This window comes from Nocardiopsis sp. MT53, from assembly GCF_019598965.1.
Lineage (GTDB): Bacteria > Actinomycetota > Actinomycetes > Streptosporangiales > Streptosporangiaceae > Nocardiopsis > Nocardiopsis changdeensis.
The window spans coordinates 3187039-3243432 of sequence record NZ_CP080599.1; the positions used below are offsets into that span (position 1 = coordinate 3187039).

54 protein-coding genes (1 of these 54 only partly in view) are annotated in these 56394 nt (G+C 73.2%); 30 read left to right on the forward strand and 24 right to left on the reverse strand.

Features of this window, described 5'->3' with window-relative positions; translation table 11 throughout:
• Window positions 1-47: 47 nt before the first annotated feature.
• From K1J57_RS14225 to K1J57_RS14240, 4 genes are all read left to right on the forward strand, one after another.
• A complete protein-coding gene (locus K1J57_RS14225) occupies window positions 48-1220 on the forward strand; it encodes a glutamate--cysteine ligase (RefSeq protein ID WP_220564888.1) in 1173 nt (390 codons plus the stop codon).
• Between the two features lie 32 nt (window positions 1221-1252).
• On the forward strand, window positions 1253-2491 hold the full coding sequence (locus K1J57_RS14230; RefSeq protein WP_220564889.1) for a M20 family metallopeptidase: 1239 nt from the start codon (window positions 1253-1255) through the stop codon (window positions 2489-2491).
• A gap of 110 nt (window positions 2492-2601) precedes the next feature.
• A complete protein-coding gene (locus K1J57_RS14235) occupies window positions 2602-3702 on the forward strand; it encodes an adenosine deaminase (RefSeq protein ID WP_220564890.1) in 1101 nt (366 codons plus the stop codon).
• Window positions 3699-4340 carry a PH domain-containing protein gene (locus K1J57_RS14240; RefSeq protein WP_220564891.1) on the forward strand — a complete coding sequence of 214 codons (642 nt, stop codon included), beginning with the start codon at window positions 3699-3701 and terminating at the stop codon, window positions 4338-4340. Before K1J57_RS14235 ends, K1J57_RS14240 begins: the two co-directional genes overlap by 4 nt.
• A gap of 523 nt (window positions 4341-4863) precedes the next feature.
• Here K1J57_RS14240 and K1J57_RS14245 read toward each other — a convergent pair.
• Window positions 4864-5688, reverse strand: coding sequence for a purine-nucleoside phosphorylase (locus tag K1J57_RS14245; RefSeq protein WP_220564892.1), 825 nt, complete (start codon window positions 5686-5688; stop codon window positions 4864-4866).
• A 222-nt stretch (window positions 5689-5910) separates the two neighbouring features.
• Here K1J57_RS14245 and K1J57_RS14250 point away from each other — a divergent pair, with 222 nt between their 5' ends.
• The 3 genes from K1J57_RS14250 (at window position 5911) to K1J57_RS14260 (ending at window position 8382) form a co-directional block, all read left to right on the forward strand.
• A complete protein-coding gene (locus K1J57_RS14250) occupies window positions 5911-7293 on the forward strand; it encodes an NAD(P)H-quinone dehydrogenase (RefSeq protein ID WP_220564893.1) in 1383 nt (460 codons plus the stop codon).
• A 105-nt stretch (window positions 7294-7398) separates the two neighbouring features.
• Window positions 7399-7725 (forward strand): zf-TFIIB domain-containing protein, encoded by a 327-nt coding sequence (locus K1J57_RS14255; RefSeq protein WP_255647050.1) that lies wholly within the window; start codon window positions 7399-7401, stop codon window positions 7723-7725.
• A gap of 12 nt (window positions 7726-7737) precedes the next feature.
• Complete coding sequence (locus K1J57_RS14260) at window positions 7738-8382, forward strand: AAA family ATPase (RefSeq protein WP_220564895.1); 645 nt, start codon at window positions 7738-7740, stop codon at window positions 8380-8382.
• 189 nt (window positions 8383-8571) lie between these two features.
• Here K1J57_RS14260 and K1J57_RS14265 read toward each other — a convergent pair whose 3' ends face one another.
• Both K1J57_RS14265 and K1J57_RS14270 read right to left on the reverse strand, forming a co-directional pair.
• Window positions 8572-9861: a chemotaxis protein CheA gene (locus tag K1J57_RS14265; RefSeq protein WP_370634661.1), complete on the reverse strand. Its 1290-nt coding sequence runs from the start codon at window positions 9859-9861 to the stop codon at window positions 8572-8574.
• Window positions 9862-9998: 137 nt separating this feature from the next.
• Window positions 9999-11429 (reverse strand): dicarboxylate/amino acid:cation symporter, encoded by a 1431-nt coding sequence (locus K1J57_RS14270; RefSeq protein WP_220564896.1) that lies wholly within the window; start codon window positions 11427-11429, stop codon window positions 9999-10001.
• A 505-nt stretch (window positions 11430-11934) separates the two neighbouring features.
• Between K1J57_RS14270 and K1J57_RS14275 the strand changes: the two genes are divergently transcribed.
• Window positions 11935-12546 carry a Uma2 family endonuclease gene (locus tag K1J57_RS14275; RefSeq protein WP_255647051.1) on the forward strand — a complete coding sequence of 204 codons (612 nt, stop codon included), beginning with the start codon at window positions 11935-11937 and terminating at the stop codon, window positions 12544-12546.
• 54 nt (window positions 12547-12600) lie between these two features.
• Here K1J57_RS14275 and K1J57_RS14280 read toward each other — a convergent pair whose 3' ends face one another.
• The 3 genes from K1J57_RS14280 to K1J57_RS14290 form a co-directional block, all read right to left on the reverse strand.
• Window positions 12601-14364 (reverse strand): biotin carboxylase N-terminal domain-containing protein, encoded by a 1764-nt coding sequence (locus tag K1J57_RS14280; protein ID WP_220564898.1) that lies wholly within the window; start codon window positions 14362-14364, stop codon window positions 12601-12603.
• A gap of 72 nt (window positions 14365-14436) precedes the next feature.
• Window positions 14437-14664, reverse strand: coding sequence for an acyl-CoA carboxylase subunit epsilon (locus K1J57_RS14285; RefSeq protein WP_220564899.1), 228 nt, complete (start codon window positions 14662-14664; stop codon window positions 14437-14439).
• Entirely contained in the window at window positions 14661-16271 is a 1611-nt protein-coding gene (locus K1J57_RS14290) for an acyl-CoA carboxylase subunit beta (protein WP_220564900.1), read from the reverse strand. Before K1J57_RS14290 ends, K1J57_RS14285 begins: the two co-directional genes overlap by 4 nt.
• A 313-nt stretch (window positions 16272-16584) precedes the next feature.
• Between K1J57_RS14290 and K1J57_RS14295 the strand changes: the two genes are divergently transcribed.
• The 6 genes from K1J57_RS14295 (at window position 16585) to K1J57_RS14320 (ending at window position 23065) form a co-directional block, all read left to right on the forward strand.
• Complete coding sequence (locus tag K1J57_RS14295; RefSeq protein ID WP_255647176.1) at window positions 16585-19155, forward strand: phosphoenolpyruvate carboxylase; 2571 nt, start codon at window positions 16585-16587, stop codon at window positions 19153-19155.
• 103 nt (window positions 19156-19258) lie between these two features.
• A complete protein-coding gene (locus K1J57_RS14300; protein WP_220564902.1) occupies window positions 19259-20119 on the forward strand; it encodes a biotin--[acetyl-CoA-carboxylase] ligase in 861 nt (286 codons plus the stop codon).
• 114 nt (window positions 20120-20233) lie between these two features.
• The gene (locus K1J57_RS14305) at window positions 20234-20752 is read left to right on the forward strand and encodes a PH domain-containing protein (protein ID WP_220564903.1); all 519 of its coding nucleotides are present in this window, start codon (window positions 20234-20236) and stop codon (window positions 20750-20752) included.
• Between the two features lie 121 nt (window positions 20753-20873).
• Complete coding sequence (locus tag K1J57_RS14310) at window positions 20874-21872, forward strand: adenylate/guanylate cyclase domain-containing protein (RefSeq protein WP_220564904.1); 999 nt, start codon at window positions 20874-20876, stop codon at window positions 21870-21872.
• A 109-nt stretch (window positions 21873-21981) separates the two neighbouring features.
• Window positions 21982-22617, forward strand: a complete 636-nt coding sequence (locus K1J57_RS14315) for an MBL fold metallo-hydrolase (protein ID WP_220564905.1) — start codon at window positions 21982-21984, stop codon at window positions 22615-22617.
• Window positions 22618-22708: 91 nt separating this feature from the next.
• Complete coding sequence (locus K1J57_RS14320) at window positions 22709-23065, forward strand: hypothetical protein (RefSeq protein ID WP_220564906.1); 357 nt, start codon at window positions 22709-22711, stop codon at window positions 23063-23065.
• Between the two features lie 13 nt (window positions 23066-23078).
• Here K1J57_RS14320 and K1J57_RS14325 read toward each other — a convergent pair whose 3' ends face one another.
• The 5 genes from K1J57_RS14325 to K1J57_RS14345 form a co-directional block, all read right to left on the reverse strand.
• On the reverse strand, window positions 23079-24200 hold the full coding sequence (locus tag K1J57_RS14325; protein WP_220564907.1) for a DNA alkylation repair protein: 1122 nt from the start codon (window positions 24198-24200) through the stop codon (window positions 23079-23081).
• A 217-nt stretch (window positions 24201-24417) separates the two neighbouring features.
• Complete coding sequence (locus tag K1J57_RS14330; RefSeq protein WP_220564908.1) at window positions 24418-25206, reverse strand: succinate dehydrogenase/fumarate reductase iron-sulfur subunit; 789 nt, start codon at window positions 25204-25206, stop codon at window positions 24418-24420.
• Window positions 25203-27131 carry a fumarate reductase/succinate dehydrogenase flavoprotein subunit gene (locus K1J57_RS14335; RefSeq protein WP_220564909.1) on the reverse strand — a complete coding sequence of 643 codons (1929 nt, stop codon included), beginning with the start codon at window positions 27129-27131 and terminating at the stop codon, window positions 25203-25205. Before K1J57_RS14335 ends, K1J57_RS14330 begins: the two co-directional genes overlap by 4 nt.
• Before the next feature lie 37 nt (window positions 27132-27168).
• Entirely contained in the window at window positions 27169-27993 is an 825-nt protein-coding gene (locus tag K1J57_RS14340) for a hypothetical protein (RefSeq protein WP_220564910.1), read from the reverse strand.
• A gap of 292 nt (window positions 27994-28285) precedes the next feature.
• Window positions 28286-29254 carry a LysR family transcriptional regulator gene (locus K1J57_RS14345; RefSeq protein WP_220564911.1) on the reverse strand — a complete coding sequence of 323 codons (969 nt, stop codon included), beginning with the start codon at window positions 29252-29254 and terminating at the stop codon, window positions 28286-28288.
• Between the two features lie 149 nt (window positions 29255-29403).
• Here K1J57_RS14345 and K1J57_RS14350 point away from each other — a divergent pair, with 149 nt between their 5' ends.
• Genes K1J57_RS14350 through K1J57_RS14360 form a run of 3 tightly spaced genes read left to right on the forward strand, consistent with a single transcriptional unit; the run spans window position 29404 to window position 32728 of the window.
• The gene (locus K1J57_RS14350; protein WP_255647052.1) at window positions 29404-30039 is read left to right on the forward strand and encodes a succinate dehydrogenase cytochrome b subunit; all 636 of its coding nucleotides are present in this window, start codon (window positions 29404-29406) and stop codon (window positions 30037-30039) included.
• Entirely contained in the window at window positions 30039-31985 is a 1947-nt protein-coding gene (locus K1J57_RS14355) for a fumarate reductase/succinate dehydrogenase flavoprotein subunit (protein ID WP_220564913.1), read from the forward strand. The genes K1J57_RS14350 and K1J57_RS14355 overlap by 1 nt, the downstream gene beginning before the upstream one ends.
• Window positions 31982-32728 carry a succinate dehydrogenase/fumarate reductase iron-sulfur subunit gene (locus K1J57_RS14360; protein WP_220564914.1) on the forward strand — a complete coding sequence of 249 codons (747 nt, stop codon included), beginning with the start codon at window positions 31982-31984 and terminating at the stop codon, window positions 32726-32728. The genes K1J57_RS14355 and K1J57_RS14360 overlap by 4 nt, the downstream gene beginning before the upstream one ends.
• 169 nt (window positions 32729-32897) lie before the next feature.
• Here the strand turns inward: K1J57_RS14360 and K1J57_RS14365 are convergent, their stop codons facing one another.
• The 8 genes from K1J57_RS14365 to K1J57_RS14400 form a co-directional block, all read right to left on the reverse strand.
• On the reverse strand, window positions 32898-33281 hold the full coding sequence (locus K1J57_RS14365; RefSeq protein WP_220564915.1) for a type II toxin-antitoxin system death-on-curing family toxin: 384 nt from the start codon (window positions 33279-33281) through the stop codon (window positions 32898-32900).
• Complete coding sequence (locus tag K1J57_RS14370) at window positions 33278-33475, reverse strand: CopG family transcriptional regulator (protein WP_220564916.1); 198 nt, start codon at window positions 33473-33475, stop codon at window positions 33278-33280. Before K1J57_RS14370 ends, K1J57_RS14365 begins: the two co-directional genes overlap by 4 nt.
• A complete protein-coding gene (locus tag K1J57_RS14375; RefSeq protein WP_220564917.1) occupies window positions 33472-34461 on the reverse strand; it encodes a hypothetical protein in 990 nt (329 codons plus the stop codon). Before K1J57_RS14375 ends, K1J57_RS14370 begins: the two co-directional genes overlap by 4 nt.
• Before the next feature lie 22 nt (window positions 34462-34483).
• A complete protein-coding gene (locus K1J57_RS14380) occupies window positions 34484-35119 on the reverse strand; it encodes an N-acetyltransferase (RefSeq protein WP_220564918.1) in 636 nt (211 codons plus the stop codon).
• 82 nt (window positions 35120-35201) lie between these two features.
• Window positions 35202-35834: a GNAT family N-acetyltransferase gene (locus tag K1J57_RS14385; protein WP_220564919.1), complete on the reverse strand. Its 633-nt coding sequence runs from the start codon at window positions 35832-35834 to the stop codon at window positions 35202-35204.
• A 55-nt stretch (window positions 35835-35889) separates the two neighbouring features.
• Complete coding sequence (locus K1J57_RS14390) at window positions 35890-36567, reverse strand: RNA methyltransferase (protein ID WP_220564920.1); 678 nt, start codon at window positions 36565-36567, stop codon at window positions 35890-35892.
• A gap of 22 nt (window positions 36568-36589) precedes the next feature.
• Window positions 36590-36985 (reverse strand): hypothetical protein, encoded by a 396-nt coding sequence (locus tag K1J57_RS14395; RefSeq protein ID WP_220564921.1) that lies wholly within the window; start codon window positions 36983-36985, stop codon window positions 36590-36592.
• Window positions 36986-37033: 48 nt separating this feature from the next.
• A complete protein-coding gene (locus tag K1J57_RS14400) occupies window positions 37034-37408 on the reverse strand; it encodes a DUF3054 domain-containing protein (RefSeq protein WP_220564922.1) in 375 nt (124 codons plus the stop codon).
• Between the two features lie 133 nt (window positions 37409-37541).
• Between K1J57_RS14400 and K1J57_RS33480 the strand changes: the two genes are divergently transcribed.
• Entirely contained in the window at window positions 37542-39221 is a 1680-nt protein-coding gene (locus K1J57_RS33480; RefSeq protein ID WP_255647055.1) for a serine/threonine-protein kinase, read from the forward strand.
• A 25-nt stretch (window positions 39222-39246) separates the two neighbouring features.
• Window positions 39247-41073, forward strand: coding sequence for a serine/threonine-protein kinase (locus K1J57_RS14410; RefSeq protein WP_220564923.1), 1827 nt, complete (start codon window positions 39247-39249; stop codon window positions 41071-41073).
• A gap of 43 nt (window positions 41074-41116) precedes the next feature.
• Here the strand turns inward: K1J57_RS14410 and K1J57_RS14415 are convergent, their stop codons facing one another.
• Window positions 41117-43327, reverse strand: coding sequence for a S9 family peptidase (locus K1J57_RS14415; protein WP_220564924.1), 2211 nt, complete (start codon window positions 43325-43327; stop codon window positions 41117-41119).
• Between the two features lie 160 nt (window positions 43328-43487).
• On the opposite strand from K1J57_RS14415, the gene mshB reads away from it, so the two are divergent.
• Complete coding sequence (gene mshB, locus K1J57_RS14420; RefSeq protein ID WP_220564925.1) at window positions 43488-44354, forward strand: N-acetyl-1-D-myo-inositol-2-amino-2-deoxy-alpha-D-glucopyranoside deacetylase; 867 nt, start codon at window positions 43488-43490, stop codon at window positions 44352-44354.
• Window positions 44351-44887, forward strand: coding sequence for a hypothetical protein (locus K1J57_RS14425; protein ID WP_220564926.1), 537 nt, complete (start codon window positions 44351-44353; stop codon window positions 44885-44887). The genes mshB and K1J57_RS14425 overlap by 4 nt, the downstream gene beginning before the upstream one ends.
• Window positions 44888-44985: 98 nt before the next feature.
• Here the strand turns inward: K1J57_RS14425 and K1J57_RS14430 are convergent, their stop codons facing one another.
• The 3 genes from K1J57_RS14430 to K1J57_RS14440 all read right to left on the reverse strand — a co-directional run bounded on the left by K1J57_RS14430 (window position 44986) and on the right by K1J57_RS14440 (window position 47994).
• A complete protein-coding gene (locus K1J57_RS14430) occupies window positions 44986-46023 on the reverse strand; it encodes a site-2 protease family protein (RefSeq protein ID WP_220564927.1) in 1038 nt (345 codons plus the stop codon).
• Between the two features lie 119 nt (window positions 46024-46142).
• Entirely contained in the window at window positions 46143-47498 is a 1356-nt protein-coding gene (locus K1J57_RS14435) for a hypothetical protein (RefSeq protein WP_220564928.1), read from the reverse strand.
• A gap of 238 nt (window positions 47499-47736) precedes the next feature.
• Window positions 47737-47994, reverse strand: a complete 258-nt coding sequence (locus K1J57_RS14440) for a hypothetical protein (protein WP_220564929.1) — start codon at window positions 47992-47994, stop codon at window positions 47737-47739.
• 186 nt (window positions 47995-48180) lie between these two features.
• On the opposite strand from K1J57_RS14440, the gene fdxA reads away from it, so the two are divergent.
• Both fdxA and dapC read left to right on the forward strand, forming a co-directional pair.
• Window positions 48181-48501 (forward strand): ferredoxin, encoded by a 321-nt coding sequence (fdxA, locus tag K1J57_RS14445; protein WP_220564930.1) that lies wholly within the window; start codon window positions 48181-48183, stop codon window positions 48499-48501.
• 167 nt (window positions 48502-48668) lie between these two features.
• Window positions 48669-49775, forward strand: a complete 1107-nt coding sequence (gene dapC / locus K1J57_RS14450) for a succinyldiaminopimelate transaminase (protein ID WP_220564931.1) — start codon at window positions 48669-48671, stop codon at window positions 49773-49775.
• Window positions 49776-49851: 76 nt separating this feature from the next.
• Here dapC and K1J57_RS14455 read toward each other — a convergent pair whose 3' ends face one another.
• The gene (locus K1J57_RS14455; protein ID WP_220564932.1) at window positions 49852-50721 is read right to left on the reverse strand and encodes a hypothetical protein; all 870 of its coding nucleotides are present in this window, start codon (window positions 50719-50721) and stop codon (window positions 49852-49854) included.
• A gap of 188 nt (window positions 50722-50909) precedes the next feature.
• Between K1J57_RS14455 and K1J57_RS14460 the strand changes: the two genes are divergently transcribed.
• The 7 genes from K1J57_RS14460 to K1J57_RS14490 form a co-directional block, all read left to right on the forward strand.
• Window positions 50910-51746 carry a 2,3,4,5-tetrahydropyridine-2,6-dicarboxylate N-succinyltransferase gene (locus K1J57_RS14460; protein ID WP_220564933.1) on the forward strand — a complete coding sequence of 279 codons (837 nt, stop codon included), beginning with the start codon at window positions 50910-50912 and terminating at the stop codon, window positions 51744-51746.
• A gap of 209 nt (window positions 51747-51955) precedes the next feature.
• On the forward strand, window positions 51956-53020 hold the full coding sequence (gene dapE, locus K1J57_RS14465; protein ID WP_220565543.1) for a succinyl-diaminopimelate desuccinylase: 1065 nt from the start codon (window positions 51956-51958) through the stop codon (window positions 53018-53020).
• Between the two features lie 114 nt (window positions 53021-53134).
• Window positions 53135-53929 carry a TIGR00730 family Rossman fold protein gene (locus tag K1J57_RS14470; RefSeq protein ID WP_220564934.1) on the forward strand — a complete coding sequence of 265 codons (795 nt, stop codon included), beginning with the start codon at window positions 53135-53137 and terminating at the stop codon, window positions 53927-53929.
• Window positions 53930-53990: 61 nt separating this feature from the next.
• On the forward strand, window positions 53991-54461 hold the full coding sequence (locus K1J57_RS14475; RefSeq protein WP_220564935.1) for a hypothetical protein: 471 nt from the start codon (window positions 53991-53993) through the stop codon (window positions 54459-54461).
• 190 nt (window positions 54462-54651) lie between these two features.
• A complete protein-coding gene (locus tag K1J57_RS14480) occupies window positions 54652-55254 on the forward strand; it encodes a hypothetical protein (RefSeq protein ID WP_220564936.1) in 603 nt (200 codons plus the stop codon).
• A gap of 378 nt (window positions 55255-55632) precedes the next feature.
• Window positions 55633-55800 (forward strand): DUF3117 domain-containing protein, encoded by a 168-nt coding sequence (locus tag K1J57_RS14485; protein ID WP_220564937.1) that lies wholly within the window; start codon window positions 55633-55635, stop codon window positions 55798-55800.
• 267 nt (window positions 55801-56067) lie between these two features.
• Window positions 56068-56394, forward strand: partial view of a leucyl aminopeptidase gene (locus tag K1J57_RS14490; RefSeq protein WP_220564938.1) — the 5' portion only. Its footprint extends 1164 nt past the window's final position; only the first 327 of its 1491 coding nucleotides appear in the window; it begins with the start codon at window positions 56068-56070; its stop codon lies off the right edge, out of view.

Consider the following 56394-nt stretch of genomic DNA (forward strand, 5'->3'; position numbering starts at 1 on the left):
CGGTTCGCCGAACGAAAAGTTCGGCAGACTCCCCCCTCGGAGGGCAGATGGGAACCGCATTCAAGTCGTCCGAACGCGCGACGATCGGCGTGGAGTGGGAACTCCAGCTCGTCGACCGCCGCAACCGGCACCTGCGGCAGGAGGCGCAGAAGCTCCTCTCCGAACTCCCCGAACTCAGTTCCGCGGCGGTGGTCCCCCCACTGCGCCACGAGCTGATGCAGTCCCAGGTGGAGGTCGTCACCGGGATCTGCGAGACGGTCGAGCAGGCCAAGGACGACCTGGCCCGCAACGTCTCCCGCATGCGGCAGGTGCTCGCACCCTGGGGCACCACGCTCACCTGTTCCGGCACCCACCCCATCGACGACTGGCGGGACCAGGACTTCAGCCCCGGCGCCCGGTACCGGGAACTCGTCGAGCAGATGCAGTGGGTCGCCCGGCGCATCCTCACCTGCGGCGTCCACGTGCACGTGGGCGTGCGCCACCAGGACAAGGCCATTCCCATCGTGAACGCGCTCGCGAGGTATCTCCCGCATTTTCTCGCTTTGAGCGCCTCCAGTCCATTCTGGGCGGGTCACGATACCGGTCTGGCCTCCGCCCGCTCCGTGATCTTCGGCGCGCTGCCCACTTCCGGTCCGCCGCCGAACCTCCCGAACTGGTCGGCTTTCGAGGAATACCTCGAAACGCTTCTCAGGGCGGGTACCATCGCATCCATCAAAGAAGTGTGGTGGGACATTCGTCCGCACCCGGATTTCGGGACCATCGAGATCCGGATGTTCGACGGGATCCCCACCCTGCGCGAGGTGGGAATGGCCGCCGCGCTCTCCCAGAGCCTGGTGGAGTTGTTCGATCACCAGCTCGACCGCGGGTATCGGCTGCCCAGCCCGCCGTCCTGGCTGGTGAGGGACAACAAGTGGCGGGCCACCCGCTACGGGCTCGACGCTCGCGTCATCACGGACGGCCGAGGGACCACCGTCCCGATCCGTGACGACCTCTACGAGCTGGTCCGCGAACTGAGGCCGGTCGCGACCCGGCTGGGCTGCGCCGAGGACCTGGACCTGATCTCCGAGATCCTGGACAAGGGCGCCTCCTACGAGCGTCAGCGCGCGGTCATCGCCGAGGGCGGCACCCTCGACGACGTCGTCGACATGCTCGCGGCCGAGCTCGACGACGGACCCACCCGTGCAGGGGTCGGTGCCGGCGACGGCGCCGGCGCTCGGTAAGACATGGGCGAAAGCGTAGAGAGGGCCCTCGTATGCAGGGACGAGACCTGCCGGAACAGTTGACCGCTTTTCTGGCGCGCCGCGAGCGGGACTTCATCGGCTTCCGCCGTGACCTGCACATGCACCCCGAACTCGCCTTCGCCGAGCATCGCACCACGGGGCGGATCGTCGAGCACCTGCGCGGGGTCGGGCTGCACCCCAGGGTGCTCCCCGGCGGCACCGGGCTGGTCTGCGACATCGGCTCGGGCCCCGGGCCCACCGTCGCCCTGCGGGCGGACATCGACGCCCTGCCGCTCACCGACGAGAAGGACGTCCCCTACCGCTCCACCGTCCCGGGGGCCGCGCACGCCTGCGGCCACGACGTCCACACCACGGTCCTGCTGGCCGCCGGGGTCTTCCTGGCCCAGCAGGACCGGGCGGGCGCCCTGCCCGGCCGGGTCCGGCTGGTCTTCCAGCCGGCCGAGGAGCTGCCCGGCGGCGCCGTCGAGGTGATCAACGCCGGGGCCCTGGAGGGCGTCGACCGGATCTTCGCGCTGCACTGCGACCCCCGGCTGATGGTCGGCCGGGTGGGCCTGCGCACCGGCGGCATCACCGCCGCCTGCGACCAGCTGACGGTCCGGCTGTCCGGCCCGGGCGGGCACACCGCGCGCCCCCACCTGACCGCCGACCTGGTGTACGCGATGGGCAAGGTCGTCACCGAGCTGCCCGCCGCGCTCTCCCGCCGCATCGACCCGCGCGCCGGGTTCAGCCTGGTGTGGGGCCGCATCAGCGCCGGGTCGGCGCCCAACGTCATCCCCGACGACGCGGTCGCCGAGGGGACCGTGCGCTGCCTGGACGACGAGGCGTGGCACGCGGCCCCCGACATCGTCAAGGGTCTGGTGGAGTCGGTGGCCGCCGCCTACGGGGCCGACGCCGAGGTCACCTACAAACGCGGCGTCCCGCCCACCATCAACGAGGCGTCCAGTGTGGACGTCATGCGCGAGGCCACCGCCCTGGCCCTGGGGCCGGACGCGGCCTCGCCCACCCCGCAGAGCCTGGGCGGGGAGGACTTCGCCTGGTACCTGGAGAACGTCCCCGGCGCACTGGCCCGGTTGGGCACCCACTCGCCGGACTGGGACGGGCCCATGCTGGACCTGCACCGCGGGACCTTCGACGTGGACGAGCGCGCCATCGGCGTCGGCACCCGGTTCCTGGTGACCACGGCCCTCACCGCCCTGGCGGCGGACGGCCGCGACCGCGTACCGGCCGCCGAGGAGGCGGTGTCCTTCTGAGCCCTCCGGCCCCCGGCGCGACCTGCGCGGACGCCGTGGATCTACCGGGTTCCCGGTAACTTCGCGCCGGGGTGTCGGGCCGGGTGCGGCGCCGGTGGCATTCTGAGTACATGAACCAGCCACTCACAGTCGAACAGATCCGGCGGGCGCCCAAGGTGCTCCTGCACGACCACCTCGACGGCGGGCTGCGGCCCGCCACGGTGGTCGAGCTGGCCCGGGAGGTCGGATACAAGGACCTGCCCACCTACGACCCGGTGGAGCTGGGGCACTGGTTCCGCGAGGCCTCCGACTCCGGTTCGCTGGAGCGCTACCTGGAGACGTTCGCGCACACCACCGCGGTCATGCAGACCCGCGACGCCCTGGTCCGGGTCGCCGCCGAGGCGGCCGAGGACCTGGCCGCCGACGGCGTGGTCTACGCAGAGCAGCGCTACGCCCCCGAGCAGCACCTGGAGCGCGGGCTCACCCTGGAGGAGGTCGTCGAGGCCGTCCAGGAGGGGCTGGAGCTGGGCGAGAAGCGCGCCGCCGACGCCGGGCGGGGCATCCGCACCGGGCAGCTGGTCACCGCCATGCGCCACGCCGCGCGGTCCTCGGAGATCGCCGAGCTGGCCGTCCGCTACCGCGACGCCGGGGTGGCCGGGTTCGACATCGCCGGGGCCGAGGCCGGCAACCCGCCGACCCGGCACCTGGACGCCTTCGAGTACCTGCGCCGGGAGAACTTCCACTTCACGATCCACGCGGGCGAGGCGTTCGGCCTCCCGTCGATCTGGGAGGCCCTCCAGTGGTGCGGCTGCGACCGGCTCGGCCACGGCGTGCGTATCATCGACGACATCACCGTCACCGAGAACGGCGCGCCCCGCCTGGGCCGGCTGGCCCAGTACGTGCGCGACAAGCGCGTGCCCCTGGAGATGTGCCCCAGCTCCAACGTGCAGACCGGGGCCGCCCCCTCCATCGCCGAACACCCCATCGGCCTGCTGCGCGACCTGCGCTTCCGGGTGACGGTCAACACCGACAACCGGCTGCAGAGCGGTACCAGCCTGTCGGAGGAGTTCGCCCGGCTCTCCGAGGCCTTCGGGTACGGCTGGGACGACGTCCAGTGGTTCACGGTCAACGCCATGAAGTCGGCGTTCCTGCCCTTCGACGAGCGCCTGGCGCTCATCAACGGTGTCATCAAGCCCGGCTTCGCGCAGCTGAAGTGGGCGGCCGACCGATGAGCGGACCGGCGGCGGGTGCCAACCCGACGGTGCACTACTCCCTCTTCTCCCGGGTCCTGGCCGTGGTCTGGATCGTCGTCGCCGTGCTCCTGCTGGCCGACCTGTTCCTTCGCGGCCAGGGGCCGGAGATCCGGCTGTACGGCGCCGTCCTGGTGGCCAGCGTCGCGCTGGTGTACCTCGTGTGGCTGCGCCCGCGCATCGTGGTCACCGAGCGGGGCCTGCGGGTGATCAACCCGCTGCGCGAGACCTTCGTCCCCTGGGCGGCCGTGCGGTGGGTGGACGTGGTCGACGTGCTGCGGGTGCACACCACCGACGGGGTCGTGCGCTCCTGGCCGCTGCGCGAGACCAAGCGCGCCCGGGTCCGCGACAACCTGCGCCGCGAGGGCGGGTTCATGGATGGGCCCGACGAGGAGGACCCGCGGGAGATGCGCCCGATGGACCGGGCCGCCCTCCAGCTGCGCCAGGACGCCGAGCGCCACAAGGCGCGCCCGCTGGCCGGCCCGATCCGCGACATCGACGAGGCGGGGCCCGCGGCGCTGGGCGCCGAGGACCGCCCCCAGACGATGGTCTCGGTCGAGGTGGTCGTCATCGCTGGCGCCGTCGCGGTCCTGGTCGCGGCGGCCCTCCTGCTGGCCTGAGCCCCCTCTCCCGGATCCGGACCCGGTCCCCGCCCGCGCGGGGGCCGGGTCCTTTCTTCGTCGGTGCGCGGGGTTGACGGGACCCGGTCGGCTCTGGTTAGGTAAGGCATGCCTAATGGAGAGTGTTCCGGGCGGGAGGGCTTCGCGCGGATGGCCGCCCGCCCGGACCTTCTCCGAGGCGCCACGCTGTTCTGACGAGCTGTTCCGACGAACAACGGGAAGAGGAAACGGTGTCCCACGGCCCGTGAGTCCAACGGGGTCTGCGGGGATCCTGCACGGGCGGGACACCGGAGCGGGGCACACGCCTCCGGACGGAGCACGGCCGGTACCGTCCACCCCAAGGCCTCGGGGTGTACGCTCGCCACGCCGGTACCGGACGGGTCCGTTCGGAGGCGGCCCCGCGACGACGCCTCCGGGCCGCGTCGCGCGATCGAAGGACCTGCGGGGGTCCCGCGCGACGCGCCCGGAGAGCGCCGAGGGACCCGGCACCGCCGGGTCCCTCTCCTTTCCCCCGACCGGGCCCTCAGGCCCGGACCAGCAGCCGGTTGAGCAGCTCGCCCAGGCGGCGCGCCCGCTGCCGGACGATCTCCATGGCCCGCTCCCCGTCGAACGGCTCCAGCACCGCGCCCAGGGCGTCGTTGCTCACGATCGACAGCCCCAGCACCTCGGCGCCCATCTCCACGGCGGCGATGGCCTCCAGCGGGATCGACCGCCCCACCACGTCCGCCCCCGCCTGGCGCAGCACCTTCGACTCCGTGGGGGTCTGCAGCTGCGGCCCCGGTGTGGCGGCGTACACCCCCTCCGCGAGCGAGGCGTCCACCTCGTGGACGAGCCGGCGCAGCCGCGGGCTGTACACCGACGACAGGTCCACGAACGTCGGGCCGACCAGCGGGGACCGCGCCGTCAGGTTGATGTGGTCGCTCAGCACCACCGGCTGCCCGGGCGCGATGTCCACCCGCAGGGAGCCCACCGAGCCCGTCAGCACCGCCAGCCGCGCCCCGGCGGCGATGCCGGTGCGCACCGCGTGCACCACCCGCATCGGGTCGTGGCCCTCGTACAGGTGCAGGCGCCCTGTGAAGACCACCACTCGTTTGTCGCCCACCCACATGCTGTGGACGGTGGTGCCGTGGCCCTCCCCGGCGGGCGCCAGGAAACCGGGCAGCTCCCGCGCCTCGAACCCGATGTCCGGCGAACCGAGCGTGTCCACCGCGTCCGTCCACCCGGAACCGAGCACCACCAGGGCGTCGAAGCCGTCGGCCCCGGCCCGGGTCAGGAGTTCGTGCGCCGCGTCGGCCGCCAGTGCCCGGGCCTCGGCGGTCGTCGTCGGCGGCTGCTCTGTTTCACTCACACAGCGGATGCTACCGCCGTGTAGCCGGATGATTCCGGAACGCAACGCTACGGTGGCGGTAAGGGGAATGCCCGACCCCCGGCCGGGGCGGGTGCGGAATCCGCCGGTCGGTATGGCCGACAATAGGGGTAAGGCGAGAGAACCACATGCCGCCCCGTCATGCCCACCGCCCCCGACCGGGACGGGCGGTACGACGGCCGGCCGCAGAGGGAGTGAAGCAGAGTGACGAAGGTCGTGATCATCGGGGGCGGTCCCGGGGGCTACGAGGCGGCACTGGTCGCCGCGCAGCTCGGCGCGGACGTGACGGTGGTGGACCGCGACGGCATCGGCGGCGCCTGCGTCCTCACCGACTGCGTTCCCTCCAAGAGCCTGATCGCCACCTCCACCCGCACCACCTACGTGCGCGAGTCCGAGAACCTGGGCATCCAGGTCGACGACCAGCTCGACGGCAAGTCCTCGGTGCGCGTCGACATGCCCACGGTCAACAACCGGATCCTCGCCCTGGCCCAGGCCCAGTCCGACGACACCCGCGCCCGGCTGGTCAAGGAGGGCATCGAGGTCGTCAGCGGCGAGGCGCGCCTGGTCGACCCGCGCATCGTCGCCGTCGGCGACACCCGCATCCGCGCCGACGTCGTGCTCGTCGCCACCGGCGCCCACCCGCGCGAGCTGCCCTCGGCCCGGCCCGACGGCGAGCGCATCCTCACCTGGCGCCAGCTCTACGACCTCGACGAGCTGCCCGAGAAGCTCATCGTCGTCGGCTCCGGCGTGACCGGCGCCGAGTTCGCCAGCGCCTACCAGTCCCTCGGCTCGAACGTGACCCTGGTCTCCTCCCGCGAGCACGTCATGCCCACCCAGGACCCCGACGCCGCCCGCGTGCTGGAGGAGGTCTTCCTGCGCCGCGGCATGACCGTCCTCAACCGCACCCGCGCCGAGTCGGTGGTGCGCACGGAGGACGGGGTGCTGGTCACCCTCTCCGACGGCCGCACCGTCGAGGGCTCCCACTGCCTGATGACCGTCGGCATGATCCCCAACACCGACGGGCTCGGCCTGGAGGAGGCCGGCGTGCGCCTGGGCCGGGGCGGGTTCGTCGAGGTCGACCGGGTCTCGCGCACCACCGTCCCGGGCGTGTACGCGGCCGGCGACTGCACCGGCGTCAACATGCTCGCCTCCGTGGCCGCCATGCAGGGCCGCATCGCCATGTGGCACGCCCTGGGCGAGGCCGTCGCCCCGCTGAAGCTGTCCACGGTGGCCTCCACCGTGTTCACCCACCCCGAGCTGGCCGCCGTCGGCGCCAGCGAGGACGACGTGCGCAGCGGCCGCATCGACGGCCGCTCCGTCACGCTGCCGCTCAACACCAACCCGCGCGCCAAGATGAACGAGGTCAAGGACGGCTTCGTCAAGCTCATCTGCCGCCAGCACACCGGCATCGTGCTGGGCGGCGTCATCGTCGGGCCGCGCGCCAGCGAACTGATCCTGGCCGTGTCGGTGGCCGTGCAGCAGAGGCTGACCGTGGACGACCTCGCGCACACCTTCGCGGTGTACCCGTCCCTGTCGGGCAGCGTCACCGAGGCGGCCCGCTCCCTGATGCTGGCCTCACCGGAGTAGGCTCCAGAGCAACGGCCCGAGCCCCGCGGCCGGGCCGTTTTTACGTTTCCTTAACGCCGATGAGAGTAGCGTCCTGTTGTGATCTGTCCCAAATGCCAAAGCAACATGCGCACGTTCGACCGTCACGGCGTGCACATCGAGCGGTGTGACGGGTGCCAGGGCATCTTCCTGGACCGAGGCGAGCTCGAGCGCATCGTCGAAGCCGAGAAGCGCCACTACAGCTCGACCCCGCCGCCCGACCCGCAGGCCCCGCCGCCCTCCGGCGGCTACGTGCCCCAGGGCCAGCCCCGGCCGGGCTACCCGACCCCCGGGTACCCCGACTCCCCCCGCGGATACCGTCCCGGCTACCCGGACTCCCCGCGCGGCTACAGCGACTCGCCGCGCCCCTACCGGCGCCGCCGGAAGAGCTTCCTCGAGGACCTCTTCGACTAGAGAAACCACCCCGTGCACCCGCTGATCTGTACTCACTGCGGGGAATGGGACCCGACCCCCGACACCTCGTCGGGGGTCTCCGTGTTGCTGTGCCGCTTCTGCGGCCGCACCCGCCCCTTCCTCCGCCTCCCGCTCTACTGCGTCTCCGGCCCCAGCGGCACCGGCAAGTCCACCGTCGCCGGGCTGCTGCTGGAACGCCTGCGGGACCGGTTCGTCGTGCTCGAACAGGACCTGCTCTGGGTGGGGGGCCTGCGCGACCCCGCCGACCACCACCGCCTGTTCCGCTCCACCTGGCTGCGCACCGCCGCCATGGTGCAGCAGAGCGGGCGGCCGGTCGTGCTGTGCGGGACGGTCGTCCCCCCGGAGTTCGAGCCGCTGCCCGAGCGGGCGCTGTTCGACGGCGTCCACTACCTGGCGCTCACCTGCGACCCGCGGGTACTGGCGGAGCGGCTGCGGTCCCGGCCCGCCTGGCGGGAGTGGGACGAGGAGCGCATCGCCGAGACCCTGGAGTTCGCCGCCTGGGTGGAGCGCGAGGCCGACCGGCTCGAACCGCCGCTCACCCTCGTGGACACCACCGACGCCGGACCGGAGGCCACCGCCGACCGCGTCGCCGCCTGGGTCGGGGACCTGGACGCGGCCCGGAGCACCGCCCCCTGACGGGCGGTCGGCCCTCCCGGCGCGGGGCCGCCGCGGCACGGGAAGGGCCCCGGACCGTGCGGTCCGGGGCCCCGGTGCGTGTTCGGCTGATCATTCCGGGTCGCGGTCGCGAGGCCGCTCCCGGCATTCGGCGCAAGCGCCGGACCGCTCGAAGGCATCCACCGAACACGCCCTCGCGTCATGCGGGGATCAGAAGTCGAAGCCTCCGAAGTCGCCGCCCCCGCCGAAGTCGCCCCCGCCGAAGTCACCGCCCCCGAAGTCCCCCTCGGCACCGACGTCGCCGGTGGCGTCGCCCATGCCCATGCCCATCCCCATGCCCATCATGGACCCCATCATCTGGCCCATCATCATGCCGGTGAACATGCCCATCATCATGTCCATGCCGAAGTAGCCGCCCGCGTAGGGCGAGTAGGCCGGGCCCGCGTCGTAGTACGGGACACGGCGGCCGTCGACCTCGACCATGCGCACGTCGTCGGGGTTCATGCCGCTCTTGACCGCCTGGGCGCAGGACGCGCAGGCCGTGACCGAGCGGGGCGAGCCGCCGGGCGGGGCCCAGGTGACGTCCTCCACCGACGGGCCGTGCTGCGGGTTGAAGAAGCAGGGCCCGCGCCGGTCCGGCACCGGCGTCCCGTTGAGCCGGGCGCGGGTGGCCGTCATGTAGTAGCGGCCGTCCTCCAGGGAGTTGGTGACCTGGCGGATCTCCTCCGGCTCGCGGATGGTGTCCAGCCGGGTCTTGGCCTGGTCGTAGGCGTCCATGGCGCGCGAGTAGTCGGTGCGGGTCTCGTCGTCGACCGCGGACAGGTCGATCTCCAGCCGCGCGACGTCCTCGCCCAGGCGCACGACGTCCTCGGTGGCCATCTGCTTGATCTCGGCCAGCTGCTTGGCCTTGAGCTCCTCGCGCTTGCGGCGGTTGTTGCGGACGACGAGGAAGATGCCGCCCGCGACCAGCACCGCGACGACGAGCAGGATCCACAGCGTGGTGGTCCCGGCCGCGGCGGCGTCCTCGACCTCCTGGGCGGCGTCGGGGACCGCGACCAGGGTGTCGACCTGGTTGCCGCCCCCCTCGCGCAGGGCGACCTCGCGGATGGCCTCGGTGTCCTCGACGTTCGGCGACAGGACGCGGAACTCCTCCGAGCCCGCCAGCACGCCGTACAGGCCGTCGCCCACGTCGGACATGACCGGCTCCATCAGCGCGTTGAGCGCGGAGTCGGAGCCGACCGCGTCGGTGGGCAGGATCACGTAGTAGACAGGGGTGTCGGCCCCGGCCGCGGCGGCCTCCAGGGCGCTCTCCTCGGCGGCGGGGATGGCGTCCCCGACGGCCGGGTCGATGAAGACGCCGTCGTCCTCCAGCTCCTGGACGATGGCGTTGCTCTCCGGGGGCTGCACGGTGTCGGCGGCCGCGGGCATCACCGCGGCGCTCACCACCGCGGTCGCGATCCCGGCGGTCAGCACAGTGGGTGTTACCAAGCGGCGCAACATGTCGTTCCTCTCGCTTCCCTCACACTCCAGGGACGAACGGGGTGCCCCCGGGGTTCCCATCGTGACGGTTCTCTCCGGTGACGCGAAACGGCCCGCCGGTGTTCCGGCGGGCCGTTTCGGCGCAGGGCGCGGGAGGGCTACTCCTTCGCGGCGCCCGCGGGCACCTTGGCGACCTCTTCGGCCCCCTCGCGGTCGGCACCGTCCTCGGCGGTGGGCTCGTCCAGCGGCACGAACCCGGAGGCGTCGCGCGGCGCGTTGTAGCGGGCCACGTCCAGGATGCCCTCGCGCTTGGCGACGATCGCCGGGATGAGGGCCTGGCCGGCCACGTTCACCGCGGTGCGGCCCATGTCCAGGATCGGGTCGACGGCCAGCAGCAGGCCGACGCCCTCCAGGGGCAGGCCCAGGGTGGACAGGGTCAGGGTCAGCATGACCGTCGCGCCGGTGGTGCCGGCGGTGGCGGCCGAGCCGATGACCGACACGAACACGATGAGCAGGTAGTCGGTGATGCCCAGGGAGATGTCCGGGAAGAACTGGGCGATGAAGATCGCCGAGATCGCCGGGTAGATCGCGGCGCAGCCGTCCATCTTGGTGGTCGCGCCGAACGGCACCGCGAACGCGGAGTAGTAGCGCGGCACGCCCAGGTTCTGCTCGGTGACCCGCTGGGTGACCGGCATGGTGCCCATCGAGGAGCGCGACACGAAGGCCAGCTGGATCGCGGGCCAGGCCCCGGTGAAGTACTTGACCGGGGACAGGCCGTTGACGCGGGCGAGCACCGGGTAGACGACGAACAGTACCAGGGCGAGGCCGAGGTAGACGGTCAGCGTGTACTTGCCCAGGGCGCCGATGGTGGTCCAGCCGTAGCTGTAGACGGCGTTGCCGAGCAGGCCGACGGTACCGATCGGGGCCAGGCGGATGATCCACCACAGGGCCTTGAGGACGACCTGGAGGGCCGACTCGGTGAACGAGATGAACGGCTCGGCGGCCTTGCCGGTCTTGACGGCGGCGATGCCCAGGACGATCGCGATGACGATCAGCTGGAGCACGTTGAAGCCCAGCGAGGTGCTCAGGGTGCCGTCCTCGGCGGCGGAGGTGTCGGCGGCCAGGCCGAGGAAGTTCGCGGGCACCAGGCTCTCGATGAACGCGAGCCAGGAACCGCTGCCGGAGGGCTCGGCCACGGTGCCGGGGTCGACGGAGCTGTTCACGCCGGGGCGGACCACCAGGCCCAGGGCGATGCCGATCGCCACCGAGACCAGGGCGGTGACGGCGAACCACAGCAGGGTCTTCCAGGCCAGCCGCGCGGCGTTGGTGACGTTGCGCAGGTTGGCGATGGAGGAGATGACGGCGAGGATGATCAGCGGCGGGACGACCGTCTTCAGCAGGGAGACGAACGTGCTGCCGATGGTCTGGAGGGTGACGGCGAGCCAGTTGGGCTCCTCGCCGGCGGGGCCGATCTGGAGGGCGACGAAGCCCAGGACCAGGCCCAGGACCAGGCCGAGGAGGACCTGGACGCCGAACGACGGGAGCCGCAGGCGGCGCCGGGGCTTGACCGTGGCGGTCTGTGCGGACACGGAAGTGACTCCAAGCGGTGGGTGCACCGGAGCACGGGCACGCCGCGGCGGTCGGCCTGTGGGCGTGCGGATCTCCGGCTCGGGGAATGTGTGCGGGTGTCACCGGAGAAGAGGTGACGTGCGGAGGCCCGCCCCGGAGAGGGCGGGCAGGGGAAGGGTGTGCGGCGCTTCGCCCGGACGGGCGCGCGTGGACCTAGCTACACGCCTGACAACCGCGACGGCACAGGTCGATGTGCCAGCGGCGGGTCAGTCCCCAGATGTTCGTCACAAGGGGGAACGATATACGCCCTTTCCTCCCTTTTCCAGGGGGGTTCGGTCGGGGTTTCCCACATCCGATGACCGGATCGCCGTCCCTATCGGGCTTCCCGCCGCCCGGCCCGCCCGGGGGTGCGGCGAGAATCACCCTCCGGCGGGTGTCGGTGGCATGATTTCCGGATACCACCCCGGTGAGGTGATGGACATGGCTACTGTCGGCGATGAGAACGATCCGATGATCGGAGACGAGATGTCCGCACCCACTGTGGCGAGGGCCGAGACCGCCGGCGAGCCGTTGCCGTGGTCCCTGCTCCAGCCCCCTCCCGGCGGGTTCACCGCCGAGGACCTGGACCGCATCCCGGATCTTCCGCCGCACACCGAACTCATCGACGGAAGCCTGGTCCTGGTGAGCCCCCAGAAGCTGTTCCACATGCTGGTCATGGACGTCCTGCGCGACGGCCTCAAAGCGACCGTCCCCGATCACCTCAAGGTGGCGTGGGAGTTCTCGGTGGTCCTCGCCGAGAGACAGCGTCCGGAGCCCGACGTGCTGGTCGTGCGCAAGGAGGCGTTCGCGCGGCTCGAACAGACCTGGTTCCCGCCCGAGGCGGTGGAACTCGTCGTCGAGGTGGTCTCACCCGAGTCGGTCGACCGCGACCGGGAACGCAAGCCGCAACTGTACGCCAAGGCGGGGATCCCGCACTTCTGGCGGGTGGAGCAGGAGGGGGACGAGGCGGTGGTCTACGCCCACGAGCTGGATCCGGCCCGCGGTGAGTACGGAAAGCCCTCCATCCACCGCAAGAGGCTGGAGCTCTCCGCCCCGTACCCCGTCGACATCGACCTGTCCGACATCCTGAACCGCTGATCCGACACGGAGCGGGGAGGCACCGCCGGTGCCTCCCCGCTCGCGTTCAGGGCCCTAGGCGTCCTTGATCTCGCAGATGACGGCGCCGTTGCCGACGGCCTCGCCCGGGCCCACCTTCAGGCCGGTCACGGTTCCGGCCCTGTGCGCGGTCAGCGGCTGCTCCATCTTCATGGCCTCGATGACCACGACCGTGTCGCCCTCGGACACCTCCTGGCCCTCGGCCGCGACGACCTTGACCACGGTGCCCTGCATGGGCGACACCAGCGCGTCGCCGCTCGCCGCGGCGGCCGTGCCGCCGCCGGAGCGGGAGGCGCGCTTTTTGCGGCCGCCCGCCGGGGCGGGGGCCGCGCCCACGTTGAGGGAGGCGGGCAGCACCACGTCGATGCGCTTGCCGCCGACCTCGACGGTCACGGTCTCGCGAGCGGCCGGGGCGGCCTCGCCCGGGGTGCCCGCCCAGGGCTCGATCCGGTTGTCGAACTCGGTCTCGATCCACCGGGTGTACACCCCGAACGGCTCGTCCGGGTCGGCCGGGGCGAACGCCGGGTCGGCCACCACGGCCTGGTGGAACGGGATCACCGTGGGCATGCCGCCCACCGTGAACTCCGCCAGCGCCCGGCGCGCCCGCTCCAGCGCCTGGGTGCGGGTGCGCCCGGTGACGATCAGCTTGGCGACCATGGAGTCGAACGCCTGCGGCACCGTGAACCCCGCCTCGCAGCCGGTGTCCACGCGCACGCCCGGCCCGCCCGGCAGGGCGAACTCGGTGATGGTGCCCGGCGCGGGCATGAAGTTCCGCCCCGGGTCCTCGGCGTTGATCCGGAACTCGAAGGAGTGCCCGCGGACCTCGGGGTCCCCGTAGCCGAGCTCCTCGCCGTCGGCGACGCGGAACATCTCCCGCACCAGGTCGATCCCGGTGACCTCCTCGGTCACCGGGTGCTCGACCTGGAGGCGGGTGTTGACCTCCAGGAACGAGATGGTGCCGTCCACCCCGACGAGGAACTCGCAGGTCCCCGCGCCCACGTAGCCGGCCTCCTTGAGGATGGCCTTGGACGCCGAGTACAGCCGGTCCATCTGGTCGGGGGTCAGGAACGGCGCCGGGGCCTCCTCCACCAGCTTCTGGTGGCGGCGCTGCAGCGAGCAGTCGCGGGTGGACACCACGACGACGTTGCCGTGGGAGTCGGCCAGGCACTGGGTCTCCACGTGCCGGGGCTTGTCGAGGTAGCGCTCCACGAAGCACTCGCCGCGCCCGAACGCGGTGACGGCCTCGCGCACCGCGGACTCGTAGGCGTCGGGGACCTCGTCCAGGGTGTGGGCGACCTTGAGCCCGCGCCCGCCGCCGCCGAACGCGGCCTTGATCGCGATGGGCAGCCCGTGCTCGCGCGCGAACTCCACGACCTCGTCGGCGGAGGCGACGGGGTCGGGGGTGCCCGCGACCAGGGGGGCGCCGACCTTCTGGGCGATGTGGCGGGCCTGGACCTTGTCGCCCAGGGCGGTGATCGCGGAGGGGGGCGGCCCGATCCAGGTGAGCCCGGCGTCGATGACGGCCTGGGCGAAGTCGGCGTTCTCGGCCAGGAACCCGTAGCCGGGGTGCACGGCGTCGGCCCCCGACTCGGCGGCGACGGCCAGCAGCCTGCCGATGTCCAGGTAGGAGTCGGCGGGGGTGGAGCCGCCCAGGGAGTAGGCCTGGTCGGCGACCTTGACGTGCAGGGCGTCCAGGTCGGGTTCGGCGTAGACGGCGACGCTGTCCAGCCCGGCGTCGCGGCAGGCGCGGGCGATGCGCACGGCGATCTCGCCGCGGTTGGCGATCAGAACTTTACGCACGGTGGAGATCCTTCTGCTGTGGGTGGGGCGGATGCGCCGGCCGCCACCCTGGGAGTCCGGGTAGTGGCGGTGTCACCGCAGGCTCGTGCGCCAGGCGCCGGGGCCGGGGCGCAGCGGGGTGCGCAGTCCCCGGGCGCGTTCGCGCCAGGCGGAGGTGCGCTCCTGCCGGTCCGGGGCCCGGGCCGCCGCGCGGGCGGCCGCGGCGCGTGCGGCGAGCACCGCGGTGAGGGCGGCGATCTCCTCCGCGGTGGGCTCACCGCGGACGACGACCAGGTGCGGCGGTGTGTGCTGCGCGCTCACAGCGGGATGTTCCCGTGCTTCTTGGGCGGCAGCTGCGCGCGCTTGTTCGCCAGCGCACGCAGCGCCTTGGTGATCTGGACCCGGGTCTCCGACGGCAGGATGACCCCGTCGACGTAGCCGCGCTCGGCCGCCGAGTAGGGGTTGAGGAGGGTGTCCTCGTACTCCCCGATGAGGCGGGTCCGCTCGGCCTCCACGTCGTCGGCGGCCGCGAGGGTGCGCCGGTGCAGGATGTTCACCGCGCCCTGGGCGCCCATGACGGCGATCTGCGCGGTGGGCCAGGCGAGGTTGATGTCGGCGCCCAGGTGCTTGGAGCCCATGACGTCGTAGGCGCCGCCGAACGCCTTGCGGGTGATCACGGTGATCAGCGGGACGGTGGCCTCGGCGTAGGCGTAGAGCAGCTTGGCGCCGTGGCGGATGATGCCGTCCCACTCCTGGTCGGTGCCGGGCAGGAAGCCGGGCACGTCCACGAAGGTCAGCACCGGGATGTTGAACGCGTCGCAGGTGCGCACGAACCGGGCGGCCTTGACGGAGGCGTCGATGTCGAGGCACCCGGCCAGGCTCATGGGCTGGTTCGCGATGATGCCGACGGAGCGCCCGTCCACGCGGCCGAAGCCCACCACCATGTTGGTGGCGAACATGGCGTGGACCTCCAGGAAGTCCCCGTCGTCCAGGACCGTTCCGATGACGGTCCGGATGTCGTAGGGCTGGTTGGCCGAGTCGGGGACGAAGGCGTCCAGAGCCAGGTCGGCGTCGTTGACCTCCTCGCCGGGGTCCTCCTCGGGGGGCAGGACGGGGGCGTCCTCCAGGTTGTTGCCGGGCAGGTGCGCCAGCAGGGCCTTGACGTAGTCGAGGGCGTCCTGCTCGTCGGCGCCCATGTAGTGGGCGACGCCGGACCGGGTGTTGTGGGTGCGCGCCCCGCCCAGCTCCTCCATGGAGACGTCCTCGCCGGTGACGGTCTTGATGACGTCGGGGCCGGTGATGAACATCTGCGAGGTCTCGTCGACCATCACGATGAAGTCGGTGAGGGCGGGGGAGTAGACGTGGCCGCCGGCGGCGGCGCCCATGATCACGGAGATCTGCGGGATGACGCCGGAGGCGTGGGTGTTGCGCTTGAAGATCTCGGCGTACAGGCCCAGGGAGACGACGCCCTCCTGGATGCGCGCCCCGCCGCCCTCGTTGATGCCGATGACGGGGCACCCGTTGGTGAGGGCGTGGTCGAGGACCTTGCAGATCTTCTCACCGTAGACCTCGCCGAGCGATCCGCCGAAGACGGTGACGTCCTGGCTGAACACGGCGACGGGGCGGCCGTCGACGGTTCCGTAGCCGGTGACGACCCCGTCCCCGTAGGGGCGGTTGGCGTCCAGTCCGAAGTTGGTGGACCGGTGGCGGGCCAGGGCGTCCAGCTCGACGAACGACCCCGGGTCGAGCAGGGCGTCGATGCGTTCGCGGGCGGTCATCTTGCCCTTGGCGTGCTGTTTCTCGACGGCGCGCGCGGATCCCGCGTGGACCGCCTCGTAGCGTCGCCGCTGCAGGTCGGCGAGCTTGCCCGCGGTGGTGTGGATGTCGATCTCGTCCGCGGGCAGTGGTTCAGGGGCTTCGGTGGCCATAACTACGCAGGTTAACTCCGCGGGGCGGGTCGGCGCGGACGCGCCCTGTGGTTACTGGTCAGTAACATCCGGCTCCCGGGGGCGGCCGCGGCGGGCCGGGCCGGGGTCGGGAACGTGATCGGCTGTGAATTCCGCGCACTTCTGGAACAATTGTTAACGCCAAGGCAAAGGCTCGGAAATGCGCCCCCGGGAACGCTCCGGAAGAACCGTTCTCTGTAGTGTCGGCCCTATGACAGCGGTAAGCGCAGAGCGCGACAGTGCGCGCCAGGAAGTGCCCGAACAGCTCAGGAATGACGTCAAGCTGCTCGGTGAGATGCTCGGAACCGTGCTCAGGGAGAGCGGCGGCGAGGATCTGCTCGCCGATGTCGAAAAACTCCGTCATGCGGTCATCGGCGCCCGCGACGGTTCCGTCACCGGCGAGGAGATCACCGCATTGGTGGCCGCCTGGCCCCTGGAACGCGCAAAGCAGGTCGCGCGCGCCTTCACCGTCTACTTCCACCTCGCCAACCTGGCCGAGGAGCACCAGCGCATGCGCACGCTGCGCGAGCGCGACGACGCAGCCAACCCGCCCCGCGAGTCCCTGGCCGCGGCCGTCCGCGCCGTCCGCGAGGGCGCCGGGGGAGAGGAGCACCTCGACGCGCTGGTCGCGGGCATGGAGTTCCACCCTGTGCTCACCGCCCACCCCACCGAGGCCCGCCGCCGCGCCGTCTCCACCTCCATCCTGCGGATCAGCGCCCAGCTCGACGCCTGGCACGGCGCCCACGAGGGCAGCACCGAGGCCGCCGAGGCGCACCGCCGCCTGCTGGAGGAGATCGACCTGCTCTGGCGCACCTCCCAGCTGCGCTACACCCGGCTCGACCCGCTCGACGAGGTGCGCACCGCCCTGGCGGCCTTCGACGAGACCATCTTCTCCGTCATCCCGCACGTCTACCGCTCCCTGGACCGGGCCCTGGACCCCGAGGGCACCGGTGTCCGCCCGCCCCGGGCCGTGCCGTTCGTCCGCTACGGGACCTGGATCGGCGGCGACCGCGACGGCAACCCCTACGTCACCCACGAGGTGACCCGCGAGGCGGTGCGCATCCAGTCCGAGCACGTGCTGCGCGGCCTGGAGTCCGCCTGCGACCGGATCGCCCGCACCCTCACCGCCTACGGCAACCTCACCCCCGCCTCGCAGGCCCTGCTCGACGCGCTCTCCTCGGCCCGCGCCGGACAGCCGTCGCTGCTGGCGGAGATCTCCGACCGCTCGCCCAACGAGCCGCACCGCCGGTTCCTGCTGTACGCCGCCGCCCGGCTGCGCGCCACCCGCGAGCGCGACGCCGACCTGGCCTACCCGAACGCCGAGGCGTTCCTCGCCGACCTGCGCACCGTCCAGGAGTCCCTGGCCGCCGCCGGGGCGAACCGGCAGGCCTACGGCGAGCTCCAGCACCTCGTCTGGCAGGCCGAGACCTTCGGGTTCCACCTCGCCGAGCTGGAGATCCGCCAGCACAGCGAGGTGCACGCCGCGGCCCTGGCCGAACTGCGCGAGCACGGCCCCGACGGGGAGCTGACCGAGCGCACCCGCGAGGTCCTGGACACCATCCGGGTCGTCTCCTGGATCCAGGAGCGCTTCGGAGTGGAGGCCTGCCGCCGCTACATCGTCAGCTTCACCCGCTCCGCCGACGACATCGCCGCCGTGTACGAGCTGGCGGAGTACGCGCTGCCGGCCGACCGCCGCCCCGTCCTCGACGTCATCCCGCTCTTCGAGACCGGCGCCGACCTGGACGCCTCCCCCGGCGTCCTGGACGGCATGCTCGGACTCCGCCAGGTGCGGGAGCGCCTGGAGCAGAGCGGCCGCCGCGTCGAGGTGATGCTCGGCTACAGCGACTCCGCCAAGGACGTCGGCCCGGTCAGCGCCACCCTGCGGCTGTACGACGCCCAGGCCCGGCTGGCCGACTGGGCCCGCCGCCACGACGTGCGCCTCACGCTGTTCCACGGCCGCGGCGGCTCCCTGGGCCGCGGCGGCGGCCCCGCCAGCCGCGCCCTGCTCGCGCAGGCGCCCGGCTCGGTCGACGGCCGGTTCAAGGTCACCGAGCAGGGCGAGGTCATCTTCGCCCGCTACGGCCAGGCCGACCTGGCCCGGCGGCACATCGAGCAGGTCGGCCACGCCGTCCTGATGGCCTCCACCGACGAGGTGCAGGAGCGCGAGCGCTCCGCCGCCCTGAAGTACCGGCCGCACGCCGACGCCATCGGGGCCGCCGCCCAGCGGGCCTACCTCGACCTCATCAACGCCGACGGGTTCGCCGCCTGGTTCTCCCGGGTCAGCCCGCTGGAGGAGCTGGGCGAGCTGCGGCTGGGCTCGCGCCCGGCCCGCCGCGGCGCCGCCCGGGGGCTGGGCGACCTGCGCGCCATCCCGTGGGTGTTCGCCTGGACCCAGACCCGGGTCAACCTGCCCGGCTGGTACGGGCTGGGCACCGGCCTGGCGGCCGTGTCCGACCTGTCGCTGCTCCAGGACGCCTACCGCGAGTGGCCCATGTTCTCGTCGCTGCTGGACAACGCGGAGATGAGCCTGGCCAAGACCGACCGCACCATCGCCGAGCGCTACCTCGCCCTGGGCGGCCGGCCCGAGATGAGCGAGCGGGTCCTGGCCGAGTACGACCTCACCCGCGACCTGGTGCTGCGGGTGACCGGGCACTCCCGGCTGCTGGAGACCCGCCGCGTGCTCTCGCGCGCGGTGGACCTGCGCAACCCGTACGTGGACGCGCTGTCCCACCTCCAGCTGCGGGCCCTGGAGGCGCTGCGCTCGGAGGACGCCGCGACCCTGTCGCCCGAGGACCAGCAGCACCTGGAGCGGCTCCTGCTGCTGTCGGTCAACGGCGTCGCCGCCGGGCTCCAGAACACCGGCTGACCGCCCGCTCCCGCGCGAGGCCCGCCCCGGCCCCCTCGGGGGCCGGGGCGGGCCGGCCGGGCACGGTGTCCCGGCGGGGTTCCGGCGCTGCTGTAATGGGGGTATGGCCGCAACCGAGGACCCCTTCCCGCGCCCGCCGCTCGACCCGGCGGCGCTCAACGCCGGACTCGTCCGCCCCGGCGGCATGTGGGAGCGGATCGAGGTGGTGCCCGAGGCCGGGTCCACCAACACCGAGCTGGCCGCCCGCGGCCGCGCCGGGGCACCGCACGGCAGCGTGCTGGTGGCCGAGCACCAGAGCGCGGGCCGCGGCCGGATGGGGCGCGGCTTCAGCACCCCGCCGCGCGCCGCCCTCACCGTCTCCCTGCTGCTGCGCCCCGACGTGCCGCCCGCCCGGCTGGGCTGGCTGTCGGCGCTGATGGGCGTGGCCGCGGTCGGCGCCGTGCGCAGCACCACCGGGGTCCGGGCCGCCCTCAAGTGGCCCAACGACCTGCTGGTCCCCGAGGCGTTCCGCGCCCGGCCGGGTGGCGGCGACGGCAAGCTCGCCGGGATCCTCGCCGAGGTCGACTTCTCCTCCGGCGACCCGGCCGTGGTCGTCGGCATCGGGCTCAACGTCTCCCAGGCCCCCGACGAGCTGCCCGTGGACACCGCGGTCTCCCTGCGCGGGGAGGGCGCCGCCGACCTCGACCGGGGCGTGCTGCTGGCGTCCCTGCTCGGCGGGTTCGAGGAGCTGTACACGATGTGGGCGGCGGCCGGCGGCGACGCCGAGCGCAGCGGCCTGGCCGCCGTCTACCGCGACGTCTGCACCACCCTGGGCCGGCGGGTCCGGGTGCACCTGCCCGGCGACCGGATCCTGGAGGGCGTCGTGACCGCGATCGACGCCGAGGGGCGGCTGGTGGTCGACGGACCCGAGGGGGAGCGGGCCCTGAGCGTGGGCGACGTCGTGCACGTGCGCCCCGCGGGCTGAGGCCGGCCGGGGCGGGGCCCGTGGGGAACGTTCCGGGGAACTTCCGCGCAACGCCGTCCACAGGCCGCGGACACCGCCTTTCTGGGCGGTACCGGCCTGTGCCATGATCCAGGCATGGCTATCGCGGACCGTCACCTCTCCGACGACGAGGAGCTCGTCCACGTCGTCCGTCAGCACTGGACCGTGCTCGTCGAGGAGTTCACGGCCCTGGCGGCCATCGTCGCCGCCACCGCCGCTGCGCTGTGGTTCCTGCCCTGGCAGGAGGAGTGGGCGCCCGCCGCCGCCGGGGTGGTCGGGGTCCTCGCCCTGGTCGCCGCGCTGGTCTTCTGGCTCGTCCCCCTGCTGCGCTGGTCCTCGACCGTCTACATCCTCACCGACCGCCGCCTGATGACGCGTCAGGGCCTCATCTCCCGGAAGGGGCGGGACATGCCGCTCACCCGGGTCAACGACGTCGCCTTCAGCATGTCGGTGTGGGAACGCGTCATGAGGTACGGGACGTTGACGGTGCAGTCGGCCTCCGAGCAGGAGGCCATCACCCTCAGAAAGGTCCCGCGCCCGGAGTGGTTCCAGTCGGAGATCTACAGACGGGTCGACGGCGCCCACCGTCCGGAGTCCCCCGCCGCCCCCCGGTGACGGCCGCCCGGAGCGGCGGCGGTCTCCGGCGTAAGCTGGAGGTGGACCCCGCGGCGCCGACGCGGTGGCCCCCAGTACTCGCTCCCCGCACGGGCGGGGACGGTTCCGTGAAAGAGAACGTATGTCGTCGCGTCCTGACCCGAAAGTGATCGAGACCGCTCTCCTGGGCGGTGAGGCGGTCTACACCAGGGAGCAGGCGATCGAGCTGGCCGCGGCCGACCCCGAGCTCGCCGGCCGGGTCTGGCGTGCCCTGGGCTTCCCCACGCAGAGCGACGACACCGTCATCTTCACCGAGAGCGACGTCGAGGCCCTGCGGCTGGCCACCGGGCTGCTCGACGAGGGCGTCCTCGACGAGGAGGCGGTGGTCCGCTTCGCCCGCGCCATGGGGCAGACCATGGCCCGGCTGGCCGACTGGCAGACCAGCATCCTCAGCACCCTGCTGTTCCGCGAGGGGGAGGGCGTCGGGGGCGCCGGGCCCCTGATGAACCAGGTCAAGGAGCTGCTGCCCGACGTGGAGCGGCTGCTGCTGCACATCTGGCGCCGCCAGCTCGCCGCCTCCACCGCCCGCACCCTGGCCGTGATGTCCAACGGCGTCGACGGCGTGCCCAACTACTACCCGCTCATCGTCGGGTTCGCCGACCTGGTCTCCTTCACCACCCTCAGCCGCGAGCTCGACGAGGTGGAGCTGGCCCAGGTGGTGGAGGGCTTCGAGGCCACCGCCGCCGACATCGTCGCCTCCGGCGGCGGCCGGGTGGTCAAGACCCTCGGCGACGAGGTGCTCTACGTGGCCGACGACCCCGTCAAGGCCGCCGACATCGCCCTGCGCCTCGCCTCGGGGGTGAAGACCCACGTCGAGGTCCCCGACGTGCGGGTGGGCCTGTCCTCGGGCCCGGTGCTCACCCTGCACGGCGACGTGTTCGGCACCACCGTCAACCGGTCCAGCCGCCTCACCTCCTTCGCCCGGCCCGGCACCGTCCTCATCGACGAGGAGCTGGCCCGCAGCCTGGACGGGGCCGAGGGCCTCCAGGTGGTCAAGGTGCGGGCGCGGCACGCCCACGGGCTGGGCCTCATCCAGCCCTACGCCCTGCGCCGCAACTTCGAGCCCGGCGTCACCGCCTGAGCCCCGGCCCGGCGGCGGACCCGGTCCCCGGAGGCGTGTGGGCGGGGGCCGCTCGGGATAGGCTCATAGGCGCCGGAACCCAGCAGCGGACAAGGTGGTGGAGGCTTCGATGACCGACCCGTACCCGGTCGTTCGGCTGCGCACCTCAGGGGTGCTCAGCCTTGAGGGCGCCGAGTCCGCGATCGAGAACAACGTGTGGATCGTGGGCGACGAGGAGAGCGCGATCGTCATCGACGCCGCCCACGACCACCGGGCCATCGCCCGCGGCCTGGGCGACCGGGAGCTCATGGCGATCGTGTGCACCCACGGCCACGCCGACCACATCAACGCGGCGGCGGCGCTGGCCGAGCTCACCGACACCCCGGTCCTGCTGCACCCCGACGACGCCGACCTGTGGCACCTGGTGCACCCCGACCAGGAGCCGGACGCCCCGCTGCTGCACGGCGAGGCCCTCCAGGTCGGCGGGATCGAGCTGCGGATCCTGCACACCCCCGGGCACACGCCCGGCGGGGTGAGCCTGTACGCGCCCGCCATCGGCGCGGTCTTCACCGGGGACACGCTCTTCCCGGACGGGCCGGGGGCCACCGGGCAGCCGCTGTCGGACTTCCCGACCATCATCGCGTCCATCCGCGACCACCTGGCGGTGCTGCCGGGGGAGACGGTCGTCCACCCCGGGCACGGGGAGTCGACCACCGTCGCCGAGGCGGCCGCGCACCTGGACGACTGGGCGGCCCGCGGCTTCTGAGCCCGGGCCGGGGCGGAAAACCCGTGGCGCCGCGGGGCCCGCGGTCCCTACGGTGGTGCCCGTCACCGCCCCCTACCGAACGAGGCCACCGATGACCATGCCCAGGAAGGGCACCCGCAGGATCACCGTCGACGGCGTCGCCTACCGCTGGCGCCACCGCTCCCGCCGCAGCGTCACCGAGGCCCGGGCCCGCTCCCGCCCGCTGACCTTCGCCGTGGAGCGCGAGGACGCGCCCGGCCGCCTGCTCTCGGTGACCCTGGGCGAGTGGCTTCCGTTGTCCCACTACTGCTGCCCGGACTGCTCGCCCGACGAGTTCATGCCCGAGCCCATCACCCCGGCCCGGGTGGCCGAGGCGGTCCGCGCCGCGCTCGCCGACGGCTGGGACCCGCAGGGGCCCGCCGGGGTGCACCGGCTGGACATGCGCCCGCTCATCGCCGCCGGGGCCTGACCGGCCGGGCGGCTCAGACCCGCAGCCCGAACGGGGCGGCCGCCTTGATCGCCCCGTTGACCTGCACCTCCACCAGGTGTTCGCCCGGGTGGTGGGTGCGGGTGCTGACCGGCTTCACCCGGTGCCGCTTGACCAGCGCGCGCCGCTCGCCCGCGCACAGCTCCACGGTGGTCCACTTGAACACCTTGGGGCGGCGGGTGCCGTCGGCCTTCACGTAGTGGACCCGGTAGTCCACGATGACCGTGTGCGGGCGGTCGTCGGTGTTGGCCAGCTCCACCCGCACCTCCAGGGTGTCCCCCAGGTCCAGGACGGTGGGGGAGAGGGCCAGCCCCTCGGCGAGCACGTGGTCGCCCCCGGTCGCTCCCAGCAGCGCCAGCGCCCGCGGGTCGCCCCGCTTGACCAGGGTGCGCAGCGCGTGCCGGACGGTCCAGGCGGTCTCGGGGGTCGGGCTCTCCCGGGTCCACCGCTCGGCCAGGTCCAGGATCCGTCCGGGGTGGTCGCGCGAGATGTCGTTGAGGTTGTTGGCGACCGAGGTGCGAACGTACGCCGACGGGTCGTTGCGCAGCGCCTCCAGGACCTCCAGCACCGGCCCGGGGTCGGCGACGAACTCCGGCAGCCGCCGCGCCCACGGCAGCCGGGGCCGCAGCCCCTCGCTGGCGAACCGCCGCACGTTGGGGTCGGGGTCGGCGGCGCAGGCGCGCATCAGCTCCATGGCCGCCTCCCGGTGGTGGACCAGGAAGGGGCGCACCGCGAACTCGGAGGTGTGCCGCCGGGTGATCTCCACCAGAGCAGGCAGCGACACCTCGGGGTGGGCCACCCCGTACTCCTCCACGAACCGGGCCACCGCCATCAGGTGGAAGCCCTGCGCGTACATCCCCGCCCCGTCCACCAGGTCCTCGCCCAGGGAGTCCACGAGCACCCCGACGGCCTCGGGGTAGGCGGCGGGCAGCCGGGCGCGCAGGCCCTCGGCCATCACCATGACCCGGTCCTTGAGCTCCAGCGGGCCGACCCGGGCCGCCACCTCGGCGGCGTAGCCCTCCACGTCGAACCCGGGGAGCCGCTCCCGGATCGCCGTGCCCAGCACCCGCGCGGCCCCGCCGCCGACGTGCCGTTTGAGACCGCTCTCGTCCGCCATCCGCCCCCGCCCTGTCCGAGGGGCACAGTGTGCCGCCCGGCACGGGAAAAGTCGAGATTCGCCATCAAGCGGATGATCGGTCGTTCTCCTCGCGCTCGGCTCATAGGCGCCCATTTCCGGCAGCGGACGTCCCCGACGGGGAACGCGGCCCCGGGCATCCGCCGGGAGGCCACCGCGACCGGGGTGCGGGGCCGGCGGCCCCGCACCCCGGGCCGGGTCAGTCGCCCGCCGGGCGGCGGATGTTGGGCACGATCGGGGTGTCCTTGGGGCGGACCCCGATCTTGGACCCCAGCCACACCAGCGGGTCGTACCTGCGGTCGGCGACGCGCTCCTTCATGGGGATGAGCGCGTTGTCGGTGATGTGGATGCCCTCCGGGCACACCTCCGTACAGCACTTGGTGATGTTGCAGTAGCCGAGCCCGAACTCGTCCTGGGCGATCGCCCGCCGGTCGGCGGTGTCCTCCGGGTGCATCTCCAGTTCGGCCACCCGCATGAGGTACCGCGGGCCGGAGAAGTGCGGCTGGTTCTCCTCGTGGTCGCGGATCACGTGGCACACGCTGTTGCACAGGAAGCACTCGATGCACTTGCGGAACTCCTGCGAGCGCTCCACATCGACCTGCGCCATCCGGAAGTCCCCGGGCTCCGTCGCCGGGTCCGGGGTGAAGGACGGGATCTCCCGCGCCTTGTCGTAGTTGAACGACACGTCGCACACCAGGTCCCGGATCACCGGGAACGTGCGCAGGGGCGTCACCGTGACCGTCTCGTCCTCGGCGAACACGCTCATCCGCGTCATGCACGACAGCCGCGGCATCCCGTTGATCTCCATCGAGCACGAGCCGCACTTGCCCGCCTTGCAGTTCCAGCGCACCGCCAGGTCGGGGGCCTGGGTGGCCTGGAGGCGGTGCAGCGCGTCCAGCACCACCTCTCCCTCGTTCACCTCCACCCGGTACTCCGACAGCCCCCCGTCGGCCCCGCCGCGCCAGACCCGGAACAACCTCTCGCTCATGCCCGCTCCTCTCCGTCCACGCCGCCGGCCGCCTCGGGCAGCTCCTCCTTGGTCAGGTACTTGGCCAGCTCGTCGGGGTCGAACACCGACAGCAGCTCCCCGGGGATGTCGGGCACCGGGCGGCGCCCGACCGCCACCGCGCCGTCCCCGCCGACGCGGACCTCCAGGTTGATCCGCCGCCACTGGGACGACATCTCCGGGAAGTCGTCGCGGGTGTGGCCGCCGCGCGACTCCTCCCGCTCCAGCGCCGACGCCGCGATCGCCCGCGACACCACGAGCATGTTGGGCAGCGACATCGCCAGGTGCCAGCCCGGGTTGTACACCCGGTCGCCGGGGGCGCTCAGCGCCGCGGAGCGTTCCAGCAGGACGTCCAGCCGGTCCAGGGCCTCCGCCAGCTCCGGACCGCGCCGGATGATCCCGACCAGGTCGTTCATGGTGTCCTGGAGGTCGGAGTGGAGCGTGTACGGATTCTCCCCGGTGCCCTGCTTGAGGAACGCCAGCGCGTGCTCGGCGGCCTCGGCCACCCGGCCCGCCACGCTCCCGTAGGGCGCGCGCCCGGAGAGCCCGGCGACGTACCCGGCCGCGCCCTGCCCGGCCCGGCGGCCGAACACCAGCAGGTCCGACAGCGAGTTGCCGCCCAGCCGGTTGGAGCCGTGCATGCCGCCCGCCACCTCGCCGGCCGCGAACAGCCCGGGCACGTCGGAGGCGGCGGTCTCCGCGTCCACCCGCACCCCGCCCATCACGTAGTGGCAGGTGGGGCCCACCTCCATCGGCTCGGTGGTGATGTCCACGTCCGCCAGCTCCTTGAACTGGTGGTGCATGGACGGCAGCCGGCGGCGGATCTCCTCGGCGGGCAGCCGGGTGGACACGTCCAGGAACACCCCGCCGTGCGGGGACCCCCGGCCGGCCTTGACCTCGCTGTTGATCGCCCGCGCAACCTCGTCGCGCGGCAGCAGCTCCGGGGGCCTGCGGTGGTTCGCCGGGTCGTCGTACCAGCCGTCGGCCTCCGCCTCGGTCTCCGCGTACTGGGCGCGGAACACGTCGGGGACGTAGTCGAACATGAAGCGGCGGCCCTCGGAGTTGCGCAGGACCCCGCCGTCGCCGCGCACGGACTCGGTGACGAGGATGCCCCGCACCGACGGCGGCCAGACCATGCCGGTGGGGTGGAACTGGACGAACTCCATGTTGATGAGCGAGGCCCCGGCCCGCAGCGCCAGCGCGTGGCCGTCGCCGGTGTACTCCCAGGAGTTGGAGGTGGTCCGGAACATCTTGCCGATGCCGCCGGTGGCCAGGACCACCGCCGGCGCCTCGAACACGACGAACCCGCCGTCCTCGCGGCGGTAGCCGAACGCCCCGGCGATCGCCCCGTCGTGCAGCAGCAGCTCGGTGACCGCAGTCTCGGGGAAGACCCGCAGCATGGCGTCGGGGTCGCCCAGCTCGGCGGCGTCGGCCTGCTGGAGCGCCACGACGCGCTGCTGGAGGGTCCGGATCATCTCCAGGCCGGTCCGGTCGCCCACGTGCGCCAGGCGGGGGTACTCGTGCCCGCCGAAGTTGCGCTGGCTGATCCGGCCGTCGGGGGTCCGGTCGAACAGCGCGCCCCAGTACTCCAGCTCCAGGATGCGGTCGGGGGCCTCGCGCGCGTGCAGCTCGGCCATGCGGGGGTCGTTGAGGAACTTGCCGCCGCGGATGGTGTCGCGGAAGTGGATCCGCCACTCGTCGGCGGGGTTGGCGTTGCCCAGCGCGGCCGCGGCGCCGCCCTCGGCCATCACCGTGTGCGCCTTGCCGAACAGCGACTTGGAGATGACGGCGGTGCGCATGCCCTGTTCGCGGGCGGCGATGGCGGCGCGCAGTCCCGCGCCGCCCGCGCCGATCACGACCACGTCGTAGGTGTGGCGGGTCACGCCGGGTGCTCTCGGAGGAGCCATCGTGTGCCTTTCCGGGTCGGCCTCGTGCCCAGAGGGTTCAGTTGAAGAAGCGCAGGTCGGAGATGACGCCGCTCGCCATGAGCGCGACGTAGGCGTCGGTGGCGATGAGGGTGGCGATGCTCGCCCAGCCGAAGTACATGTGCCGGTCGTTGAGCCGGGAGACGCCCGTCCACAGCCGGTAGCGGACCGGGTGGCGGCCGAAGCTGCGCAGGCGGCCGCCCATGATGTGGCGGCAGGAGTGGCAGCTGAGCGTGTAGCCCCACAGCATCAGCACGTTGACGACCATGATCACGTTGCCCAGGCCGATGCCGAAGCCGCCGTCCGTGCCGTGGAAGAAGGGGACGAGCATGTCCCAGGTGTTGATCACGGTGATGGCGAGGGCGACGTAGAAGAAGTACCGGTGCGCGTTCTGCGGGAGCATCAGCGGCCGGGTCTCGCCGGTGTAGGACCGGTGCGGCTCCCGGACGGCGCAGGCCGTGGGCGCCTGCCAGATCGAGCGGTAGTAGGCCTTGCGGTAGTAGTAGCAGGTCAGCCGGAACAGCAGCAGGAACGGCAGGCTGACCAGCGCGTAGGGGATCAGCGGCGGGAACTCCACCGGCAGGCGCCCGAACAGCGCGGCGTCGGGCGCGCACTGGGCGGCCAGGCAGGGCGAGTAGAACGGGGTCAGGTAGTGGTGCTCCTGGACCCAGTAGTGGTCCTGTTGGAGGACGCGCAGGGTCGCGTAGACGACGAAGGTGGCCAGGCCCAGTGTGGTGAGCAGGGGGCCGAGCCACCATCGGTCGGTGCGCAGGGTGCGCTGCGGGATCTGTATCCGGGCGCGTGCGGGGGTCGCGCCGTCGGGCGGGGTCACCGTCGTCTCCACCTCCAGTGGGAGGGCCCGGTCGGGGAGGGCCGCGGGTGGCCGCGTCCCCGCCGTCGCGCCTCCGTCGAGTGCCGGCCGGCCCGGGATGGCCGGAAGGGAACCGCTCTGTCACGCCACGTTAGGCGGCTGTGATGACGGTCACATATCAGGTTCCACGAAACCCCGGAGAAAAGGATGTGAAACGCGTCACTCTTTTTCTGTTTTTTGTGTGCTTATGTCACAAAAACGGAATGGGAAGGCGCTTTTGGGATGTTCGGTTCTTTTGATAATTAAGTGGCGGAAGTGATAGGGGTCAACCCCCGCTCCTTTCCCGGCCGCCCGCCTCCGGGTCCGTGATGAGCACTTCCAGGTCCGGGCCCAGCTCCTGCGCCGACATCCCCAGCAGGTACTCGTTGAGGTGGCGGCGGAACGCGTCCGCCGAGTGCGAGGGGTCCACGTCCTTGCGCCGCGCCAGCGCCACCGTGCGCAGCAGCCGGGGCCGGGCCAGCGGCGTCCCCCGCAGGCCCGGGCGGTTCTTGAGCACCATGCTCGGCACCACCGCCAGGCCCAGGCCCGCCTCCACGAAGCGCAGCACGGCGTCCATCTCGCCGCCCTCCACCGCCAGCTCCGGCTCGAACCCCGCTGCCCGGCACGCCCGCAGCGTCGCCTCGCGCACGTCGTACCCCCGCCGGAACATCACCAGGGGCCGGTCCCGCAGCTCCGTGATCCGGACCGACGCCCGGCCGGTGGGGGAGGGGCGCGTCATCGGGCTGGCCACCACCAGGTTCTCCCGCAGGATCGGGACGGTGGACAGGTCCGGGTCGCTGCTCTGGAGGGGCAGGATGATCAGCGCCAGGTCCAGCTCGCCCCGGCCCAGGTCGCGGATGAGGTCGCGGGACCCGCTCTCCTCCACGTTCAGCTCGATCCCCGGATAGCGTGTGTGGAAGTCGGCGAGCACGTCCGCGAGCAGCCCCGCGCACAGCGAGGGGGTGGCCCCGAGGCGGACCCGGCCCCTGCGCACCCCGGCCAGCTCGGCCACCTCGCGCCGGGCCGTCTCCAGGTCCGTCAGGATGCGCTGGGCCAGCGGGAGCAGCGCCTCGCCCGCCGGAGTGAGTGTGATATTCCCCCGGGCACGACTGAATAACGGCGCGCCCAACTCCCGCTCAAGGCTGCGGATCTGTTTGCTCAAGCTCGGCTGGGCGACGCGGGAAAGCTCTGCTGCGCGGGTGAAATGGCGTGTACGGGCGACGGCGACGAAGTAGGCGAGCTGTTGGAACTGCATGATCCATAGCCTACGGCTATGGAGACCAGAGTCCTGATGCCTTAGACGTCGGGCTTAACTCGAATTTAAAGTGGCAGGCTGTGGCGAACAGTACCTTGACCAAGAAGCGGTCTACGGCCTACGGGTCCACGGTGGCACTCAAGTCAGCGATGGCTGTCACCGGGACGATCCTCGTGCTGTATTTGATCGCGCACATGTACGGCAACCTGAAGGTCTTCTCGGGCCAGGAGGCGTTCGACGGCTACGCGCACGGCCTGCGCGAGCTGGGCTACCCGCTCCTGCCCGAGTCCGGCTTCCTGTGGATCGCGCGCGTCGTCCTGCTGGCGAGCGTCCTCATCCACATCTACGCGGTGGTCATCCTGTGGCGCCGTGCCGGCCGCGCCCGGCAGAACCGCTACCAGGTGAAGAAGCGCGTCCAGCGCACCTACGCCTCCTACACCATGCGGTACGGCGGCGTCCTCATCGCGCTCTTCGTGGTCTTCCACATCCTGCACCTGACCGTCAACGCCATCGCGCCCGGCGGCAAGTCCGACAGCCCCTACGAGCGGCTCGTGAACGGGTTCCAGCCCGAGTTCTGGTACGTGACCCTGTTCTACGTCGCCGCCGTCATCGCGGTCGGCTTCCACCTCCGGCACGGCATCTGGAGTGCCATGGCCACGCTCGGCGCGAACAAGGCGTCCCGCCAGGGCAAGATCAACGCGGTGGCCGTGGCCGTCTCGCTGATCGTGACCATCGGCTTCCTGCTCCCGCCTCTGGCGGTCACCTTTGGACTGGTGAGTAAGTAATGTCTGACACCGACTACTTCGTCGTCGGCGACCCGATCCGGGACGAGAAGGCCCCCGAGGGGCCGATCAACGAGCGCTGGGACAAGCGCCGTTTCTCCGCCAAGCTGGTCAACCCCGCGAACCGGCGCAAGCTCTCCGTGATCATCGTCGGCACCGGCCTGGCCGGCGCCTCGGCGGCCGCGACCCTGGGCGAGGCGGGCTACAACGTTACCTCGTTCTGCTACCAGGACAGCCCGCGCCGCGCCCACTCCATCGCGGCGCAGGGCGGCATCAACGCGGCCAAGAACTACCGCAACGACGGCGACAGCATCTACCGGCTGTTCTACGACACCGTCAAGGGCGGCGACTTCCGCTCCCGCGAGTCGAACGTGTACCGCCTGGCCCAGACCAGCGTCGAGATCATCGACCAGTGCGTGGCCCAGGGCGTCCCCTTCGCGCGCGAGTACGGCGGCCTGCTCGACAACCGCTCCTTCGGCGGCGTGCAGGTCTCCCGCACCTTCTACGCCCGCGGCCAGACGGGGCAGCAGCTGCTGATCGGCGCCTACCAGGCGCTGGAGCGGCAGATCGCGGCCGGCACCGTCCAGATGAACACCCGCCACGAGATGCTCGAGCTGATCGTGGTGGACGGCAAGGCCCGCGGCATCATCGCCCGCGACATGGTCACCGGCGAGATCGAGACCCACTTCGCGGACGCGGTCGTGCTGGCCACCGGCGGCTACGGCAACGTGTTCTTCCTGTCGACGAACGCGATGGGCTGCAACGTCACCGCGAGCTGGCGCGCGCACCGCAAGGGCGCGCTCTTCGCCAACCCCTGCTACACGCAGATCCACCCCACCTGCATCCCGGTCAGCGGCGACTACCAGTCCAAGCTGACCCTGATGAGCGAGTCGCTGCGCAACGACGGCCGCATCTGGGTGCCCAAGCAGCACGGCGACGACCGCGACCCGCGGCAGATCCCCGAGGACGAGCGCGACTACTACCTGGAGCGCATCTACCCGTCCTTCGGCAACCTGGTGCCGCGTGACATCGCCTCCCGCGCCGCCAAGAACGTCTGCGACGAGGGCCGCGGCGTCGGCCCCGGCGGCCTGGGCGTCTACCTGGACTTCGCCGACGCGATCCAGCGCATGGGACGGGCGGCCGTCGAGGCCAAGTACGGCAACCTGTTCGACATGTACCAGCGCATCACCGGCGAGAACCCGTACGAGGTTCCGATGCGCATCTACCCGGCCGTCCACTACACCATGGGCGGGCTGTGGGTCGACTACGACCTGCAGAGCACCATCCCGGGCCTGTTCGTGACCGGTGAGGCCAACTTCTCCGACCACGGCGCCAACCGCCTGGGCGCGAGCGCGCTGATGCAGGGCCTGGCCGACGGCTACTTCGTCCTGCCCAACACCATCAACGACTACCTCGCGAGCGGGCCGTTCGAGAAGATCGACGAGTCGCACCCCGAGGCCGCCGCCGCCAAGGAGCAGGTCACCTCCCGGATCGAGAAGCTCCTGTCCCTCCAGGGCTCCCGCACGGTCGACTCCTTCCACAAGGAGCTCGGCCACATCATGTGGGAGTACTGCGGCATGGAGCGCAACGAGGAGGGCCTCACCAAGGCCATCGAGCTCATCCGCAACCTGCGCGAGGAGTTCTGGCGCGACGTCAAGGTGCTCGGCACCAACGACGAGCTCAACCAGGCCCTGGAGAAGGCCGGCCGCGTCGCCGACTTCCTGGAGCTGGGCGAGCTCATGTGCATCGACGCCCTGCACCGCCGCGAGTCCTGCGGCGGCCACTTCCGCGCCGAGAGCCAGACCGAGGACGGCGAGGCCCTGCGCCACGACGACCAGTTCGCCTACGTCGCGGCCTGGGAGTTCGGTGGCGATGGCAGCAAGCCCGTACTCCACAAGGAAGCCCTGGAGTACGAGTACGTCGAGATGAAGCAGCGGAGCTACAAGTGAACATCACCCTGCGCGTATGGCGCCAGAAGGGCCGTGACGACCAGGGCCGGTTGGTCACCTACAAGCTCACGGACGTCTCCCCGGACATGTCCTTCCTGGAGATGCTGGACGTCCTCAACGAGAAGCTCACCCTGGAGAACGAGGAGCCGGTCGCGTTCGACCACGACTGCCGGGAGGGCATCTGCGGTGCCTGTGGCGTCGTGATCGACGGCGAGGCCCACGGCCCCGAGGTCACCACCACCTGCCAGCTGCACATGCGCAGCTTCAAGGACGGCGACACCATCACCGTGGAGCCGTGGCGCGCCAAGGCGTTCCCGGTCGTGAAGGATCTGGTCGTGGACCGCGGCGCCTTCGACCGGATCATCCAGGCGGGCGGCTTCATCAGCGCCCCGACGGGTACCGCCCCGGACGCCCACGCCACCCCGGTGCCCAAGGCCGACGCGGACCGCGCGTTCGACGCCGCGACCTGCATCGGCTGCGGCGCGTGCGTGGCGGCCTGCCCGAACGCCTCCGGCATGCTGTTCACCGCCGCGAAGGTCACCCACCTCGGCATGCTCCCGCAGGGGCAGCCGGAGCGGGCCTCGCGCGTGGTCAAGATGATCAACCAGCACGACGAAGAGGACTTCGGCGGCTGCACGAACATCGGTGAGTGCGCGGCGGTCTGCCCCAAGGGCATCCCGCTGGACACCATCTCCCAGCTCAACCGCGACCTGCTGGGGTCCCTCGCCAAGGGCGTCGGCTAGCCGACACCCCCGCGAGGCCCGGGGCCGCACCCCTGCCGGGGTGCGGCCCCTCCCCGTGTCCGGGGTTCCGCGCCCGCCGGGCCGGTCCGGGGCGCCGGCGGACCGGCCCCGGTGACGCCCTTTCCCGGCCCCGGCCCCTCCAGGGCGACCCTTTGCCGTGTCCGGGCGGTCATGCCCGCGGGGGCAGGCCCCGCAGCCGCTCGGCGATCTCGGCGACCTCCACCAGCTCCCCGGTGGTGACCGCGATGACCAGGTCGTAGGCGGCGTCCTGGTCCACCGGACCCCAGGCGACCCCGTTGAGCCGCAGGAACGCCTTGGCCGAGGTCCAGGCCAGGCGCTTGTTGCCGTCCGACAGCGGGTGCCCGATCAGGACCGAGCGCAGCAGCGCCGCCGCCTTGAGCCACGGGTCCGGGTACGCCTCGGCACCGAAGGCCGTGTCCCCCGGGCGGGCCAGGGCGGCGTCCAGCAGGTCGGCGTCGCGCACGGACACGTTCGGCGGCAGGATCACGCCGGCGATCTCCAGCGCGTCGCCGCGCGTCAGGTGCCGGGTCATTCGCCGAGCCTCGCCAGCAGTTCGGCGTCCTCGGACGCGATCTCCTCGGCGCACCGGCGCACCTGGGCGCGGCGCAGGTCCAGGTGGTCGCGCAGGGCGGCGACGGCCGCCGTTCCGACGTCGGTGCCCTCGGAGCCGGCGATCTCGCGCAGGTGCTCCCACAGGTCCGGGGGAAGGTCCAGGGTGAGGTTCATGCCCGGAGGCTATCGCCGTCCCCGGCGTCCGCGTAATGCTCCGCGACGGCGTGGAAGGCCTGCTTGGGCTCCCAGGAGGAGAGGTCCGCGGAGGGGCGGACCACGCCGAAGCCCGCGGCGTCCAGGTCCAGTTCCGGGTCCGGGCTGTGGGGGAAGCCCGGCATCGAGAACGTGAACACGAACGCGCCCCGCACGCCGCTCTCCCGGTACAGCTCCAGCAGCTCCGCCAGGTACCGGGCCTGCACGGACTCGTCGCGCACGATCCCCCGGCGCAGCCGGGGCGGATCGGCGAACCAGTCCACCGCGAAGAACGACCCCGCCCCGCGCACCTCGGCGCCCCGGTAGGCGCCGCAGCCGAACTCGGTGACCACCAGCGGCCGGTCGAGGCGCGCCACCAGCTCCCGCAGGCGGCGGGCGTACCCCTCGGTGTCGGTGCCCTGGCGGTACAGGTTCACCCCCGCCACGTCGAACCCCGACCAGTCCACGTCCTCCCAGGGCCCCGCGCCGTAGGTGAGCGGCCCGGAGAAGTGCTCCCGGGCGACCTCGCGGGACGTCTCCAGCAGCGTGCGCAGCCGCCGGTTCATCCGCCGGGAGAACAGGCGCAGCAGCCGGGGCCGCCGGATGACCTGCACCCGGGTGAACTCGCCCGGCCCCGGCAGCAGGCCCGGGGCGGTCAGCGAGAACTCGGTCCCCACCAGCAGGGTGACACGCCCCGGGTGGGCGGCGCGCAGCTCCTCGGCCATGGCGGCGGCCGCCGCCAGGTGCTCCATGTGCTCGGCGGCCGGCCGGTTCGCGCAGCGCGGCCGCACCCAGACCTCCAGGCCCGCGGCCAGCGCCGCCTCCGAGGCGGCGCGCAGGCGCGCGAGGTCGGAGCCGATGGGCATCACCGCCGTGCAGTGCAGCTCCGCGCGGATGGCGCGCATGTCCGCGGCGGCGCGCTCCTCGGTCAGGTGGTCGACGTGGTGCGAGATCCCGCGGATGTCCATACGGGCCAGGATGGCACGGCCCTCAGGCGGGCGGGCGCAGCATCAGGTGGGTGAGCGGGGTGCCCGGCTCGGCCACGGTGTCGGTGACCGCGAACCCGAAGCGCGTGTAGTACGCGACGTTGGCCGGGTTCATCGTCTCCAGGTACACCGGGGCCCCGTCGGCGTCGGCCCGCTCCAGGCCCGCCCGGAGCAGCAGGGCCCCGATCCCAGAGCGCCCCGCCGCCGGATCGGCGCCCAGCACCTGGAGGTGCCAGTGCGGCTCCCGGGGGGCGTGCGCGGCCAGGGCGGAGAAGTAGCGGAGGATCCGGGGGAGGCGTGCCGGGCCCACCAGCTCCAGCCAGTGCGGCAGGGAGCGCAGGGCGGCGGCCGCGCCCCCGCCCTCCCCGGCCGGCGGCGACCAGAGCGCGGCGCCCCGGACCACCGGTCCGCGGTCGTCGTCCTCCCGGGCCTCGACGAGGGCGGAGTACCCCAGGGGGACGTACACGAAGCCCGCCATCAGGGCACTGGCCCGGGTGCCCTGGGCGACGCGGCGCTCGTCGTCGGGGAACAGCCACAGGAACAGCGGGTCGTCCTGGAAGGCGCGTCCCAGGACGCGCGCCACCCCCGGCAGGTCGTCCATGGTGGCGGTGCGCACGGTGCGCGTCGGCGCGCTGGTCATGGTGGTGTCCCCTCGTTCGGCGGCCCCACGGTGGTTCACGGCTGGGTCACGGGAGGGGCCGCGTGCCCGGTCCGGGCCGGTCTCAGGAGGGGTCGTGCCGCAGGAACCAGCTCGTCACCGCGTCCGGGGTGGACGCCTCGCCGACCACCCGGAAGCCGAAGCGCTCGTAGAAGCCCAGGCTCTTCTCGTTGAGAACCTGGGTGAAGACCGGCCGGCCCGCGGAGTCCGCCCGGTCCAGGCCCGCGGTGAGCAGCCCGCCGCCCAGGCCGGTCCCGGCCATCGCCGGGTCCACGCCCAGCGCCGCCAGGTACAGGTGCGGCTCCTGCGGGGCGGCGATCTTCCACTCCGCGAACACCCGCACGAACCCCGTCGCCCGGGCCCGCCCCAGCAGCTGGCCCCAGTGCGGCCACATGCGCAGCGACACCAGGCGGCCCTCGGGGTTGGTCGTGTAGGGGGCCCACAGCGCGGCGCCGCGGACCACGGGGTCCGAGCCCTCCTCGGCGACCTCCACGACCCGGGTGTCGCCGAAGGGCACGTAGCCGAACCCGGCGGTCAGCGCCAGCATGCGGCGGGTCCTGGCCATCCGCAGTTCGAGGTCGGGGAACAGCCACTCGAAGAGGGGGTCGTCGTACAGGGCCCGGCTCAGAACGCGCGCCACCCCGGGCACGTCCTCCGTCGTCGCGGCCCGGGAACCGGCGGTCACAGTCGCAGTCATGCGTTGACTCTCCAATAGGGGGTCGTCTACCCGGCCATGTTAGATCACGAATGAGTCACGGGAGCCGCTGGGGTGTGACCGTTTCCGGCACCTTCTGGTCGAAAACGTGCGCCCGGACCCAGGCGTGCATCGCGATCGCCGCGGCCGCCCCCGCGTTGATCGACCGGGTGGACCCGAACTGGGCGATCGACAGCACCGCGCGGCACACCGAGCGCACCTCCTCCGACAGCCCCGGGCCCTCCTGGCCGAACACCAGCACCGCGTCCCGCGGCAGCGGGTAGGTCTCCAGCGGCACCGCGCCGGGCAGGTTGTCGATGCCGATCAGCGGCAGGTCCCGCCGCGCGGCCCACTCCACCAGCGCCCCGGTGTCCGGGTGGTGGTGCACGTGCTGGTAGCGGTCGGTGACCATCGCCCCCCGCCGGTTCCACCGGCGCCGCCCCACGATGTGCACGGCGGCGCACCCGAACGCGTTCGCGGTGCGCACCACCGAACCGATGTTGAAGTCGTGGGACCAGTTCTCCACCGCGACGTGGAACGGGTGCCGGACGGTGTCGAGGTCGGCGATGATCGCCTCCCGGCGCCAGTAGCGGTAGCGGTCCACGACGTTGCGCCGGTCGCCGCCCGCCAGCAGCTCGGGGTCGTAGTGGTCGCCCTCGGGCCAGGGGCCCGTCCAGGGGCCGACGCCGACCTCGCGCGCCTCGTCCTCACCAGGGGTGCCGGGGTTCTCGTTCATCGCACCCCAGCTTAGGTACCGCCTACAGGTGGATGTCCCCGTGGAAGTCCCGGCCCTGGACGACCCTGGCGCGGCCGCTCACGTCGCCGTGGATCTGGTTGACGACGTTCCCCTCGCCCTCCTGGCCGACCTCGACCTGCGCGCCCAGCTCCCGCACGAGGGCGCCGATCTCCGGGTCCTGGGCCGCGATCCGCTCCAGGTGCCCTGCCACCGCCTCGACGGCCGCGAGGTCGTCGGGGTCGAGCATCGCCTCGTCCAGGGCGTCCTGGGCCGCCTCGTCGCCGCGGAAGCGCTTGAAGACGGCCCGCCGCAGCCGCTTCAGACCCTCGCCGACGGCCTCGCTCGCGCGCTCGGAGATCTTGGAGGCCATGCCGGTGACGACGGCGGTGGCCAGGGCGATGGTGACGGGATCGGCCACAGGGGGCTCCTTCTCGCTGGGGGCGGGCTCTCCTCCCAGTCTGGCCGATCAGGCGGCTCTCTGTCGCCTCCGCGTGACCAGGAGTGCGACCACCCGCCAGCCCAGCATCGCGGCGGCCAGGAAGAGCGAGGTGACGATCACGAAGGAGAGCGGCGTCCCCTCGCCCACGAACCGCCGCAGCAGCATGCCCCCGACCACGGTGATCGCCCACACGAACACCCCCGTCGGCCACAGTGCCGCCGGCGCGCGCCAGGCCCGGGACGCCGCCCACCCCAGCAGGGCGGCGGCCAGGAACGGCCACGCGGTCGACAGCACCGCCCCGACCGCGGTACCGGTCCCGTGGTCGGTCTTCCCGATCACGACGAACACCAGGACGCACACCAGGTCGGCCACCAGGGCCAGGGGAGCCGCATACGAACGCATGGGCCCAGGTTACGACCGCCCGCACGCGATCCCCCGTCGGCCCCGGGAACCTTTTTCCGGAACTCGGTATCGTAAGGAGCGGTCACGGAAGGTGACCCCCACCCCCTGGAACCGAGCGAGGATCGACGTTCCCTTGAACCACCCCCCGACGCCCCACCGGCCGGGCCCCGTCGGCGTGTCCCCCCTGCAGGCCGGGGACCCCCGCACCGTCGGCCCCTTCCGGATCGTCGGCCGCCTCGGCGCCGGCGGCATGGGCACCGTGTACGCCGCCCTGGACGACCGCGACCGGCGCGCCGCCCTCAAACTCGTCCACGCGATGTACGCGGCCGACCCGGACTTCCGCGACCGCTTCGCCCGCGAGGTCCGGCTGGTGCGCCGCGTCCGGGGCGAGGGCGTGCCGCGCTTCCTGGCCGCCGACACCCGTGCCGGCGTCCCCTGGCTGGCCACCGAGTACGTGCCCGGCCCCACCCTGGACGCCCGGGTGCGCGGCGGCGGCCCGCTGCCCGCCGGGTTCCTCGCCGACTTCGCCCGCGTCACCGCGCGGGCGCTGGCCGGGATCCACGCCGCGGGCGTCGTGCACCGCGACCTCAAGCCCGGCAACGTCATCCTGTCCCCGGACGGGCCCCGGGTCCTGGACTTCGGCATCGCCCGCGCCGCGGAGGAGACCGCGCTGACCCGCACCGGCGCCCTGGTGGGCACCCCGGGGTGGATCGCCCCCGAGCAGTACCGGGGGGAGGCCGCCGGCGACCGCTCCGACGTGTTCGCCTGGGCGTGCATGGCGGTGTTCGCCGCCACCGGCCGCGGCCCGTTCGGCTCGGGCACGGAGGAGGGGGTGATCTCGGCGGTGCTGTCCGCCCCGCCCGCCCTCGACGGCGTCCCCGACGCGCTGCGCCCGGTCCTGGCCGCCGCCCTGGACAAGGACCCGGCCCGGCGGCCCTCCGCCGCGGAGGCGGCCGCGGCCCTGCCCGAGACCGTGGTGGGGCCCTGGGCCGCCGTCCTGCCCCCGGTGGACGCCGTCCCGGAATCCTGGGTGCGGATCGCCCCGCCCCGCCGCCCCTGGGCGCGCCGCCACGGCCGCGTCCTCGCGATGGCCGCCGCCGCTACGGCGGTCGCCGTCACCGCGGCCACCGCGTCCGCCCTGCTGCCCCCGGACGGCCCGGCCGGCGGGGGGACCTCCGGCGGCTCCGCCGCGGAGGACCCCTCGGCCGACCCCGCCCAGGGGACGGCCGCCGACCCGGTACCAGCCGACGTCCCGGAGGAGTACCGCGACCTCTACGAGAACGGCACCGTGGTGGTGGAGCCGGCCTCCGACACCGAGCCGACGGTCGTCCGCTCCCTGGTCGGGGCCGACGGCACCACCCTCGACCAGATGCGGATCACCTTCGCCGGATCGAGCCAGCACACCGGCACCCTGAGGGTCGAGGTCCGGGTGGAGTACCTGCCGGACTTCGGGTCGCTGCGCGTGCACGGACGGGACTTCGCCTGGGTCCAGTACTTCACCGAGGGCGACGAACGGCTCGACTTCGCCAGGTCGAGCGAGGCCGGGCAGTTGGCGGAGACCGGCCCGGACGACCCCGTGGCGGAGTTCTCCGTGAACTTCTTCGGCATCCCCGGGGGGAGGGTCTACTACCTGCCCGACGCCGCCCTGGGCGAGGACCGCAGTGCCCCGGCGGACCAGCCCGGGGGCTTCTGCCACGGCGCCCCCGAGGGCTCGGGGCCGCTCAGGGACCCCTACCCCGGCTTCCCGTACCTGGGCCGCTACGACCCCGCCTTCGGCGGCCAGCCCGAGGGCTGCATCATCAGCCCCACCTGACGACCCCTGCTGAGGAGATCCCCCCTTGAACCCCGACCCCCGCCCCTTCGACGAGAACAGCCTGCCCCCGGGTGCGACCCCGCCCGCCGCCACGGACCCGGAGCGCATCGGCCCCTACCGGGTCGTCGGGCGCATCGGGGCCGGCGGCATGGGCGCCGTCTACGCGGGGATCGACCCCGCGGGGTCCTGCGCCGCCGTCAAGGTCGTCCATCCCCAGTACGCCGCCGACCCGGACTTCCGGGCCCGGTTCGCCCGAGAGGTCTCCCTGGTCGCGAGTGTGAGCGCCACCTGCACCGCGGCCTACTTCGGGGCGGACACCGGCGCCGAGGCGCCCTGGATGGCGACCGAGTACGTGCCCGGCGACACCCTGCGCGTCCACGTCCGCAAGAACGGCCCCCTCACCGGGGGGATGGCGGTCTCCCTGGCCGCGGGCCTGGCCGAGGCCCTGGTGGCGATCCACGCGGCGGGGGTGGTGCACCGCGACCTCAAGCCCGGCAACGTGATCCTGTCGCCGGGCGGCCCCAAGGTGCTGGACTTCGGCATCGCCCGGGCGACCGACGGCACCGCCCTCACCCGTACCGGCGGCCTGTTCGGCACCCCGGGCTGGATGGCGCCGGAGCAGTACAACGGCGTCCCGGCGAGCGACCGCTCCGACGTGTTCGCCTGGGCCTGCCTGGTGGCGTTCGCGGCCACCGGACGCGACCCCTTCGCCGGCGGCCCGGTGGAGGTGGTGGTCCACCGGACCCGCACCGAGGAGCCCGACCTGACCGGGCTGCCCCCGGAACTGCTGCCGACGGTGCGCCGAGCCCTGTCCAAGGACCCCGCCGACCGGCCCACCGCCGCAGAGGTCCTGGCCGAGGTGACCGGGGCGTGGAGCGCCACCCGCGTGGACGCCCCGCCGGCCTCGGACCCCACCCGCGTGGTGCCCGCCATGCTCGCCGCCGAATGGCGCGGCGTGACCGCGGGCGCGCCCGAGCGGATCCGCCGGCCGCGGCGCGCCCTCCTGGTCTCCGCCGGCGCCGCGGGCCTGGTCGCGGCCCTGGTCGCGACGTTCCTCATCGTGCGCCCGGACGGCGGGGAGGCGGACCCCGGCGGGGACCCGGGGGAGGCGGCCCCGGAGTCCGCCGACGCCTCCGAGCCCGCCGGGCCCGCGGTCGCCCGGGACCCGGCGGACGGCGCGGCCGTCATCACCGAGGCCGTCGCCCTGGCGGAGGAGGCGCCGGAGTTCGAGGTGAGCCACTTCGAGCGGTCGGCCGAGACCTTCGAGGACAACTCGAACGTGCTCCTCCGGTACACCGAGGACCCCGAGCCCGTCCGGCAGATGGTCATGAACGCGGGCCCGGCCATCTACTTCACCCTGCACGTCGGGGAGGGGCCCGACGACGTGCTGGCCCGCACCGACTCCAACCTCGTCGGCGTGGTCGAGGGCGACTACTACCGCCCCGGGCCGGACGACCCGGCCACGGAGAGAAACCCGGGCGAGTGGTGGGAGCGTGTGCTCGCCTCGGTGGACGAGGTGCTCGTGGAGGAGGCCGAGATCACCTACCTGGGGGTGGAGCCCACGCCCTACGAGGACTACCCCCAGGAGATGCAGGACGCCTACGACGTGACCGGCCGCAGCGGCCACCACTACACCGGCACCGCGCCCGCCGAGGTCAGGGGCCAGGACACCGAGGTGACCTTCGACGTCTGGGTGGACGAGGAGGGGAACCTCCAGCACTTCCACTCCTACGGGTCCACCGGAGAGATGGAGGAGGACGCCGAGTACGAGCGGATCGCGTTCGTCTTCGGGCAGCCCGTGGAGATCCCGGTCCCCGACGAGTCCGAGATCGCCGCCGCCCCGACCTACTGACCCCGCCGGCCGGGCGCCCCCGGGGCGCCCGGCCCGGGGCCGGTCAGGCCCCGTCGCGCAGGGAGTCCTTGAGGAACTCCACCTGGAGCAGCATCAGGTTCTCCGACACCGTCGGGTCCGACGGCGAGTGGGTCACCCCCGACAGCGGCAGCACCGTGTGCCTGCGCCCCGCCGCCAGCAGCGCCGAGGACATCCGCTGCGTGTGGGCGAACACCACGTTGTCGTCGGACAGGCCGTGGATCAGCATCAGCGGGCGCTCCAGCTTGGCCGCGTCCTCCAGCAGCGAGCTGCGCTCGTACACGCCCGGGTCGTCCTGGGGCAGCCCCAGGTACCGCTCGGTGTAGTGGGTGTCGTACAGCCGCCAGTCGATGACCGGGGCGCCCGCCACCGCGGCGTGGAACACGTCCGGGCGGCGCAGCACCGCCAGCGCCGCCAGGTAGCCGCCGAACGACCACCCGTGGATCCCCACCCGGGAGGTGTCCAGGCAGCCGAACCGCTCCGCGGCGTCCCGCAGCGCGGTGACCTGGTCCTCCAGCACCCCCGAGGCCAGGTCCAGGTGGATCTCCTGCTCCCACTCCACGCCGATGCCGGGGGTGCCGCGGCCGTCGGCGATGACCACCGCGAACCCCTGGTCGGCGTACCACTGGGCGGTCAGGAACGCGCCGCGCGCGTGCAGCACCCGCTGGGCGTGCGGGCCGCCGTAGGGCGCCATGAGCACCGGCAGCGGGCGCTGCCCCTCCCGGAACCAGGACGGCAGCACCAGCGCGCACGGGATGCCCCGCTCGCCCGCCCGCCAGAACTCCACCCGCGGCTCGGGCAGGTCCGGGGTCTCGGCGAGGCTCTCGATGGACCCGAAGGCCCGCCGGGTCTCGGTGGCCGCCCCGCGCACCACCAGGGTGCGCACCCCGGGGAACTCCATCGACCGGTGCTGCACCACGAGGGTGCCGCCGCGCAGCCGCCCCGAGCGCAGGCCGCTGTGGGCGGAGGCGTCGGCCGTCGTCGAGCAGCCGTGCCCGGGCAGCTCGACCGGGGCGGACAGCCCGGTGCCCAGGTCCACCAGCCACAGCGACACGTCGCCGGGCCGGTCGGCGGGCGAGCCCGAGTACAGGATCCGGTCGCCGTCCACGTCCACCACGCCGCGCACGTACACGTCGGCGGGGCTGACGGCGTCGGCGCCCACGAACACCCGGCGCTCGCCGGTCCCGCCCTCGCGGCCGATCCACACCAGGTCGCCCGCGGCGGTGTGGGCGGGGACGCCCGGCATCAGCTCGACCCACACGCCGTCGGTCTCGGTGCGCGTCTCCATGGCCAGCCCGGTCGCGGGGTCGGCGCCGAACAGGGTGAGCGTGCGCTGGTCGCGGCTCTGCGCGGTGAACACCACGGTGGGCGAGCCGTCCGGGCCGGTCGTCCACCCGGCGGTGGCCAGGTAGGGCAGCGCCTCCCGGTCCCAGTCGATCCACACCGGCTCCGGGGCGCCCTCCCGGCGGAACGCGGCGGAGGACGCCACCGGCAGGGCGGCCAGCCGCACCCGCGCGTTGTCGGTGCCCGCCGCGGGGTAGCGCAGAGCGGTGGGCTCCTGCTCGGGGGCGGCCGGGTCGTCCACGTACCAGCGGACCACCGGGGACTCGTCCACCCGGGCGGCCAGCAGCGCCGAGCCGTCGGGCGCCCACCAGAACCCGCGGTAGCGGCCCATCTCCTCGGCCGCGACGAAGTCCGCCAGGCCCCAGGTGACGCCGTCGCCGTCGGGGGAGGCCAGCGCCCGGTCGCCGTGGTCGGGCTCGGCGCCGGCGACGTCGATGACCCGCAGCGCGCCGCCGCTGACGTAGGCGACCCGGTCGCCCGCCGGGCTGATCCGCGGGTCCACCACCGGGGTGGCGGCGGGCAGCTCGCGCGGCTCGGCGCGGTCGCCCACGAGGTCCACGTAGAAGAGCCGGCCGGACAGGGCGAACACGGCGCGGGTGAACGCCTCGTCCACCGAGTACGACACGATGCCGCCGCCGCTCTCGCGCAGCCGCTCCCGGCGCGCCCGCTCCTCCGGCGGCAGGTCCTCGTCGTCGGCCCCGAGCGCGCGCGGGTCGGCGACCACGTGCTCGGTGTCCTCCTCCGCCTCGTGCACCCACAGGCACGTGGCGGTGTCGACGCCGTCGCGCCCTCTCAGGAAGGCGACGCGCCGCCCGTCCGGGGACACCTCGAAGGAGCGCGGGACGCCGATGGTGAAGCGCTGGGTACGTGCCTGTTGGCGAGGAAAGCTCATGGGTCCGATTGTGGCCCACATCTCCGGTTCCCGCGCGGCCCCTGTGGACGGGCGCCCCCGCCCGCGCCCCGCGTCCGTACCCGCTTCCGCGCCGAATCCGCGCCCCACCTGGCCGTTCGGGAGGAATCGCGGGCATGCGGCCGGTATTGTTCACCACGTGGTGACCGACAGACGACTCATGATGGTGCACGCCCACCCCGACGACGAGAGCATCGTCACCGGGGCCACGCTGGCGAAGTACGCGGCCGAAGGTGCCGGGGTCACCCTGGTGACCTGCACCCTGGGCGAGGAGGGCGAGGTCATCCCCGCCGACCTCGCGCACCTGACGGCCGACCGCGACGACACCCTCGGCGACCACCGGGTCGGCGAACTGGACAAGGCCTGCGTCTCCCTGGGGGTGCGCGACCACCGGTTCCTCGGCGGCGCCGGGCACTACCGCGACTCCGGGATGGCGGGCACGCCCTCCGCGGAGCGCCCCGAGGCGTTCTGCAACGCCGACGCCGAGGAGGCCGCCCGCCTGCTCGCGGAGATCGTCCGGGAGGTCCGCCCGCACGTGGTGGTCTCCTACGACGAGTACGGCGGCTACGGCCACCCCGACCACGTCCAGGCCCACCGGATCACCCGGCGCGCCTGTGTGAAGGCGGGGGAGCGGTCGATGCCCGGCACGCCGTGGCAGGTCCGCAAGCTCTACGCGATCGCCCAGCCGGTGTCGGTGATCGAGGCGTCCATCGCCCGGCTCAACGAGGAGGCGGGGCCGTTCACCCCGCCCGCCGCGGTGTCCGACATCGCCCGGGGTACCCCGGACGAGCTGGTCACCACCCGGATCGACGCCACCGACCACTGGGCGGCCAAGGCGCTGGCGATGCGCGCCCACGCCACCCAGATCACGGTGGACGGCGAGCGCTTCGCCCTGTCCAACGACATCGCCCAGGAGATCGACGCGGTGGAGTACTTCACGCTGCTGCTGGGACCCACCCGGCGCCGCGCGGCAGGAGAGTTCGAGACCGACCTCTTCGAGGGCCTGTGAGCGCGGGCGAGGGCGGCGTCCGGCCCGGCCCCGCCCCGGTGGCGGGGGCCTCCCCGGCCCCCTACGAGGCTCCCGGACAGGACGACCCCGTGCTGGCCGCGGTCCTGACCGCGCTCACCTTCCCGGTGCTCGCGGCGTCGGGGGCCGCGGTCGGGCTGCTGTCGGCGACCGGCGCGGGCTGGCTGACCCGCTACTGGGAGGCGGGGCCCCTCGCCCAGGTGCTGGGCGTGGCGGGACTGCTCGCACTGCTGGGGGCCCTGTACGGCCTGTGCCGCCTGTGCGCGTGGGGGGCCCGCGGGGTCTCGGGCGGGGTGGCCTTCTCCCTGGGCTTCGTGGCCGTGGCCATGGTGCTCACCATGTACATGCCGGGCGGCGACATCGTGCTGACCAGCCACCTGCTCCACTACGGCTACCTCTTCGGGTCCATGGTGGTACTGGCGGTGGCGGTGGTGCGCGGCCTGCGGGGGAGCAACCCCTTCCTGGCCGGGCTCCCGGCCGCGTCCTCCCCGGCCGCCCGGAACGACCGGGCCTGACCCCGGGCCCGGGGGCCCGGGCGACGACACCCCGGGTACGACGAAGGGCCACCGCCGCGCGGCGGTGGCCCTTCGCCGTACGTCGCGGGGGCGGCGGCTCAGGCGTTCCAGAACTGGAGCAGCAGCTCGCCCAGGAACACGGTGCCCTCGAACGTCGGGTTGGGCATGACGGTCCGGAACAGCGTGTAGACCGCGCCCACCCACAGGTCCCGCAGGGCCGGGAACCACAGGACGGCGAACACCGCCACGGAGCCGAACAGCGCGTTCACCCGGGCGGCGGACACCCACCGCCGCTCGGGCAGCGCGGCGGCGAGCACCTCGAAGCCGTCCAGGCCGGGGACGGGCAGCAGGTTGACCAGCGCCGAGGTCAGGTTGAGGAAGGCCAGGAACGCCAGCCCGGCGATCGCCCAGTTGGTGGTGTCGTTGCCCGGCGGCACCAGGACCGACACGGTGACGGCCAGCGCGGCGGCCAGCACCAGGCTCGCCAGCGGGCCGGCCAGCGCGACCATCGCCCGCCGCCCGCGCGGGATCCGGTCCCACGCCACGAACGCGGGCGGCCCGTTGAGGCCGAAGGCGCCGAAGCCCAGGTAGAGCACGGGCAGCACGGTCCCGGCGAAGGCGTGCCGGAACCCGAACGGGTTGAGGCGCAGGTAGGCGCCGCCCCGCTGGGAGCGGTCGCCGGCCAGGTGCGCGGCGAGCGCGTGGGCGTACTCGTGCACGGCGCAGGAGACGATCCAGCCCAGCAGGATGAACAGCGGCGGGAGCAGCGGGGTGACGTTGGTGCCCTCGGGGGCCCAGTCCAGCTCCACGGCCCGCCAGGACAGCCACCCGGCGAACACGGTCAGGCCCAGCACCAGCACGAACACCGGGCTGGGCAGGAAGTCGAACACGCCCCCGGAGCGTTCCCCGTCCTCGCCCCCGTCCCCGGGGCCCGAGTCCTCCGCGTCGTCCCCGCCGCCCTCGCCGGGCTTCCCGGCCTCCTTGGCCGGCGCCCCGGTGCCGGGTCCGCGCTCGGCCAGCTCCGGACGGTTGAGGGCGCCCTCGGGCATGCGCTCCCAGGGGTCGGCGGTGTCCGTGCGCGGGGTGTCGGGCGCGTCGGTCGGCTCCGACCCCGGGGCCGGTTCGGGCGTGGGCATGATGCTCCTGCTGGTCGCGCGGGTTGTCCGCGCTCCAGGTTAGGCCCTGCCGGGCACCGGTCCGCAGCGGGTGCCCGGCAGCGGTGCGCCGTTCCGGCCCCCTCCCGCCGGGCCGCCGGTCAGACCACCGCGCGCGGCGCCACCGCCGACTTGTGCAGGCTGGCCAGCGCGAACACCCGCCCGGCGGCGGTCAGCTCCCGGTGGCCGCAGCCGTCGTCCTCGGTGAGCAGCCCCAGCGCGTCCAGCAGCCAGCTCACCGACATCACCATGGCGCGCACCTGGTCGGAGGCGGCCTCGGCGGTGCGCCGGTGCGAGGCGGCGTGCCGCCCCGACGGGCTCTGCGGCTCGGGCGGCGTCCACCCGGACCCGGTGAGCAGCTGCTCGGCGGCGATCATGTCCGACTCCCCGCGCCGGGAGTGCGAGCCGCTGCCCTGCGGGGTGCGCGACAGCAGCATGCCCAGCAGGGTCTCCGCGGCCGCCTGCTCGGGGCCGCCGGTGCGGCACAGGGTCTCGGTGGCGGCCCGCCACATCTCCTCGGGGTCGGCGCGCAGTTGGCGCCCGCGCCGGGTCAGCACCAGGCGGCGGCCGGACCTGCGCACCACCCGCATCCCCCGCATCATCTGGTGCAGGGCGATCAGCTGGGTGGCGTCGGTCTCGCTGCGCGGCGGCTCGGGGGAGGTGCGCCAGCCGAAGTCCTCGCACATCGACCGCACCACCCCGGGGGAGATGTAGCCGATCTGGGTGAGCGCGATCCCGTCCTCGGCCAGGTCCAGCAGCCGCTGGAGGGGGGCCATGGCGGTGTCGGCGGTGCGCGGCACGTCGGCGCCGGCGATGATCCGGCCCACCAGCGGCCACAGGTGCCTGCGGTGGGGGTGGGCGGGCGAGGACAGCCAGGCCCGCACCCGTTCTTCGCGGATCCGGTCCAGGTGGCTGAGCCCGCGGTCGTCGGGCCGGGTCAGGAAGGACCGGGTGAACCGCTCCTGGGCGTGCCGCCAGCCCTGCTTCCCGGGCCGCACGTCGCCCAGGACGATCGCCAGCTCCAGCGCCGAGGCGGTCTCCTGCCGGGCCCGGATCTCGGCGTCGCCGACCACGGTGCCCCAGGTCAGCTCGGGCAGGTCCGGCGGCTCCACCCCGGACTCCCACATCAGCCGCTCGTACACGGCCACCCCGGCGCCGTGGTCCCTCTCGTGGGCCGACAGCAGGTGGGCGGTGGCCGGGGCCGCGCAGATCTGCGCGTACCGGTGCAGCTGGAGCAGGGAGAACAGCGAGCCCAGGGCGCGCAGCGCGGGCTCCCGGTCGGCCCGGGAGAACCGGGCGGGCAGCTCGAACCAGCAGAACCGCTGGACGGCGTGCTGGTTGAGGCCCTCCAGGTCGTTGCCCGGAGCCAGCGTGTCCAGGGCCTGCCGGGCCATCTCCGCCGACCGCCCGTCGCGCCGGGCCAGCTCGGCGAGCGCGGACGCTACTGCTTCACCCATGGACGGCGCCGACCTCCCCGAAACCCCGTGGTTGGCGCCCGCGTGTCCGCCGGGGGGTGCCGTCGGGGGCGCGGTACTTCGCGGTGCTGCGTGGTCGCGGACGGCAGGGGGCGGCCGTCGGGACTGAGCCTGTCCTACCCCGGTGGGGCCGAAGAATGCCTCCGGGCGGACGCGACATGCACGTGCGTTCGCCCGGCGCACACCGCGGACGGGCAGGTCGGCCGCCGCCGGGCGTCCTTCAGGGGGTGCGCCCGGGGGCGCCGCCGCGCCGCCGCGGGGCGGCGTCGGGGACGACACGGCTGGCGGCGATGGACGACTCCTCGACGCGCGCCTGACGGCCGTCGCGCCGGCGCACGGTCAGTACGCCGCCGTCCCATGACTCCAGCACCCCGACGATATCGGTGAAACCCCCGTCGGGGAGGTGGATTCGGACGGAGACCCTGCTGCCCGTGTCCTCCCGGGTGATCCGGTGGACCAGGCGGCCCGCCATGTGCAACGCGCCCCCCGAATGTGCGACGACTCGCCTTCGCCGCCATACTAGGACCACGACATCTGTGCCAATCGTTCGCAGAGGCCGGGAGCAGGGTCCTGGGCGCCCGCACGCCGGACCGCGCCGACCGGCTCCTCTGCGAGGTCCCCGCCTCCCCCGTGGGAACGCGGGGGTGAGATCAAGGAGTACGACGTGACCTACGTCATCGCGCAGCCCTGTGTTGATGTGATGGACAAGGCGTGCATCGACGAGTGCCCCGTGGACTGCATCTACGAGGGCGAGCGCAGCCTGTATATCCACCCGGACGAGTGCGTTGACTGCGGTGCGTGCGAGCCGGTCTGCCCGGTCGAGGCCATCTACTACGAGGACGACCTGCCCGAGCAGTGGTCCGACTTCTACAAGGCCAACGTCGAGTTCTTCGACGACCTCGGCTCCCCGGGCGGCGCCTCCAAGGTGGGCAAGATCGACCGCGACCACCCCCTCGTCGCCAAGCTGCCGCCGCAGGCGGAGTAGCCCGGCCCTTCCGGTCCGCGCCGGTGCGTCTCCGTGGCGCAGAGGACGTCCCCGCGCGCGACCGCACCGCCATCGCGCCGATCCCCCCGTCCCGGGAGGGTCGGCGCGATGCGTGTCAAGCCCAGCCCCGGGCCGCGACGGCCCGGACGACCCGATGGAGACGCGAGATGACCCGGCGGCCCGTGACGGACAGGCTTCCCACCTTCCCGTGGGACCGGCTGACCCCGTACAAGAAGATCGCCGCGGATCACCCCGACGGCATCGTCGACCTGTCCGTGGGCACCCCCGTGGACCCGGTGCCGCCGGGCCTGCGCGCCGCGCTGGCCGACGCCGCCGACAGCCCCGGCTACCCGCTGACCTGGGGGACCCCCGCGCTGCGGGCCTCCATCACCGGCTGGCTGGAGCGCCGCCACGGGGTGAGCGTGCCGGAGGAGGGCGTGCTGCCGACGGTCGGCTCCAAGGAGCTCGTCGCCTGGCTGCCCACCCTGCTCGGCCTGGGACCGGGCGACACCGTCGTCCACCCCGAGCTGGCCTACCCCACCTACGACATCGGCGCCCGCCTGGCCGGGGCGACCCCGGTGGCGGCCGACGGCCTGACCGCCCTGGGCCCGGCCCCGGTGCGGCTGCTGTGGGTGAACTCGCCGAGCAACCCGACCGGCCGCGTCCTGGGCGTGCCGCACCTGCGCAAGGTCGTCGCCTGGGCCCGCGAGCGCGGCGTGATCGTCGCCTCCGACGAGTGCTACCTCGACCTGGGCTGGGAGGGCGAGGCCCCGGTCTCGATCCTGCACCCGGACGTCAGCGACGGCTCCCACGAGGGCCTGCTCGCGGTGCACTCCCTGTCCAAGCGCTCCAACCTCGCGGGGTACCGCGCCGCGTTCGTGGCCGGCGACCCGGCCCTGGTCCAGGAGCTGCTGGCGGTGCGCAAGCACGCGGGGATGATCGTGCCCGCCCCGGTCCAGGCCGCCATGGGCGCCGCCCTGGACGACGACGCGCACGCCCTGGAGCAGAAGGAGTGCTACCGCGCCCGCCGGGACCGGCTGCGCGCCGCCCTCACCGGCGCCGGCTGGCGGATCGACCACTCCCAGGCCGGGCTGTACCTGTGGGCCTCCCACCCCGACCACGACGCCTGGGGCGCGGTGGAGCACCTGGCCGAGCGCGGCATCCTCGTGGCGCCGGGCGAGTTCTACGGGCCCGCCGGCGGCGCCAGTGTCCGCGTGGCGTTCACCGCCACCGACGAGCGCGTCGGGGCCGCCGTCGCCCGCCTGTCCGCCTGACCCGCGCCGCGGACGCCCCCGGGGCGCCCCGGCCCGCCGTCCCCGGCGCGGCCGGGGCACCCCGTGGCACCGGGGGTCACTCCAGGACGAGGACGCCCCTGGTGTCGGAGACGCCGGTCTGCCACTCGGCGGAGTCCCCGGTGCCGTCGGAGGCGCGCCACACGCGGTCGTTGTAGGCGACCGAGGTCAGCCCGTACTCCTGGGCGTGGGCGACCGCCCACAGGGCCATCGCCCAGCCCCGGTCGCCGGTGGCCGCCTCGGGGGTGTCCGCCAGCGCCGCGGGCTCCACCCCGAACACACGCGCCAGCTCCTGCTCCGCGCCCGCCACGTCGGCCTCGCCCGAGGTGAGCGACTCCAGGGTCTCGCGGTCGTACCAGCAGGTCAGCGCCGGGCCGCGGGTTCCGGTGAACACCTCGTTCATGCGCTGCGACAGCTTCTCGTGCTGGTCGTAGGCGAAGCCGTCGGCGCTGCGCTGCACCGCCTGGGCGGCCTCGAACACCGGCCTGGTCTCCCAGCCGTCGACCTCCACCAGGGCGTCGTAGAAGGCGCGGCTGGAGTACACCGGGTCGAGGATGTCCTCGGGGTCGCCCCACTCCTGCGAGGGGCGCTGCTGGAACAGGCCCAGCGAATCCCGGTCGCCGTACTCCAGGTTGTAGAACGCGGTCTCCTGCCACACCGTGGCATAGGCCACGGTCACGGCCTCCGGGGGCAGGTCCATGCTGAACGCCACCCCGCCGACGGTGGTCGCGCTCACGGCCTGTTCGACCTTCATCGAGTACTTGCCGTCGGACAGGTCCAGACGGCACATGGTCTCGGGCTCGGGCTCGGTCGTGATCGGGTCCACGCTGGTCATGACGTAGTAGCCCCCGGCGACGAGGGCCCCACACACGACGAACAGCGCGAACAGGATCTTGACGAACGCGGAGAATCTACGGCGCTTTGGCAACGGAGGACCATCGGCTAGGCAACAAGGGACGAGGCGGTCCGCGCCGTGCCGGGGAGACAGGCCGTGCGGCGCTTCGGGCGCATTGTAGTCAACGCGGCCCCGGACGTGCTCCGGCCGAGGCCGCCCGGGCACGCCGACGGGGGAGCCCGGGGCCCCGGGACGCCCGGAGGACTACTAACGTGGAACCCATGACCAGCTCCTACTCCAGCCCGCTGCCCGACCGGATCGACGAACTCTGGGAGCGGCGTTCCGAACTGACCCCGGGCCACACCGAGGCGCGCGAGATCATCACCTCCGCCATCGACCAGATCGACGAGGGCAAGGCCCGGGTGGCCTTCGTCGACCCCGCCACCGACGCGGTCGTGGTCGACGAGCGCGCCAAGCGCTCCATCCTGCTCGGTTTCAAGGTCCTGGACATGAAGGAGTCGCAGGTCGGCGACTTCTACCACCACGACCGCATGCCGCTGAAGACCCGCTTCGACGGTGTCCGCGTCGTCCCCGGCGCCATCGCCCGCTGGGGCTCCTACCTCGCCCCGGGCGTCGTGCTCATGCCGTCCTTCACCAACATCGGCGCCTACGTCGACTCCGGCACCATGGTCGACACCTGGGCCACGGTCGGCTCCTGCGCGCAGATCGGCCGCAACGTCCACCTGTCCGGCGGCGTGGGCGTCGGCGGCGTCCTGGAGCCCCCGCAGGCCTCCCCGGTGATCATCGAGGACGACGCCTTCCTGGGCTCGCGCAGCATGGTCGTCGAGGGCGCCCGGGTGCGCACCGGCGCCAAGCTCGGCGCGGGCACCATCCTCACCTCGTCGACCCGCGTGTTCGACGCCGAGACCGGCGAGGAGCTCGCCCGCGGCGAGGCCCCGGCCTGGTCGGTGTGCGTCACCGCCAACCGGGTCAAGAGCTTCCCCGGCGGCGACTTCGGCATGCCGGTGCTGCTCGTCCTCAAGCGGCTCGCCGAGGGCCAGGAGCACGACAAGCTCGCCCTCAACGACCTGCTCCGCGAGCACGGCGTCAACGCCTGACCCGCGGACCCCGGTCCCGTACGGGGCGCCCTCCCGCCGGGGGCGCCCCGTCCCGTTCACCCGCGCTCGGGCGGCCGCTCCCGGGGCTCGGCGCGAGCGCCGAGCCGCACGAGGGCACCCAACGGACACGCCCTAGGCTGGTGAGCCGCAACGCCCTGCGGTGCCCGCCCGCGCCGCGCACCACGACCATGGAAGACGGGGACGCCCTCATGCTCGACCTGACCTCGGACGTCGCGGACCTCGCCGCCGCACTCGTGGACATCCGCTCCGAGAGCGGCACCGAGAAGATCCTCGCCGACGGGATCGAACGGGCGCTGTCGGCGCTGCCCCACCTGACGGTGACCCGCGACGGCGACGCCGTCGTCGCCCGCACCGACCTGGGCCGCGAGCGCCGCGTCGTCATCGCCGGCCACATCGACACCGTGCCCATCGTCGACAACGTCCCCTCCCACGTCGACGGCGACCGCCTCTACGGCTGCGGCACCTCCGACATGAAGGCCGGGGTCGCCGTCCAGCTCAGGCTGGCCGCCCTGGTCGCCGAGCCCGTGCACGACGTCACCTACGTCTTCTACGACAACGAGGAGGTCGACGCCGAGCGCAACGGCCTGCTGCGCCTGTCCCGCAACCACCCCGAGTGGCTGGCCGGGGACTTCGCCATCCTCATGGAGCCCACCGACGGCGTCATCGAGGGCGGCTGCCAGGGCACCATGCGGGTCGAGGTCGTCGCCAGGGGCGAGCGCGCCCACAGCGCCCGCTCCTGGATGGGCGTCAACGCCATCCACGGCGCCGGGGCCGTCCTGGACGTGCTGCGCGCCTACACCCCCCGCGAGCCCGAGGTGGAGGGCCTGCGCTTCCACGAGGGCCTCAACGCCGTCTTCATCGAGGGCGGGGTGGCCGGCAACGTCATCCCCGACGAGTGCGTGGTCAAGGTCAACTACCGGTTCGCCCCCGACCTGTCCGTGGCCGACGCCGAGGCGCACCTGCGGGAGGTCTTCGACGGGTTCGAGGTGCGCCTGGCCGACGCCGCCGCCCCCGCCCGGCCCGGCCTGGACCACCCCGCGGCGGCCGCGTTCGTCGACGCGGTGGGGGAGGGGCGGGCCCGCGCCAAGCTGGGCTGGACCGACGTGTCGCGCTTCTCCGAGCTGGGGGTGCCCGCGGTCAACTACGGCCCCGGCGACCCGACGCTCGCCCACACCCGCGACGAGTACGCCGAGATCCCGCGCATCCGCGAGGCCGAGGAGCGGATGGTCGCCTGGCTCACCGGGGCCCGCTGAGCCGTCCGGTCCGGGACGGGCCCGCCCTCCCGGGAGGGAGATGGCCGCCAGTGGCCACCACCGGTCCACACCCGGTTCAGGCGTGATCCGGCCCGGCGCGGATAGCTTTAGGCCATGACGGAAGAAGCACATGGAAACGAGCAGGTGAGGAACGCGGGACCCCTCACCTACCGCGGCGAGTCGATCCCGGGCACCACCACCGACCAGCGGCTGCTGGACCGGCGCGGCCCCGCCGACTGGGTGCACACCGACCCCTGGCGGGTGCTGCGCATCCAGTCGGAGTTCGTGGAGGGCTTCGGCCTGCTCTCCGAGCTGCCCTCGGCGGTGAGCGTGTTCGGGTCGGCCCGCATCAAGCCGGGCACCCGCTACTACGACCTCGGCGTCCAGATGGGCGCCCGGCTCGCGGAGGCGGGCTACGCCACCATCACCGGGGGCGGCCCCGGCATGATGGAGGCCGCCAACAAGGGGGCCAAGGAGGCGGGCGGGCTGTCCGTGGGGCTGGGCATCGAGCTGCCCTTCGAGCAGTCCCTCAACCCCTACATCGACATGGGGATGACGTTCCGCTACTTCTTCGTGCGCAAGACCATGTTCGTCAAGTACTCCCAGGCGTTCGTGGTCCTGCCCGGCGGGTTCGGGACCCTGGACGAGCTGTTCGAGGCGGCCACGCTGGTCCAGACCAACAAGGTGACCCGGTTCCCGGTGGTGCTGGTCGGCTCCGAGTTCTGGGGCGGGCTGGAGAAGTGGGTCAGGGAGAGCCTGCTGGAGAACGGGCTCATCAAGCCGAACGACCTGGACCTGGTCCAGGTGGTCGACGACCCCGACGAGGTCGTGGACATCATCCGGAAGGCGCACCTCGACATCGCCCGCGAACAGGACGAGCAGGAGCGCGCCCGGACCGACGGCTCCTGACGCCCGCCTCCCGGCCGCCCGCGGCTCCCGCGGGGCGGCCGGGTGTGGCACGATCGGAGCCGTGCCTTATCTCATCCTCTTCCTGGTCGCCGCGGCCGCGCTGGCCGTGCTCGTCGGCGTCGTCTACGTCGTGCTCGGCAAGGGCGGGCGCCTCGCCCGGTTCGAGGCCGACTACCCCCCGCTCGACCTGTCCGCCGACCGCCCCGTGAAGTCCGTGGAACTGGGCCGCCTGCTGCTGCCGCTGGCCATGTGGGGCTACCACGTGCGCGCGGTGGACGAGCTGCTGCTGCGGCTCACCGCCACCCTGCGCGACCGCGAGGCGCGGATCGAGGACCTGGAGTGGCGCCTGTCGCGCCTGGACCCGTCCTACGTCCCGCAGGGCACCGGGCCCACGCCGGGCTCGCACCTGCCCGGCGACGCCCCCGACACCGAGGGCTCCGGGGGCCCCGAGGCCGGGGACGACACCCCGGACCGGGACGCCGGCGCCGCCGGGGACGACACGGTCGCCGCGACCGCGGACAAGTCCGCCTAGCCGGCGGGTCCGGCGGGTCAGGGGGCGGAGGGCGTCCGTCCGCGGACCGGTCCCGGTATGTCGTGCATCACACGGCCGCCGTCCTTCTCGGGCGGATCCGCCGTGTTCGTGTGCTCTATCCTCGGTCGCTGTACTCGTGTACCCCCGCCCCACCCCTGGAGCGGGCGCATTCTTTGTGAGGATGTCGAGGATGGACGCAGCAGCCGAGCTGGAGTCGGGAGCCGAGGACCGGAACGGCGCCGCCGCGCCGTCGACCTCCGCCGTTCCCGTGCAGCAGGTGTCCCTGTGGTCGCCGCCCCGCGCAGTCCAGGGCAGCGCCCGGCGCCGCCGCCGGATCACCGGGCTGGCCGTCGGGACGGCGGCGGTCCTGCTCATCGCGGGCGGTGCCGCCGCCGCGTGGGCGCTGGTCGGCGGGGACGCCGAGGACGTTCCGGACGCCGCCGTTCCGGCGGAGGACTTCGTCGGCTCCTGGGCGGGCGAGATGACCCAGGTCGACACCGAGGGCGCGCACGTCGCCGACTGGCACGCCGAGGTCCGGATCGAGGAGGGCGCCGAGCGCGGCAGCACCGCCTGGACCACCTTCACCTGCTCCGGGACGCTCGACCTGACGGCGACCGACAACGACCGCCGGGTCTACACCTACACCGAGACGGCCGACCCCGAGGAGCGCTGCGTCGACGCGGCGGAGCTGACCGTCTGGCCCGTCGCGGGCGGGCTCAACGCCGAATGGTCCTCCGTCACCCGGGAGGGGACCCGGATGGTCTCCACCGGCCTGCTCTCCGACGGCTCCTGACGCCGCGGGCCGCCCCGGCGAGGGGGCGGCATCGTTATCGGGAAAAGCCGGTCCGGCGCGGTTCAAGCGCCCCGTGAGGGGGAGGAGAACGGTCGGCTCCCCACGCTCTCGCGGGGTTTCGGCTAGGACCGATATAACCTTACTGACCGACGATTCCTCGTTGGCCGGTGTGCGCGAAGTCCTCGGGCGCCGTGGTACGTCGCACACACGGGGGCGAACCTCCGAGATAATGGTCGAAGAGTGATTCACGCCCCTTAAGTCACACGGGCGCGAGTCGCACGGAACCGGCCCACGGTTTCGGAGCCGAGACGGACCCAGCGGATCGGCGTCGGTGCTGTGGCCCGGCCACCCGCGAGGAACACGAGAAAGGGGAATGGCATGGCGGCAATGAAGCCGAGGACCAGTGACGGGCCGTTGGAGGTCACCAAGGAGGGTCGCGGCATCATCATGCGGGTTCCGCTCGAGGGCGGCGGCCGCCTGGTCGTCGAGCTGACCCCGGACGAGGCCACCGAGCTCAGGGACGCGCTCCAGGGCGTCGTCGGCTAGCACCCGTTCTTTGAACGCCCTCCCGTGCCGCTGGGGTCCGCGAGGCGCCGGCGGGGCTCCGGAAGGCCCCCGGGGAGCGGTCCGAGGACCGCGACGCGGGGCCGAGGGTCCCTGCCCTTCGAGGGCGCCGACCACGGGCCGGAGCGGAGCGGGGGTTCGAAGAACACGGCCGGCACCGGCACCACCGTCCCCCACCCCGGGCCGGATGAGCCCCGAAACCCCCGAGGTGGTCACACCTCCCAACGAGTGAACGATTGTGAGCGACCTGTGCCCTTCGCCACGGAGATCAACCCCGTCACCGGGACCCTCGACGACACCGCGGCCGACCTCCTCGTCCTCCCCGTGCAGGCGGCGGACGAAGGCCCGGCGGCGGTCCAGGGGGTCGAGGAGGGCGGCCTGGGCCGGGCGCTCCCGGCCGTGCTCACCGATCTGTTCACGCATTACTCGCTCACCGGCAAGGCCGGTGAGTCGGTCCAGTTCCCGGTGTCCCGGGACCAGGGTCTGGCCAGACTGGCCCTCCTGGGGGTCGGATCGGGTTCCCCCGACGACCTCCGGAAGGCCGGGGCCGCCCTGTCCCGGGCCGCTCGGGGCCGC

What these genes read in the sequence shown, in the direction of transcription:
- K1J57_RS14225 (WP_220564888.1), top strand. Translation starts at nt 48, where the DNA reads ATGGGAACCGCATTCAAGTCGTCCGAACGCGCGACGATCGGCGTGGAG.
- K1J57_RS14230 (WP_220564889.1), top strand. Translation starts at nt 1,253, where the DNA reads ATGCAGGGACGAGACCTGCCGGAACAGTTGACCGCTTTTCTGGCGCGC.
- K1J57_RS14235 (WP_220564890.1), top strand. Translation starts at nt 2,602, where the DNA reads ATGAACCAGCCACTCACAGTCGAACAGATCCGGCGGGCGCCCAAGGTG.
- K1J57_RS14240 (WP_220564891.1), top strand. Translation starts at nt 3,699, where the DNA reads ATGAGCGGACCGGCGGCGGGTGCCAACCCGACGGTGCACTACTCCCTC.
- K1J57_RS14255 (WP_255647050.1), top strand. Translation starts at nt 7,399, where the DNA reads ATGCGCACGTTCGACCGTCACGGCGTGCACATCGAGCGGTGTGACGGG.
- K1J57_RS14265 (WP_370634661.1), bottom strand. Translation starts at nt 9,861, where the DNA reads ATGTTGCGCCGCTTGGTAACACCCACTGTGCTGACCGCCGGGATCGCG.
- K1J57_RS14275 (WP_255647051.1), top strand. Translation starts at nt 11,935, where the DNA reads ATGTCCGCACCCACTGTGGCGAGGGCCGAGACCGCCGGCGAGCCGTTG.
- K1J57_RS14290 (WP_220564900.1), bottom strand. Translation starts at nt 16,271, where the DNA reads ATGGCCACCGAAGCCCCTGAACCACTGCCCGCGGACGAGATCGACATC.
- K1J57_RS14295 (WP_255647176.1), top strand. Translation starts at nt 16,585, where the DNA reads ATGCTCGGAACCGTGCTCAGGGAGAGCGGCGGCGAGGATCTGCTCGCC.
- K1J57_RS14300 (WP_220564902.1), top strand. Translation starts at nt 19,259, where the DNA reads ATGGCCGCAACCGAGGACCCCTTCCCGCGCCCGCCGCTCGACCCGGCG.
- K1J57_RS14305 (WP_220564903.1), top strand. Translation starts at nt 20,234, where the DNA reads ATGGCTATCGCGGACCGTCACCTCTCCGACGACGAGGAGCTCGTCCAC.
- K1J57_RS14310 (WP_220564904.1), top strand. Translation starts at nt 20,874, where the DNA reads ATGTCGTCGCGTCCTGACCCGAAAGTGATCGAGACCGCTCTCCTGGGC.
- K1J57_RS14315 (WP_220564905.1), top strand. Translation starts at nt 21,982, where the DNA reads ATGACCGACCCGTACCCGGTCGTTCGGCTGCGCACCTCAGGGGTGCTC.
- K1J57_RS14320 (WP_220564906.1), top strand. Translation starts at nt 22,709, where the DNA reads ATGACCATGCCCAGGAAGGGCACCCGCAGGATCACCGTCGACGGCGTC.
- K1J57_RS14325 (WP_220564907.1), bottom strand. Translation starts at nt 24,200, where the DNA reads ATGGCGGACGAGAGCGGTCTCAAACGGCACGTCGGCGGCGGGGCCGCG.
- K1J57_RS14330 (WP_220564908.1), bottom strand. Translation starts at nt 25,206, where the DNA reads ATGAGCGAGAGGTTGTTCCGGGTCTGGCGCGGCGGGGCCGACGGGGGG.
- K1J57_RS14335 (WP_220564909.1), bottom strand. Translation starts at nt 27,131, where the DNA reads ATGGCTCCTCCGAGAGCACCCGGCGTGACCCGCCACACCTACGACGTG.
- K1J57_RS14345 (WP_220564911.1), bottom strand. Translation starts at nt 29,254, where the DNA reads ATGCAGTTCCAACAGCTCGCCTACTTCGTCGCCGTCGCCCGTACACGC.
- K1J57_RS14350 (WP_255647052.1), top strand. Translation starts at nt 29,404, where the DNA reads ATGGCTGTCACCGGGACGATCCTCGTGCTGTATTTGATCGCGCACATG.
- K1J57_RS14355 (WP_220564913.1), top strand. Translation starts at nt 30,039, where the DNA reads ATGTCTGACACCGACTACTTCGTCGTCGGCGACCCGATCCGGGACGAG.
- K1J57_RS14365 (WP_220564915.1), bottom strand. Translation starts at nt 33,281, where the DNA reads ATGACCCGGCACCTGACGCGCGGCGACGCGCTGGAGATCGCCGGCGTG.
- K1J57_RS14370 (WP_220564916.1), bottom strand. Translation starts at nt 33,475, where the DNA reads ATGAACCTCACCCTGGACCTTCCCCCGGACCTGTGGGAGCACCTGCGC.
- K1J57_RS14375 (WP_220564917.1), bottom strand. Translation starts at nt 34,461, where the DNA reads ATGGACATCCGCGGGATCTCGCACCACGTCGACCACCTGACCGAGGAG.
- K1J57_RS14380 (WP_220564918.1), bottom strand. Translation starts at nt 35,119, where the DNA reads ATGACCAGCGCGCCGACGCGCACCGTGCGCACCGCCACCATGGACGAC.
- K1J57_RS14385 (WP_220564919.1), bottom strand. Translation starts at nt 35,834, where the DNA reads ATGACTGCGACTGTGACCGCCGGTTCCCGGGCCGCGACGACGGAGGAC.
- K1J57_RS14390 (WP_220564920.1), bottom strand. Translation starts at nt 36,567, where the DNA reads ATGAACGAGAACCCCGGCACCCCTGGTGAGGACGAGGCGCGCGAGGTC.
- K1J57_RS14400 (WP_220564922.1), bottom strand. Translation starts at nt 37,408, where the DNA reads ATGCGTTCGTATGCGGCTCCCCTGGCCCTGGTGGCCGACCTGGTGTGC.
- K1J57_RS14415 (WP_220564924.1), bottom strand. Translation starts at nt 43,327, where the DNA reads ATGAGCTTTCCTCGCCAACAGGCACGTACCCAGCGCTTCACCATCGGC.
- K1J57_RS14430 (WP_220564927.1), bottom strand. Translation starts at nt 46,023, where the DNA reads ATGCCCACGCCCGAACCGGCCCCGGGGTCGGAGCCGACCGACGCGCCC.
- K1J57_RS14435 (WP_220564928.1), bottom strand. Translation starts at nt 47,498, where the DNA reads ATGGGTGAAGCAGTAGCGTCCGCGCTCGCCGAGCTGGCCCGGCGCGAC.
- dapC (WP_220564931.1), top strand. Translation starts at nt 48,669, where the DNA reads ATGACCCGGCGGCCCGTGACGGACAGGCTTCCCACCTTCCCGTGGGAC.
- K1J57_RS14460 (WP_220564933.1), top strand. Translation starts at nt 50,910, where the DNA reads ATGACCAGCTCCTACTCCAGCCCGCTGCCCGACCGGATCGACGAACTC.
- dapE (WP_220565543.1), top strand. Translation starts at nt 51,956, where the DNA reads ATGCTCGACCTGACCTCGGACGTCGCGGACCTCGCCGCCGCACTCGTG.
- K1J57_RS14470 (WP_220564934.1), top strand. Translation starts at nt 53,135, where the DNA reads ATGACGGAAGAAGCACATGGAAACGAGCAGGTGAGGAACGCGGGACCC.
- K1J57_RS14480 (WP_220564936.1), top strand. Translation starts at nt 54,652, where the DNA reads ATGGACGCAGCAGCCGAGCTGGAGTCGGGAGCCGAGGACCGGAACGGC.
- K1J57_RS14485 (WP_220564937.1), top strand. Translation starts at nt 55,633, where the DNA reads ATGGCGGCAATGAAGCCGAGGACCAGTGACGGGCCGTTGGAGGTCACC.